This window comes from Stenotrophomonas sp. STEN023, from assembly GCF_056760135.1.
On sequence record NZ_JBRREF010000041.1, the window covers coordinates 1 to 41,138 of the forward strand.

Consider the following 41,138-nt stretch of genomic DNA (forward strand, 5'->3'; position numbering starts at 1 on the left):
CCCCCGGCGCGCCCGCGTCCCCCCCCCGCGCCCCGCCCCCGCCCCCCCCCCCCCCCCCCCCCCCCCCCCCCCCCCCCCCCCCCCCCCCCCCCCCCCCCCGCTCCTACAAAAGGCAGGGCAAAGCGAGGCCTAATGCAGCCTCGGCCTTTCTCCACCCAGTTCAACCAGACGTTCGCGGATGCTGACGGCATCGGCGGCTTCCGGCGCCATTTTCAGGTAGCGCGCCAGGTCGGCGCGGGCACCGGCCAGATGTTCCAGCTGCATGTAGGCCAGGCCGCGATCGCGTACCGCATCGGCCTGTTCGGGGGCCAGTTTGAGGATGCGGTCGGCACTGCGCGCGGCGCGGTCCCATTCGCCGCGTTCGGCATAGACACCGTGCAGGTTGCGCAGCATGCGCATCAGGATGGCGCGGTGTGGGGCCGGGTCGAGAATCTGCGCCAGCACGCTGTCATCGGGCGTTTCGCCGCCCAGATTGCTGCGTGCGCGCTCGCGGAGTTCGTCCACGCCCAGCGGACGGCCACCATTGAACGGGTCCATGATCAGCACGCCGTCTTCCACCGGCAAGCGCACCAGGAAATGGCCGGGGAAGGAAATGCCTTCCAGCGGCAGACCGAGCCTGCGTGAGACTTCGATCTGTACCAGCGCCAGCGAGATAGGGTTGCCCAGGCGGCGCTCGAACACCTCGTTGAGGTAGCTGTTGCGCGGGTCGTAGTACTCGTCGTTGTCGCCGCTGTAGCCCACTTCGTTGAACAGGTGGTTGTTGATGGCGGCGACCTTGAGCGGCCATTCGCCGATGGCGTCCACCTCCACCCGCAGGTGGTCGGCGTGGGCCTGCAGCACGCGGTCGTAGGCGGCGGGGTCGAGTTGCGGGTATTCGTCGCGCGCGATCAGCAAGGCGGTCGGCAGCAGCGGCAATGCCTCATCGGGCAAGCCGGCCAGTTCTTCCCACTGCGGCAGGGTGATGCGTGTTTCTGACATGCCCCCAAGACTGGCGGCAAAGCGGCGCCGGTTCAAGGGCGCCGCTGTTCAACATGTGCGTCTCAGTCAGTTGCCAGTCGTGATGCCGGGTCCGAAGGTCAGCTCGGCACCGTCTTCCAGCTTGAGCTTGGCGGCTTGGCCGGCATTGAGCTCCAGCACGTACAGGGCCGGGTTGAAGCTGGGATAGGGCGGGCACATGTCGCCAGCCGAGCACGGCGGCACATCGCGCTGCTGGCCGACCAGGCGGCGCTGGCTGTCGAAATAGAGGATGTCGAGCGGGATCCTGGTGTTCTTCATCCAGTAGGCCTGCGGTTCCTCGCGATCGTGGACGAACAACATGCCGTGGTCGGCGTCCATCTGGTCGCGGAACATCAGGCCGCGGGCGCGGGTTTCGTCGTTCTGGGCCAGTTCCACGTTGTAGCGGGTGCCGGCCAGTTCCACCCAGTGCTTGCCGTCGGCGCTGGCGCAGCCGGCCAGAGCGAGCAAGGACAGGGCAAGGAGGGTGCGCAGGAAGGATGTGGGCATGGTTGGGATTGGCAGAGAAAGAGAACTGTCGGATTGGCTGGGGGAGTCAAAAGCTTGCCCCCATCCGCCCTTCGGGCACCTTCCCCCGTAAACGGGGGAAGGGCGAATCAGAAGCAAGCGCGGTTACAGCACCTGCGGCGGCTCGCCGCCGATGATGACTACGTCAGCCGGGCGGCGGGCGAACAAACCTACGGTGACGACGCCGGGAATCTGGTTGAGCTGCTGCTCCAGCTTCACCGGGTCGGTGATGGCCAGGTTGTGCACGTCCAAAATCAGATTCCCGTTGTCGGTGACCACGCCGTCGCGCCACACCGGCTGGCCGCCGGTCAGGGCCAGGATCTCGCGGGCGACCAGGCTGCGTGCCATCGGAATCACCTCCACCGGCAGCGGGAACTTGCCCAGTACCTTGACCTGCTTGCTCGGGTCGACGATGCAGACGAACTGCTTGCTGGCCTCGGCGATGATCTTTTCGCGGGTCAGCGCGGCGCCGCCGCCCTTGATCAGATTCTTGTTGCCGTCGCACTCATCGGCACCGTCCACATACAGCGACAGGCCGCCGGTGTGGTTCAGGTCCAGTACCTCGATGCCGTGGCCTTTCAGAAGGGCTGTGCTCTGGTCGGAGCTGGAGACCGCGCCTTCGATCTGGTCCTTGATGCGGGCCAGGGCTTCGATGAAGTAGGCAACGGTGGAGCCGGTGCCGACACCGACGATCATTCCCTTCTGCACGTACTCGATGGCTTTTTCGGCGGCCAGGCGCTTGGCTTCAGACATGGTGGGCTCAATCAGGTTGGAAAACAGGTTTTGTGGGGGGGGGGGGGTGGGTGTTTTTTTTTTTTTGTGTTCTCCATTTTTTTTTAAATTTTTTTTGTGGGGGGGCGCCCCCCCCCCCCCCCCCCGTTTTATTTATCTTTTTTCCCCGCGGGGGGCCCCCCCCCCCCCCCACAACAGCGTTGGTCAGTCACGTCGTTGCTGGAACAACCAGTCGCGCCACCAGTTGCCAGGGTGGATATCGGCCGGCGGTGTGTGCGGCAGCGCTTCGTACTCCCTGAGCTGTATCTGCTTGCCACCGGCTGCAAGGACCGCCGCGACAAAGCGCTTGTCGGCGGTGATCGGGTTCTCGTCATCGGCATTGCCATGCATGGCCAGCACCGGCAGGTTCTTGAAGGCGGCGGCATGCTCGTCGGCCGGCGCAATGCCGGAGATCGGCACGATGGCGGCCAGCAGGTCAGGCTGCAAGGTAGGCAGCAGCCATGCCGCTGACCCGCCCATCGAGAATCCAATCGCATATATCCGGGTGCTATCGACGGGATTGTCGGCGGTGATTTCATTGGCCAGCTCGAGCGCGGCGCTGAGCACCGGTGATGCTTGCGCATGTTGATCCGCTGAGGCAGGGCCGTAATTCGCGCTGCGCTCAGGGAACTGCGGTACCAGCACGTAGGCGGGGTAGTGCTGCCGGATTTCAGGCATCGCCCAGCTTTTGGCCAGACGGTCGAGCTGGCTGCTGTTGTCCCTGCCTATGCCGCCGGAGCCGTGGAGCTGGATGACCAATGGGTAGGTCGTGCCGGCTTGCAGTGTCGAAGGGCGTAGCAGTCGATAGGGAATGACCGCTCCGTTGTCCGAGGTGAAGCTGCCGGTCTCGAATTGGCCGGTATCGACCGACGCAACTACTTCCTTGCCCAGTGGTGCGACACCGCCGACCCGCTCGGCAGCGGCGCCGCCATGCGCGCACGCAGCGAGCAGGCCGAAGGCGAATGCCAGGCGACGGTTGCGCATGTTTGATCGTCCCGGTTTGAGTGCCGGCCATTGTAGGGCCGACATTTCGAGCGGCGCCGCGAGATTTACTCATGGCAGCCATGAATCGCGTGGGACGTTGTAGGAGCGGCGTAAGCCGCGAAGCTGGTGATCCAGACTCCAAGGTATGCCCGTGTACAGCGACGGCAGGATTACCAGCTTCGCGGCTCATGCCGCTCCCACAGGCGTGGCATTGAGCTAGCATCTGCACCATCGGGTGCCCAGGGACTGGAAAGCATGAGAAATGCCGTGATGCGCGGGCTGCTGCTGGCCACGCTGCTACATCTGGGCGGTGCGCCTGCATTGGCTGCGCCCGGCAAGCTGCTGGAGGCGATTGCCACTGACGGTGCGCCTGCAGGCGCCAAGGCCTGGCGTATCCGTTACGAGACCACCGATGTCGATGGTGATCCCACGCAATCCACTGGCGTGCTGATTGCACCGGACGGGCCCAGCCCGGTGCAGGGGCGCGATATCGTTGCCTGGGCGCACGGTACGGTGGGTATCGATTCGGCCTGCACGCCGATCCGCACCCTGGACCAGATCCCCGGGCTGGCCGATATGCTGGCGCGCGGCTGGGTCGTCGTGGCCAGTGACTACCCGGGGTTGGGTACGCGCGGGCCGCACGCCTATCTTGCTGGCGATGCTGCCGCTGCCGCGGTATTGGACTCGGTGCGCGCAGCGACCGGTCTCGTCGCTGCCGGTGCAAGCCGCAGCTTCGCGGTGTGGGGACATTCTCAGGGCGGGCATGCAGCATTGTTCAGTGCGCAACGGGTGCGCAGCTATGCGCCGGATCTGCAGTTGCAGGGCGTGGTTGCGGTGTCGCCGCCTACCGATCTGGCGGCCAATATGCAGCGCGCCGATGCGACGGTACGCGGGTTGTTGACCGCGTTTACTGCCCGCAGTTGGTCCAAGGTTTACGGCGTCGATCTGGCCACCATCGCCAACAAGACAACGCGTGGCGTGATCGAGCGTGCTACCAGCGGCTGCGAGGGCGATCCGTTCTCGGCAGCGGCGCTGGTGCGCCTGCTGCGCTTGCGCGCGCGCCTCGGCAGTCTGGATCTGAGCGGGCGCGCGCCTTGGGATGGCTTGATGGCACGCAATTCGATCACGGCGCTGGCCGCCGGTTCGGCACCGCTGTTGCTGGTGCAATCCGACGCCGACGGCCTGGTCGCGACGCCGGTCACTTGGAACTTCTTCGAGCAGACCTGCAAGCGCGGTGCTGCCGTGAACTACCTGCGCCTGCCAGACACTGGCCATGCCACCACCGCGATTGCCTCGGCGGATCGTGCCATCGCCTGGATCGCCGAGCGCTTCAGCGGGCAACCGGCTGGCAGCGATTGCGGGCAGGCGATGAGCGCCGGCACAGCTGCCAGCGGATAATGCCGGCTGCATGTGTTGAAGAGCCTGTCCAGGCAGCGGGGCATCCCGCTGCGATTCCGATAATGGAGACGTCGTCATGTCGCTGGTTCTCTACGGTCATCCGTTCTCCTCGTACACGCAGAAGGTATTGATAGCGCTGTACGAGAACTCCATCGTTTTCGAGTTCCGCGAGCTCGGCCCTGATACGCCTGAGCACATCGGCCAGTGGCTGCAGCATTGGCCGCTGGGCAAGTTCCCGCTGCTGCTCGACGGCGAGCGCGGTGTCGTGGAAACCAGCATCATCATCGAATACCTGCAGCTGAAGCATGCCGGACCGGTGCGATTGCTGCCCGAGGATCCGATGCAGGCGCTGGACGTGCGCTTTCATGATCGTTTCTTCGATCTGCATGTGATGAGCCCGGTGCAGCACGCAGTGGATGGCGCGCTCAGTGGCGATGATGGCAAGCGCGACGAAGCTCGTGCTTTCAGCGTGCAGAAGCTGGAACTTGCCTACGCTTGGCTGGAAACCCAGCTGCCGGGCTGCCGATGGGCCTGCGGTGATACCTTCACGCTGGCCGACTGTGCGGCGGCGCCTTCGCTGTTCTATGCCGACTGGACGCACCGCATCAGCGATGACTACCCGCTGCTGCTGGGCTACCGCCAGCGCCTGCTGCAGCGCCCGTCCTTCGCGCGTGCGGTGGATGAGGCACGCGGCTACCGCCATCTGTTTCCCTTGGGTGCGCCCGATCGTGATTGATTCCCCGCGCCGAGCCTGGTACTCGCGTTATCCGTGGTCGGTTGTGATCCGCATTGCGGCTTTCGTCACGCCCTTGCTGGCGCTGCTGCTGTACGCACGCATGGCCGTCGCGTATGCGTCCACGCAACAACATCGCGGTGATACCGGTCTGGGCATCGCCTTGCTGTTGGGCGCTGTTGCACTGCTGATGCTGGTTGGCTTTTTCGTGGATGCGGTGTTGCAGTTGGTGCGCGGGCGCCACTGGAACTGGATCACCGATGCGCTGATCCTGGGCATGCTGTTGATGCCCTTCGGCTGGGTGGCGTGCAACTGGTTCGGCGTGCATGAATCGCTTGCCTGTCGCGCGCCGATCAGCCTGTTTGGTGCTGTACTGGAACTGCTCTCGCTCTGAATCCGGGCAACCCGCATTGTCAGCCGGCTGGCGGGATCAAGCGCTACCGAGCTTGGCCCAGCGTCCACCCTCACGCAGCGACACCTCGAAGCGCGCCCACTGCCGCAGTTCGGCGGCGGTTGCGTGGCCGATATCGCCAATGCCGTCCCCGGCCACCACCGCAAACACCAGGCGGTCAGCAGAAGGGCCGGAGAGGGCCGGTGTTACCGAAACACGGCGCACGCTCCAGGCACGGCCCAGGCGGCCATTGCTGTAGCAGCGACCTGGCTCAATCAGTTCCGGGTGCAAGGCATCGCGTTCGGCGTGCTGTTTGGCCAGCTCCAGCAGCTCGGTCAGGTTCTCGTCGGTGATATCGACGAAGGAATTGAGCTGGCCGATGGCGGCGTGGAAGTCTTCCTGGGTCAGATCCACATGGCGTTGCGAGGACGGCATGGTCACAGTCTGCTGGCGGCGCCGATGCAGGTGCACCGGATAGCGGCGCCATGCGAAACAGGCGTTGAACACAACCCCGGCCAGCAGGATGGCGGCGACATTGATCGCCACCGGTGTGAGCAGGTAGTGGTAGCCGAGTGCGTGCACATCGGCGCCGCCAATCACAGCAGCAAGTGCGGTGGCACCGCCGGGTGGATGGATGCAGCGCAGGTAGTGCATTGCACCGACCGCCAGGCCCACGGCGAGCGCGCCGGTCCAGGCCTGCTCGGGGAACATCAGCTGGCAGCTGACGCCGATGAAGGCCGATACCAGATGGCCGGCAATCACCGCCCACGGCTGTGACAGGGCGCCATGCGGCACGGCGAACACCAGTACCGCGCTTGCACCCATCGAAGCCAACAGGATTGCGCCGCCGGCATGGTTGAAGCCACCCGGGAAGAACGAATGGGTGATCTGGTAGACCACGCTGATGCCGATCAGCGCGCCCAGTGCCGAGATCCATTTCTCCCCGTGGCTGGTCTGGTTGCGCTCGATGCTCAACCAGTTACGGAGGGGATGCAGGGGTTTGCTGCTGGACGTCATGGCAGTGGGTGGGCTTTGGCAAGGCCATTTTGCCGGTTTTCCCGCTCGCCACATGAGTCCGGATGAGTTCATTGGCCGCTGGCTGATGTGGATTTATTTGGTCGTTATGCCTTGGTTGCAGGCGTCGGACTGCTGAGGCGTTAGGATGCCTTGCCTTCCTTCGCATGTTTGTACTGATGATCTTTGGACCGGTGATCTCGTGGCCATTCCTGCTGCTGGTGTTCGTGCTGCCGTTGGTAGGCGCCGCAGTTGCGATAAGCCTGCTTGTGCAGGCCTGGTATTTCCATAGGTACGGCGAAGGCGGTTGGCGCGCATTCTTCAGTTGGAAGGTAAGGGTAAGTACCGGATTCGTTCTGCTGGTCGCGGCCTGGGTGGGCCTGCTCGGCTACAAGCTGGCCCAGTTCAAACGGGAGTTCGACATTGAGAGCTGGCAGCGGCATAGCCGCGCACAGTTCGTGCTGGAGCGGGATTTCCAGTACGGCGAGTTCCTTGTTCCCAAGGGGACGTTGGTCAATCGCTACGATGTATTCGACAACGGCGATCCGCAACGTGCACTTGGCTTGCGTGGCCTGGATGCCCTGCAGTTCAGTGCTCCGGTGCTGTTGGCTGGACTCTGGGTCGAGGCATTGGAGACAACGCCGGGGCGGATGCGGCTGGCCATCGATCAGCGCATCAGCCCGGTATATCGCACCGACCCTGATACCGGTGATTGGGTCATCGACCAAGCGCGCCCCTTCATTGACTGCAAGGCCGGCGAGAACGTCTGGTTCAATGCGCCGTTGATCGACTATGACATCCAGGCCGAGTTCCTCGTCGGCGAGCCGGACGGCGCGACGGCGCGTTTCAGACCCAGCCAATGGCAGTTCACGCATTGTGAGAGCGATTGGCTGCCGATGGAGATCAAACCGGCCTTTGCCGAGCCGATGCCGGCGGGCGCGACGCGGCAGGTGTTCCTTGACCAGGATTGAGAGCTACGGTTTTACGCAGTTTTGATGCCGGAACCAGCCTGTCGCCATCGTCGGTTTATGCCCGGGGCGTGAACAATTCCGCATCGCCGCGCAGTTCGCGCGGCAGCATTCGGACAGTCCATGAAACGCTCACGTTCTTCGCTGTACTTCGTTGCATTTGTTGCCCTGACCGCCAGTGCGAATGCATTGGCCCTCGACACCAGCGGCAGCGCCGCCTTGACCAGCGACTATGTCTGGCGCGGTTCCACCCAAAGCCAGGGTGACGCCGCCGTGCAGGCCGGTTTCCGCGTTACCGGCGATAGTGGTTTCTACGCCTCGGCCTGGGGGTCCAACGTAGAGTTCGCACCGCAGACACATGCCAGCAGCGAGCTGGACTTCGTTGTGGGTTGGAACGGGAAGTTGGCCGATGACTGGGCATTGGATGCCAACCTGCTGCACTACCGCTACCCGGCAACGACAGTCGATCTGAACTGGACCGAGCTGAACACCACGCTGACCTGGAAGGATAACTACTGGCTGTCGCTGGCTTGGTCGCCGGAGGCGCTCGGCACCAAGCAGGATGGTCTGTACGCCCAGTTGGGCGCGCGGATGCCGCTGTCACCGCAGCTGCGTCTTGAGGCTGCCGCTGGTTGGTACCAGCTGCAGGATGTCGTGGGCGGTGGTTATGCGCACGGACAGGTCAATGCGATATGGGCAGTGGCAGCGCCGATCGAACTGCGGCTGAGTGGGCACTTCACCGATCAGCACGCGCGTGATCTGTTTGGCGATCAGGCCGCCGGCACGCGCTGGGAGGCTGCCTTGCAGGCATCGTTCTGACGGGGCGCAGCTTTGTGGGGGCGCGCCGCTCTTGTAGGAGCGGCGTAAGCCGCGAAGCTGGGAATCGTTGGTAACCAGTTGCTCTGCGATCTGATGGTGTGTGAGCTTCGCGGCAGATGCCGCTCCCACAAAGGGCGTGGTGTCCCCGTAGGAGCGGCGTCAGCCGCGAAGCCGGCGGTCGTTGGCAGCCCGTTGCCTTGCGATCTTGTGGTGTATGAGCTTCGCGACTGACGTCGCTCCCACAAGAAAGCGTCGGCTGCGACTTTTGTGGGAGCGGCATCAGCCGCGAAGCTGGCATCAATGAGCAGCCATCTCGATTGCGATCTGGTGATCCATCAGCTTCGCGACTTACGTCGCTCCTACAAAACGGCGTTGGTGCCGATCCGTTAGCGGCTTTCGGCTGGTGCATGCGCTTTGACGCTGCTTCGACCTTGCTTCCTGCTACCAGCGAAGGTCAAAGAGAGATGGACGCAGGCGATAAGCGCGATGACCATGGCAGCTTCGCCGCTGCTGGCCAGGAACGCCATAAGCAAGCCAATGAAACCAAAGATTGAAAGCGCGTCGAACAGCAAGCGACTGAAGCGCCATGCGGCAACCAGGATCAGCAGATACATCGCCGCTGGTAGTGCTGGCGTCCGGGCCATGAAGTAGAGGATTTCCATCTCGGGCATGCATGCTTGGTGGGTTGTTGGTGACGAATTCTAGGTGGGCCGCATGTGCTGGATATGCGCCCAATGTGAAGCCAGTTTGAAGTGGTTAGCGCCTGCATTTGGCGGCTTGAAAGTGCTGGAAATCCGCAGCCAGCAGCTGTTAGCTTTCGCCATCCAGCACACACTGCCAAGGCGAACTTTGACTTCTTCCGAACGAACCAATTGGCCGCGTAAACTGCGCATCGTCCTGCTTTTGGCGGTGCTGGTGTTGGCCGGCAGCTGGCTTTGGCAGCAACCCTTCAGTGTGGTGGCCCGCGAAGGCTGGAAGTTGTCACGCCAGCCGGCGCCAATCGCGATAGTCGTGCCGGTGCAAGGCATCAAGCCGCGGCAGATCGCCGATACCTTCGGCGCACCGCGTGGCCGTGACCGCAAGCACCATGGCGTGGATATCTTCGCCAAGCGCGGTACGCCGGTGGTCGCTGCCACCCAGGGCGTAGTGGCGTCGGTACGTGACAGCGGCCTGGGCGGGCGCCAGGTGTGGGTGATCGGGCCGGCCGGGCAGCGGCACTACTACGCCCATCTTCAGGATTGGGCACCGGGGCTGGCCTATGGGCGCATCGTGCAGGCCGGTGATGTGCTGGGCTTCGTCGGTGACAGCGGCAATGCGCGTGGTACGCCGCCGCATCTGCATTACGGCATCTACGGCGGTGACGGCCCCTTCGACCCGCTGCCGCTGATGCATGCAGGGCAGCCGCGCAAGCGGTAAGGTACGCCCCCTGCAAGCCGCCTTCCCGCGGCGAGAGCTGTACTGAACGATGCTGATTGATCAATTCGACCGTGAACACCTGTGGCACCCCTATAGCGCCCTGGGCAGCCCGGTGCCGGTGCTCAAGGTTGCCCGCGCCGATGGCGTGCTGCTGCAGCTGGAAGATGGCACCCGGCTGATCGACGGCATGGCCTCGTGGTGGTGCGCCATCCATGGTTACAACCATCCGCAGCTGAACCAGGCGGTGGTTGAGCAGCTTGGCCGCATGTCGCACGTGATGTTCGGTGGGCTTACCCACGAGCCGGCCATCGCGTTGGGCAAGCAGCTGCTGCAGATCATCCCCAAGGGACTGGATGCGATCTTCTACGCGGACTCCGGTTCGGTGTCGGTGGAGGTCGCGCTGAAGATGGCGATCCAGTACCAGGTGGCGCGCGGCAAGCCTGGCAAGGGCAATATCGCCACCACGCGTTCGGGCTATCACGGCGACACCTGGAACGCGATGTCGGTATGCGATCCGGTTACCGGCATGCATGGCCTGTTTGGCACTTCACTGCCGACACGCCGTTTCGTGCCTGCGCCGCAGACGCGTTTCGGCGAGGAATGGGATCCGGCCGATACCGCACCGCTTGAGCAGCTGTTCGCCGAGAGTGCGGGTGAGCTGGCCGCCTTCATCATCGAGCCGGTGGTGCAGGGTGCAGGTGGCATGCGCTTCTACCATCCGCAGTACCTGCGCGAGCTTGCACGCTTGTGTCGCAAGCACGACGTGCTGCTGATCTGCGATGAAATCGCCACCGGCTTTGGCCGCAGCGGGCGATTGTTTGCCTGCGAGCACGCCGGCATCAGTCCCGACATCCTGTGCATTGGCAAGGCATTGACCGGCGGTTACATGACCTTGGCGGCCACGCTGTGCACGCGTGAGATCGCCGATGTGATCGCCAGTGCCGAGCCGGGTGTGTTCATGCACGGGCCGACCTTCATGGCCAATCCGCTGGCCTGCGCGGTTGCACTGGCCTCGGTGCAGCTGTTGCTGTCGCAGGATTGGCAGGGCAGGGTGGGAGCGATCGAGCGTCGTCTTGAAGAGAGTTTTGCGCCCGCGCGCGCCTTGCCGCAGGTGGCCGATGTGCGCGTGCTTGGGGCCATCGGTGTTATCGAATTGAAGGCATCGCTGCGGCTGGAACGCATCCAGCAACGGATGCTGGACCACGGTATCTGGATCCGGCCATTCGGCCGACTGGTCTATGTGATGCCGCCGTTTGTGATTGACGATGCACAGTTGCAGCAGCTGTGTGACGCCATGGTCGCGCTGGTGGCCAGCCTGCAGGAAGAGGATATGCGCGCATGAGCGGCAAGATCGTATTTGTCAGTGGCATCGATACCGAGATCGGCAAGACGGTTGTCACCGGTTGGCTGGCGCAGCAATGGGCGGTTCAGGGCGAGGACGTGATCACCCAGAAGCTGGTGCAGACCGGCTGCGTAGGTGCCTCCGATGACATCCTGCTGCATCGGCGCATCATGGGCACCGGCTTGTTTGAAGAGGACCGTGACGGCACCACGATGCCGGCGCTGTTCGCCTATCCGGCATCGCCGCATCTGGCGGCGCGGCTGGAGCAGCGGGCTTTGGATCTAACTGCCATCGAGTCTGCGACCGCGCGTTTGTGCGAGCGCTACGAGACGGTGTTGATCGAGGGTGCCGGTGGTTTGATGGTGCCGCTGACCGAGCAACTGCTGACGATTGATTACGTTGCGGAGAAGGGTTGGCCGTTGCTGCTGGTGACCTCCGGGCGCTTGGGTTCGATCAATCACACGTTGTTGTCGTTGGAGGCGATTGCGGCGCGTGGGATAGCCTTGCATGGCGTTGCCTGGAACAGCCGCGATGACAGCAGCGATGAGCTGATCGCGGCAGATAGTCGCGGGTTTATTCGTGATTGGGTGTTGGAGCGGTTCCCGGATTCGGCCTGGTATGACGTGCCGAGGATTGATCTGGGCTGATTGGGTTCTTGCGAGAGGCACCCATCCCCAACCCTCCCCTGCGCGTTGCGCAAGGGAGGGAGCTGATCGTGCAGCTCTGAGCTGTTGCTTGCGCTCCCTCCCTTTGCCGAAGGCAAGGGGAGGGTTGGGGAGGGGTGCTCCTGCTTCTGCTCCTGCTTCAGCCACTAAGGCCCTTACTTCCTCAGCTTGTAAGCCAACACATAATCGCCTGCCTTGGTCCCGGTCGATCCATGACCACCAGCCACCAGCAGCACCATCTGCTCGCCCTGGCTGTTGAGGTAGGTCATCGGCGTGGCCTGCCCACCGGCCGGAATACGCACATCCCACAGCACCTTGCCGCTGGCTAGATCGTAGGCGCGGAAGTTGTCGTCGGTGGCTGCGCTCATGAAGGCCACGCCGGTCGCAGTCAGCATCGGTCCACCAATGCCGGGCACGCCGATGCGTATCGGCAAGGGCAGTGGCGAGAGATCGCGGATGGTGCCGTTGCGGTGCTGGTAGGCGATCTTGCCGGTGCGCAGATCGGCGGCGGCAACCGTGCCCCACGGTGGCACCTGGCAGGGGACGCCAATGGGCGACATGAAGGGCGTCATTTCCACCGCATAATCGGCGCCCTTGTTCTCATTCAAGCCATGCTCGCCCTTGTTCATCTCGCGGCCGCTGGTCTCATGCTTGGGCACCAGCTTGGAGACGAAGGCCAGATAGGTGGGCATGCCGAACATCACCTGCCGCTGCGGGTCCACTGCCACGCTGCCCCAGTTGAAGGTGCCGAAGTTGCCCGGATAGATCAGGCTGCCCTGCAGGGTTGGCGGTGTATAGCGGCCTTCGTAGCGCAGCTGCCGGTACTGGATGCGGCACAGCATCTGGTCGATCAGGCTGGCGCCCCACATATCGGCTTCACGTAGCGGTTTGGGCTCGAAACTCAACGCGGACGCTGGTTGCGTGGGTGCGGCGAATTGGCCGGGAATATCCACGTATTGCGGTGCGGTGCGTTGGCTGATCGGCAGCAAGGGTTTGCCGTCGCGGCGGTCCAGCACGTAGACGTCACCTTGTTTGGTCGGCTGCACCAGCGCCGGTACGCGGCCTTGTGGCAGATCAAGATCCAGCAGTACCGGTTGTGCCGGAGTATCCATGTCCCACAGGTCGTGGTGCACGAACTGCTGCACCCAACGGACCTGGCCACTGCCGATGTCCAATGCCACTACCGATGAGGCATAGGTTTCTTCGGCCGGGCTGCGGTACATGCCGAGTTGGTCCGGGGTGCGGTTGCCCATCGGGAAGTAGGCCAGGCCCAGTGCTTCATCGGCGCTGGCCACCGACCAGCTGTTCGGCGAGCTCGGCGTATAGACCTGATTGGGATTGCTCGGGTCCAGCGGCGCTGTCTGGGTGGGGTTGCCCGAATCCCAGTTCCACAGCAGCTGGCCGTTGTGCACGTCGTAGGCGCGGATCACCCCGGAAGGCGAGTTGATCGCATAGTCGTCGTTGACCGCACCGGCGATGATGACCTTGCCACCCGCTATCAATGGTGGCGAGGTGGAGTAGTAATAACCGGCCTGTTTGAACGGCATGTTGTGCAGCAGGTCGAGCACGCCGTTATTGCCGAAGTCCGGGCAGTGCTGGCCGGTCTGCGCGTCCAGTGCATGCAGCTTGGCATCGGCGCTGGGCAGGAAAACGCGGCTGCGGCACATGGCCGCGCTTGTTGCTGCTGCAGCCGGGCTGGCAGCCGGCTCGGTGTAATACGACAGCCCGCGGCAGGTCTGGTGCTGGCGCTGCGGTTCCATGCCTGCGGCAGGATCAAACTTCCACAGCACCTTGCCGCTGTCCGCATCCAGTGCGAACGCCAGGCTGTGCGGCGTGCACAGATACAGGGTGTTGCCGATCTTCAGCGGGGTGACTTCGTAGGTGGTCTCGCCCACATCCTGCGGCAGGCGCACGTCACCGGTCTGCATCTGCCAGGCCAGCTGCAGCTGACCGACATTGGCCGGGGTGATCTGTGCCAGCGGCGAATAGCGCTGGCCGTAGCCACTGCGTCCGTAAGCCTGCCATTCGCCTTCCGGCTGCGCGGTGTCGCCCAGTGCCGGGTTGGCGTTGACGATGTCCATCGGCAGGCGGCCATCGATTTCATGCAGGTGGCGCGGGATGCCAGCGAAGGCAACCGCGGCCACGCCCAGCGAGACCAGCAGCACCGGCCAGCCGGCCGGACCGGTGTAGCCGCGCGGGCTGGAACGGCGCGAGGCTGGCAGGGCCATCAGCAGGCCGAGCAGGGCCGGTACGCCCAAACGGGTGGCCAACGGCCACCAGTACAGGCCGGCCTCCCACAGTGACCAGCCCAGCAGCACCAGCAGCCAGCCGGCGTACAGCCAGGTCGGCCAGCGCCGGTGTCGCCACAGGCCCCAGGCCACGGCCAATAGCAGCAGGCCGCTGAGCAGGTAGAACGGGCTGCCGCGCAGGGCCAGCAGCCAGCCGCCGCCTACCGTCAGGGCCAGGCCGAACAGGGCGGTCAACAACAGGGTCAGAACACGCATGGCGTCCCCGCAACTCCAGAATATGCGGCCATGCTGCGCCACGGCATGTCTGCATGGCGTCACGCGCGTTCTTAACATTCCCGCCGTAGAATCAGAGCCTTGTCGACTGGGGACTGAGCATGAGCATTCTGGATTTCATCAAGAAGGAACTGATCGAGATCATCGAGTGGACCGATGACTCGCGTGACACGCTGTCCTACCGCTGGCCGGACGAGGACCGCCAGATCAAGAATGGCGCGCAGCTGATCGTGCGTGAGTCGCAGACGGTGCAGTTCGTCGCCGCTGGCCAGTACGCCGATCTGTTCGGCCCGGGCAAACATACCCTGAGCACCCAGAACATCCCGGTGCTGTCGACCATCCTGTGCTGGAAATACGGCTTTGAATCGCCGTTCAAGTGTGACGTCTACTACCTCAACACGCGCCTGTTCACCGGCAACAAGTGGGGCACCTCCAATCCGGTGATGATGCGCGACGCCGATTTCGGCGTGGTCCGCCTGCGCGCGTTTGGTACCTATGATTTCCGCATCGTCGACCCGCCCAGGTTCCTCAAGGAAGTGGCCGGTACCGACCAGAACTTCCGCCTGGATGAGTTCGCCGACACCATGCGTTCGCGCATCGTCAGTGTGTTCACCGAGGCACTGGCCAGGGCCGGCGTGCCGGCGCTGGATGTGGCCTCGCGCTACTCCGAGCTGGGCGAGGCCCTGCTGCCGATCATCAACCCGGTGATGACCGACAAGTACGGCATCGAGATCACCAGCTTCATCCTGGAAAACGTGTCGGTGCCGCCGGAAGTGGAGCAGGCCATCGACAAGCGCTCCAGCATGGGCGTGATCGGCAACCTCAACGACTACGTGAAGTACCAGATGGGCCATGGCATGGGCGAGGGCGGCGAAGGTGCCGCTGCCGCTGCGGTGCCGGCACAGATGGCGATGGGCTTCGGCATGGCGCAGGAAATGATGCGCAACATGCAGACCGGCGCACCAGTGGTGCCCGGCGCGGCGGTACCGCCACCGTTGCCGGCTGCTGGTGATGCAGTGGCGCTGGACGTACTCACCCCCGAGCAGGCTGCACAGGCCTTGTCGGTATCGGTCGAGGACGTGATGGCGTCCATTGCTTCCGGTGACCTGAAGGCACGCAAGATCGGCAATGCCACGCGCATTGCCCGCTCGGCACTGGAAGAGTTCCTGCGCGGCTGATGAACAACGCAACAGTTGGCAAACATCCCTGCCCGGAATGCGGTGGGGATCTGCAATGGAATGCCGGCAAGCAAGCCCTGGCCTGTCCCTATTGCGGCACCATCGTGCCGCTGTCGGAGGCAGCCGCAGGCGTCGGCGATGGCAGTGGCGGCGTGGTCGAGCAGGATCTGCTGGCCGCCCTGCAACGGCTGCAGGACGAGGCGGCGCTGCCGCCGCCGTTGCCGCCGAAACCGCAGGGCGGCGTGGTCGGCATGCTGCAGAGCATGGCCGCCACCCCGGCCGAGCAACGTGGCTACGGTGCGCAGCCGCGCGAGGTGCAATGCCAGAGCTGTCATGCGATCTCGGTGTTCGTCGACCGCAAGGTCGCTGATCGCTGCGAGTTCTGCGGCTCGCCATCGATCATCGACCACGAGTCGCTGGGCGATGCGATCACCCCGCAGAGCGTGCTGCCGTTCAAGATCAGCGACGGCCAGGTGCGGGACATCATCCGCAAGTGGTACGGCACGCGCTGGTTCGCGCCGAGCAAGCTCAAGCGTGCGGCGCTGACCGATACGCTCAAGGGCATGTACCTGCCGTACTGGACATTCGACGCCCACGTTGCCGCACGCTGGACTGCCGAGGCCGGGCATTACTACTACGTCAGCGTCAGCTACCGCGATTCCAAGGGCAACACCCAGACCCGGCAGGAACGGCGCATACGCTGGGAACCCGCATCCGGTTCGCTGCAGCACTTCTTCGATGACGAGCTGGTGCCGGGCACGGTCGGCGTGCATCCGGAGCTGCTGGGCAAGATCGGCCGCTTCCCGACCACCAGCGACTTGAAGCCGTACACCCCCGAGTTCGTGCGTGGCTGGACGGTTGAGCGTTACCAGGTGGATCTGCGCCAGGCCGCGCAGAAGGGTGAGGCGCAGATGCAGGAGCAGACCCGCTACCTGTGTTCCGAGCAGGTGCCGGGCGATACCCAGCGCAACCTGCAGGTGCAGGCCAATTACAGCAAACGCACCTTCAAGCACATCCTGGTGCCAGTGTGGCTGGTCAGTTACACCTATGGCGCACGCAGCTTCCAGGTGCTGGCCAATGGCTATACCGGTGAACTGGCAGGTGAGCGCCCTTACAGCGCGTGGAAGATCTTCTTTGCGGTATTGGGGGGTGTGCTCGGCCTGCTGGTGCTGATGTACGTGCTGGGGATGGCGCAGTAAGCAGGCGCTTTTTGCTCAGGCAAACCTGCAACCTTCTGGCTCGGGTGTTCTGGCACCTGGCTCTTTTGTGGGAGCGGTATAAACCGCGAAGCAGGCACATCATCAGTTGGCATTGATGCCGATTGTTTGAAGACCATCAGCTTCGCGGCTTACGCCGCTCCCACAAGCAGTGATCTACTCGCCCAGGTGCAGCACTGGCACGAAACCACCGTAGACCAGTCGCTTGCCGTCGAACGGCATCGGGTTGGTGGCCGGGTCCATGCGTGGGTCTTCCATCATTTTCTGCATGCCGGCATCGCGGGTGGCCTTGTCCGGCCACTCTATCCACGAGAACACCACCGCTTCATCGTCCCTGGCCTGCACCGCGCGGTAGAAGTCGGTCAGGGTTCCGTGTGGCACATCATCGGACCAGCATTCGGTGACGCGCAGCGCGCCGAACTCGATGAACAGGGCATCGGCGATGTGTGCGTGCTCGATGAACCAGGCTTTGTTGGCCAGCGGTACGGCGGCCAGGAAACCATCGACGTAAGACATGGCGGACCTCGCGGGAGCGGCGGCCGTGGTGGCCACCTTCGGTGGAGACGGCGGATTCACTAGTAGTGGATTCTGCGCCCGGGAATGTTGCGGCCGTGCAAAATCCGTCGCTGCGCGGTTGCTGGCTGCCGTTATGCGGACTGGTGCGCAGATAGTGGATAACAAGACGCGTGTCCTGCATGGAGTGGAGGACGATTCGCGCTGGATTGACTTACGTCAGGGTCGCGCCGCCGGTGCTTGCCGACAATGGCGTTGTTCACAAGGGCGCGGGACATGAACAGGCTGGTTGAAGCAGATCCGCAGGAAGTCCTTACCGGTGCTCCCTCGCCCCCGTGGGCAGGGGGGCGGTGGGAAGGGGAATTCTTGCCGTCCCGGCACAGCTTGATATGGCTGAACCTGAGCAGATGAACGGCATCCGTTCAATGATTGGCGATTGCCGCCGCTATCGGGGAGTGCCTCATCCCGTGCTGGCGGCGTCAACGCCGCATGGCTACCTGAGGGCTTCCTTGTTGAAACACGTCCTGACCAGGCGCTTGCGTCCCAGCGCTCGCAGATGGCGGACGGGCGTTGTTCCCCGCATGCACTACCGGGCTGTGTCGCCAGGGCCGATCATCGGCGCTACGACAGCGGCTTGCGGTGCAGGCGATTGACCGTGTACCGCCAGCTGCGGCTGGCATCAGGAGAGTTGTGATGCAGTGTGTTTCCCGTAATGCATTGGCCACCGCGCTTGCCGCACTTTGCCTGCCAGCACTGGCCTGGGCACAGGACGCAACGCCGGCCACCAAGGTGTCGGCGCAGATATTCATCAACGCCAGCCAGCTCGATCGCGACGGTGTGACCACCGACGATGAAGGCCTGGCGATGGAGTTGAAGCGTACCTTCATCACCGTGGATCATCGTTTCAACCAGAACTGGACGGCGCAGGTGACCACCGACGTGCAGTGGCTGCGCAACAGCGACCCCACCGACGTGTGGTTGCGCCATGCCTACCTGCAGCGCAGCTTCGGCAAGGGCAACTGGCTGCGGCTGGGCAATGCGCCGCTGCCGTGGATCCAGCAGGAGTCGGCACGTGATGGTTATCGCTATGTCGACGGTGCATTGATCACCCGCAGCAAGATGGGCAATGCGGCCGATTACGGCGTGCACGGCCAGTACACCCGCGGTGACTTCACGTACGCCGCCTCGGTGGTTACCGGCGGTGGCTACCAGAAGCCGCGCCTGGGTGATCACCCGGACGTCGAAGTGCGGGTCGGCTGGGCAGCGGCCAAGGGCGTGGAGTTGGCACTGGGCGGTTATCGCGGTACCCGTGCACTGGATTCCGGTGACATGCCGCGCGAGCACACCGCACAGCGCTGGAATGCGATGGCCAGCTGGGTTGGCGAGCGCGGCAGGATTGGCGCGCAGTATTTCTATGCCGAGGACTGGACCCGCGTGGTCAAGCCAGGCAGCGACGACCAGCGTGGTTGGTCGGTATGGGGCAGCTACCAGATGAGCCCGCAGTACGCCGTGTTCACCCGTCACGAAGAAACCCGGATGAGCCTGGATATCAATCCGCTCAACCGCGAGCGTTATCACATGGTCGGTGTGGAGTGGAAACCGAACAAGTACCTGCGTCTGGCGGCAGTAGGCAAGCAGGTAACGCAGGAAACGGCGAGCAGCCGCAAGGAAAGCCACGAAGCTGGCCTGTGGGCGCAGCTGGCGTTCTGAGGGCATTGGAGCAACAGCTGCACGCTGGATGGCAGCGCGGAAGGTGGCCGCTCTGCTCCTCCCCCTTGGCGTAGCCAAGGGGGAGGTTGGGAGGGGGTTGGGTTTTGCTTGAGGCTTTGCGGTTGCTGCCAGGAGCACCCCTCCCCAACCCTCCCCTTCGCTACGCGAAAGGGAGGGAGTAGGGTGGCGTCGCGCGCTCCGCTCCTCCCCTTTGGCGCAGCCAAGGGGGAGGTTGGGAGGGGGGGGGGGCTTGAGGCGTTGCGGTTGTTGCCAGGAGCACCCCTCCCCAACCCTCCCCTTCGCTACGCGAAAGGGAGGGAGCAGGGCGCTTACTCGCCCTGGTATTGCTTCTCTTCAACCAGCGCCGAACCGGCCACGCGGTTGATTTCATTCTTGACCACGATGCGCTCGCCGTTGGTGCCGTATACGCCGCGCGCCAAGGTGATGAAATCGGCACCGAAATCCTGCGCCGCTTCCTTCTCGCGCAGGCGGTCCTGGATTTCCCACATGCGCTCGTTGATCGCCTTGAGCTGGTCCTTGAGCACGCTCAGTGACGGGCGTGCTTCCTGCTGCGACAGCCACAGCGGCCACAGGCCCTGCAGCTCGGTGCGGACGTTGGCCAGCTTGGCGGTATCGGTGATGCGCTCGGCCTTGATTTCGAGGATGGTGATCTTGTCGATCAGTTCGCCAATCGATACCGGGGTGAGTAGGGTCTGCACGAGGTGGCCGCCGTTGATTGCTGTAATGCCGCAATGATAGCGCCCCGGCAAAGGTTGCCAATGAACCGGTAATGGCGCCAAGGCAGCGGCGATGCGCACAATGCGGGCCCGTGCCGATCAGGAGTTGCCGATGATGCTGCGTTCTTTCGCCACCGCTGTATTGATGCTGGGCGCTGCCAGCGCGCAGGGCGCCGATGGCCTGCAGGGCGCATGGCAACTGCAGTCCGGGGAGTTCATCAATCCGGAAGGGGCGGTCGTGGATTACGCCAGCCAGAAGCTGGCCGGCAGCAAGGTCCTGGCCGATGGCCGGTTTGCGTTCACCACCACCAGCGATGGCAAGTTCTGGGCTGGCGGCTCCGGTACCTACCGCAGCGGCGAGGGGCAGTACGTGGAGACGCCGTTGATGGCCTCGTATCCGCTGGAGAACGGCGGCAGCTACAGCTTCCGTTACACCCTGGAAGGCGATGTGTGGACTTTGGAGCGTTGGGACGGCGAGCGCCGGGTTGAGCGCGAAGTGTGGAAACGCGCGCGCTGAGGGAGTTCGAGGCTGATGGTTTTGTGGGAGCGGTGTAAACCGCGAAGCCGATGGTCCATGGCGATCCGGCAATTCCATGCGCCGGAGATCCATCAGCTTCGCGGCTTACGCCGCTCCCACAAGCCACAACGCATGAATGCGGTGTTACTTCGCCGGGAAGCCGACGTCTTCCAGCGCCTTGGTGAAGCTGTCCAGCGGCTGGCTGGATTCGATCGTCACGTTCCTGCCGGGCAGGTCGATCTCGACCGTGGCGGCCGGGTCCACGGCCTTGAGCGCGGCGGTGACGCTGCGGGCGCAGCCGCCGCAGCTCATGCTTTCGATATGCAGTTTCATCGGGTTTCTCCATTGGGGAGGACACAGCGTGGACCTTCCCATGATGGCAAGGTCAAGCGCCCGATCCACGCTTGACCCTCCCATCGTTGGAAGCTTTAAGGTGGCTGCATTCATTGAAATGGAGACCCGCCGATGAGCAGCAGCGCCAGCCCAGGCAAGCACACGCCCGGCCCCAGCAGCGAAGACCTGACGATAGAAGGCATGACCTGCGCGTCCTGCGTGGGCCGCGTCGAGCGTGCGTTGAAGGCCATCCCCGGGGTCACCCAGGCCAGCGTCAACCTGGCCACTGAACGCGCCAGCGTTCATACCGACGGCAGCGTGCCGCGCGAGGCGTTGGTGCAGGCGATACACAAGGCTGGCTACGAGGTCAGCGCACCGGCCGCGCAGGAGCTGCTGATCGAAGGCATGACCTGCGCGTCCTGCGTAGGCCGCGTCGAACGCGCGCTGAAGGCGGTGCCGGGCGTGCAGTCGGCCAGCGTCAACCTTGCCACCGAGCGCGCCAGCGTGCAGGGCACAGCCGATCCTGCCGCGTTGTTGGCGGCGATCGAGAAGGCTGGCTATGCGGCAAGCATGGTCGGCAGCGCCGGCAGCAACGAGGATCAGCAGGCGCAGCGCCATGCCGATGAGCTGCGCGTGCTCAAGCGCGACCTGTGGCTGGCGGCGGCCTTGACCCTGCCGGTATTCCTGCTGGAAATGGGCGGGCATCTGGTGCCCGCTTTCCATCACTTCATCGCCGCCACGCTGGGCACGCAGAACAGCTGGCTGCTGCAGTTCGTGCTGACCACGCTGGTACTGGTGTTCCCGGGCCGCCGCTTCTACCAGAAGGGCATCCCGGCGCTGCTGCGCGCCGCGCCGGACATGAACTCGCTGGTGGCAGTGGGCACCTTGGCCGCGTTTGGCTTCTCGCTGGTGGCGACCTTCCTGCCGCGCCTGCTGCCGGCCGGTACGGTGAATGTCTATTACGAAGCGGCGGCGGTGATTGTCACCCTGATCCTGCTCGGCCGCGTGCTCGAGGCCAAGGCCAAGGGCCGTACCTCCGAGGCGATCAAGCGCCTGCTCAAGCTGCAGGCCAAGACTGCACGCGTGCGTCGCGATGGTGGCGTAGTCGAACTGCCACTCGCGCAGATCGCCAGTGGTGATGTGATTGAAGTCCGCCCGGGCGAGCGCATTGCGGTGGATGGCGAGGTGATCGACGGCGACAGCTACGTCGACGAGTCGATGATCAGCGGCGAGCCGGTGCCGGTGCAGAAAGCGCCGGGTAGCAACGTCATCGGCGGCACCGTCAACCAGACCGGTGCGCTGGGCGTGCGTGCCACCGCGGTGGGCGGAGCGACCGTGCTGGCGCAGATCATCCGCCTGGTTGAACAGGCGCAGAGTGCCAAGCTGCCGATCCAGACCCTGGTCGATCGCATCACCCTGGTGTTCGTGCCGATCGTGATGGGCCTGGCGGCGCTGACCTTCGCGGTATGGCTGATCTTCGGGCCGGACCCGGCGCTGACCTTCGGCCTGGTCAATGCGGTGGCGGTGCTGATCATTGCCTGCCCGTGTGCGATGGGCCTGGCCACGCCAACCTCGATCATGGTCGGCACCGGCCGTGGTGCCGAACTGGGCGTGCTGTTCCGCAAAGGCGAAGCACTGCAGCTGTTGAAGGAAGCGCAGGTGGTGGCGGTGGACAAGACCGGCACGCTGACCGAGGGCCGCCCGCTGTTGACTGACCTGCAGCTGGCAGCAGGCTTCCAGCGCAGCGAGGTGCTGGCACGCGTGGCAGCAGTGGAAGACCGCTCGGAGCATCCGATCGCCCGCGCCATCGTCACTGCCGCACAGCAGGAAAACCTGCAGTTGCCGGCCGTGGATGCCTTCGAATCGGTAACCGGCTACGGCGTGCGCGCGAAGGTGGATGGCGTGCGGGTGGAAGTGGGTGCGGATCGCTTCATGCAGACACTTGGCCTGGACGTGGCAGTGTTCGCTGCCGATGCGCAGCGGTTGGGCGAAGAGGGCAAGAGCCCCTTGTACGCGGCGCTGGATGGCCGCTTGGCAGCCATCATCGCGGTCTCCGATCCGATCAAGCACGACACCCGCGCCGCCATCGCCAGCCTGCACGCGCTGGGCCTGAAGGTGGCAATGATCACCGGCGACAACCGCCGCACCGCCGAAGCGATCGCGCGCCAGCTCGGCATCGATGAAGTGGTTGCCGAAGTGCTGCCCGAAGGCAAGGTCGACGCGGTGCGCCGGCTCAAGGCCAGCCACGGCCGCCTGGCCTATGTCGGCGACGGCATCAACGATGCGCCGGCACTGGCCGAGGCCGATGTCGGTCTGGCGATCGGCACCGGCACCGATGTGGCGATCGAGGCCGCCGACGTGGTGCTGATGTCGGGCAGCCTGCAGGGCGTGCCCAATGCCATCGCGCTGAGCAAGGCGACGATGGGTAATATCCGCCAGAACCTGTTCTGGGCCTTCGCCTACAACACCGCCTTGATTCCGGTCGCGGCCGGTGTGTTGTATCCGGTCTGGGGCATCCTGCTGTCGCCGGTGTTCGCGGCCGGGGCGATGGCGCTGTCGTCGGTATTCGTACTGGGTAACGCGCTGCGCCTGAAGCGTTTCCGTGCACCACAGAGCGAGGCTTGAGGAGCGATGATGATGGATGAAGGCATGAACATCGGCCAGGCCGCCAAGGCCAGCGGCATCTCCGCCAAGATGATCCGCTACTACGAAGAAACCGGCCTGGTCGGGCCGGTGGCGCGCACCGATGCGGGCTACCGCGTGTATACGGCGCGCGACATCCACACGCTTGGGTTCATCAAGCGCTCGCGTGACATGGGCTTCAGCGTGGAGCGCATCGGCGAGCTGCTGGAACTGTGGCGCGACCGCTCACGGCATAGTGCCGATGTGAAACGGATGGCGTTGGAGCACGTGCAGGTGCTGCAGCAACGCATCGCCGAGCTGCAGGACATGGTGCAAACGGTGCAGGCGCTGGCCAGTTGCTGCGCAGGCGATGACCGCCCGGACTGCCCGATCCTGCGCGACATCGAGACCGGCGTACCGCTGCATGACACGGCATTGCCAACCACGTTTGGCGGCGTTGCGGCGGGCAAACGCGCACGCTGATTCTTGCGCGCATTTGCGTAAATGAATGGAATGCGAAGTGCGCGCGCGCCGCGCGTGCCAGAAACAGGCTGAATACAAGCCTAAAATCGCTGTTTTGTTGCGTGCGTGGTTTCAGGGTTTGTTGGGGCGTCTAACGGAAAACTTACATCCGGACGCAGACAGCTGTTTGCTGTCGTGCCATCAAGCTCAGTAATGCAGAGGTAGTACCCATGAAGACTTCGTTGATTGCCCTGGCGCTGGTTGCCGCCCTCCCGTTCGCCGCTTCGGCCGCCGACGGCCTGTCCTACAACTATGCAGAAGCCGATTACGCCAAGACCTCGGCCGACGGCAAGGCAGAAGGTTGGGGCGTAAAGGGTTCCTACGGGTTCCTGCCGAACTTCCACGCTTTCGGCGAATACACCCGCCAGGAAATCTCGCACACCAACCTTGATATCGAGCAGTGGCGCGTTGGCGCCGGCTTCAACAAGGAAATCGCCCCGACCACCGATTTCGTCGCTCGCGCTGCTTACGAAAAGTACGACGAAAAGTTCGCCCAGGGCCTGGACTTCAACGGCTACAGCGCTGAAGCCGGCATCCGCACCGCATTCGGCAAGCACGCCGAAGTGTATGCAATGGCTGGCTACGAAGACTTCAGCAAGAAGCACGGCATCAGCCCGGAAGGCGATTTCTACGGCCGTCTCGGTGGCCAGGTGAAGTTGAACCAGAACTGGGGCATCAATGGCGACATCAAGATGTTCAACAACGGTGACAAGCAGTGGACCGTGGGTCCGCGCTTCAGCTGGTAATACGCGCTGACGCCTTGGCGTGACGCTGCGAAGGAAGGCCCGGGTATGCCGGGCCTTTTCTTTTGCCTGTCGTTTAGGTTCTTAGCTAAGAGCTTGCCCTCACCCCAACCCCTCTCCCGCAGGCGGGAGAGGGGCTTGCATTGCTTGCACTCGTAGTGCAATAGCCCCTCTCCCGTTTACGGGAGAGGGGTTGGGGTGAGGGCAAGCTTTTAGCAAGCAGCCCCAAAATTGCTTGTAACACCACTGCAACCAAACTGCAGCAAAGTGCGCCTCAACCGGCATCGGCCGGAAGGACCTTGAGAATGAAAACCCGCCTGCTGCTCGCCGCAATGCTGTTGTTGACAACCCCGTTGGCCTGGAGCCAGCAGCGCGACTACCTGCCGCTGGAGCAGCGCCTGAGCGCCGAACAGCTGCAGCAGGTCGGCCTGAGCGCACAGCAGCTGCAGCTGCTCAACCGCATGCTCAGCGAAACCGTGCCGGTCACAGCAGTTGCCGCCACACCCACACCTGCGCCCATGCAGATCGGCCTGGAGGAAGGCCCTGTGCACAGCAGCGTGCAGGGAACGGTGGAGGGCTGGGAGCCGGGCACGGTGTTCGTGCTGGCGAACGGCCAGCAATGGAAGGTGCTAAAGGGTCAGATGCGCCTGCGCACTGCCTTGCAGTCGCCGGAAATCGAAGTGATCCCGGGCATCGCCGGGCGCTGGTTCCTGCAGGTGGACGAAGACCTGCCGAAGGCGCGGGTTTACCGGATTCTGTAAACGTCAGGCCGCGCGGGGCGCGTCTGGCTTTTGTACCCCTTGTGGGAGCGGCGTAAGCCGCGAAGCCACAGTTGTTTCCGAAGCAGCGGTCAACACCATACCGGCCGAAGAGAATCTCCGGCGCGCGCATGCATTGTCAGCTTCGCGGCTTACGCCGCTCCCACAAGGGAGCTGTCGCTCCCACATCCCACAGTCGCTTTACGCCGGCCGCACGCGCTGGGTCAGGCCCTTGAGGAAGTTGCGCAGGGCCTGGTCGCCGCATTCGCGGTAGTTCTTGTGGTCCGGCTGGCGGAAAAGTGCCGACAGCTCAGGCTTGGACATCGGGAAGCCGGCGGCCTCGAAGATCGCATGCATGTCCATGTCCTTCAGCTCGAAGGCCACGCGCAGTTTCTTCAACACGATGTTGTTGGTGATGCGCTTTTCCGGTGGACGCTGCGGCTGCGATTCGTCGCGGCCGCGGTAGTGGTAGATCAAACCGTCCAGGAAGCGTGCCAGCACCGCGTCCGGGCAGGCTTCAAACAACGGCTCGTCGTCCTTGCGCAGGAAATCGTGCACCTGTGCCGCATCCACTTCAAAGTTGGAATCGGCCAGGTGAATGGTATCCACCACCATGCTGTCGCTGAGGTCGAGCATGTAGCGGATGCTGCGCAGTACGTCGTTGTTGATCATTGCCACTCCGGAACCACCGCGGCGGAACTGCCGGCGGGGGCATAGTGTAACGCCGCACCGGCGGGGCTCCGGCCTACAATCGGGGCTGGTTCAGCAAAGTCCGCCCGCATGCACGTTCCCGCAGTTGTCCCGGTCAGGCCCGCCAGGGCTCGGTTTGTCGCGTTTTCGTTGGCGGGCCAGCAATGAGTTCACGCGCGATCCTGCACCTGTGCCTGCATGTGGCGGTGCCGGCGCTGCTGGCCTGGCTGTTCTGGCGGCCCCAGTTCGGCAAGGCCTGGCTGTTGCTGCTGCTGGGCTGGGTGATCGATCTGGACCACCTGCTGGCCGACCCGATTTATGCCCCAAACCGCTGCAGCATCGGCTTCCACCCGCTGCATACCGCGCCGGCCATCGTGCTCTATGCGGGTTTGACCCTGCCCAAGCGCACCCGCCTGTTCGGCATCGGCCTGCTGGTGCATATCGCGCTGGATGCGCTGGATTGCCTGTGGATGCACGCCGGCCGCTAGGCGGCGTGGGATGGGCTGTGCAGCCGCTTGCAGAGGCTTGGGCGGCTTGGCAGCCGCTCGGCAAGATTGGAGCGGCTTACCAGCCGCTCAGCTGGATATGGGCGGCTTACCAGCCGCCCCAGGGGCCTGGGCCAAAACCCGGGCCCGGGCCGTAGCCATAGGGGCCGGGGCCTTCGCTCTTGCTCATATGGATGTTCAGGTTCACCCGACGGCTTTCGCCCTCGTCGGTGTTGTAGTTCTTGCCCAGGTTCAGGTCCACGGCCTGCCAATTGCTGTTGCCGTAGGCCTTGGAATAGCCGATGCCGGCGCTGACCGTGCCATGCAGCTGCAGCTTGTCGTCCATCACCTCGGCGCCGGGGCTGCTGTCCTTCTTGGCCAGGCCGCGCCCGCTGTGGTCGCCGTAATAAGTGCCCGGTGCGTCGCCCTTGTAGGTGTCGCCCAGGTAGCGCACTGGTGCCTGCGGCACGCTCAGGTCCAGGCCGCCGGCAGCGCTGGCGGCATCATCCTGCGCCATGGCAACGGCGGGGGCCAACAACAGGACGGCGAGCAGGGATGTGCGGATCATGTTGCAGGCGCTCCGGAACTGGGGCCACGCCTTGCTGGCGGGCAACACCGACGCTAACAGAAAAGCCTTGAACGATGGCTGTCGATAACTGTCGCTGGCGGGGAACTTTCAGGCCAGGCGCCGAAAGGAGAACAGTTCCGCCAAGCGGTGCCGGCGGCCCTCGATGGCGGCGCGGATCAGGCCGGCACCCAGCATCGAATAGGTGATGCCATTGCCGCCGTAAGCCATGGCGAAGTGCACGCGCGGCCCCCATTGCCGGTGCGCACCGAAGAACGGCAGGCCGTCCTCGGTCTCGGCAAAGGTGCCTGCCCAGGCGAAGCTCGGCGTCATCGCCAGCTGCGGGAACAGTTTGCCGACCTTCGCCACCAGCCGCTGCGCCTTGCGATCCACCCGCGCATCGCGGCGCAGCGGCAGGTCGATGGCATCGTCCTCGCCGCCGACCAGCAGGCGCTGGTCGGCGGTGGTGCGCAGGTAGAGGTAGGGGCGGGCGGTCTCCCACAGCAGGGTATCGCGCAGCTGGGCCAGCGCGTCTGCCGACAACGGTTCGGTGACGAAGGCATAGCTGCTGCGGTTGCGCGCCACGCGTTGCCGCAGCCAATGCTGTGCCGCATAGCCGGCAGCGACGATGAGATGCCTGCACTCGATGCGCAGGCCATCGGCGGTGCGTAGATGCAGCCGCTGGGTGCTGGTTTCGACGGCGTTGATGCGGCAGCGGTCATGGATCTTCGCGCCCTGCGCCAGCAACCGCATCAATAGCCGGTAGCTCATCCGGTAGGGGTCCATGCTTGCCGCTGGTGTGCTGAGGATCGCGCCGGGTGCGTTGAAACCGAATTCTCCGGCAACGCCCTCGGCGTCCAGCCAGTCCACCGCGAAGCCGTGCTGGCTGCGCAGCTCGAACTCCTCCAGCAGCGGCCGCAGGTGACGGCGATGGCTGGCGTAGTACAGGCTGCGCGCATTGCGGAAATCGACGTCATCCACCTGCGTGGCAAGCGCCTGCAGTTCATCGATGGCCTGCGCGCAGGCGCGGTAAGCCAGCAATGCCGCATCCAGCCCATAGCGCTTGGCGAGCTCGCGCAAGGGCGTGTCGATTTCGTATTGCAGCAACGCGGTACTGGCGGCGGTCGAGCCCCAGCCGATATCACGCTGTTCGATGACCGCAACCTCATGGCCGTGCTGCACCAGTTCATCGGCGATCAGCGCGCCGGTGATGCCACCGCCGATCACCACCACCTCGCAGCGCAGGTCCTGCAGCAACGGCGGGAAGGCATGCAGCAGACCATTCTTGATGGCCCAGAACGGGTAGCCACTCTTCAGGTCCATGCGCGCCTCCGCTCGCCGCTGCAGCGGCTGTCAGCCGGTGGGGTGGCCGGTATGTGGCGTGTAGATCAAGGGCTTGGTGTCGAAGCCCTGCTGCTGCGCATAGGCGATGTAATGATCGCGGGTGGTGGCGTCCATCCGCGGCAGGCGTGCCAGCAGCCACAGGTATTTGCGGTCGGGGCTGCCGACCAGCGCAGTGGTATAGGCCGAATCCAGCTGCAGGATCCAGTAGTCGCCCTTGGTGAAGGGAATCCAGCGCAGGCCCTCGGGCAGGAAGCTGACTTCCAGCTTGCTGTTGCTGTCATCGACTGCAGTTGCCTGGCCAATCGATTCTTCCAGGCTGCCGTTGTGCAGGCAGCGGTTCTGCACGCGTACGCTGCCATCATCGTTGAGCGAATAGTGGGCGCTGATGTCGGTGGCATCCTCGGGTTCGTGGCGCATCGGCAGGCGCGCCACTTCATACCAGGTGCCGAGATAGCGCTGCAGGTCCACATGCGGAACGGTTGCCAGGGAGGAGTGTTGCGTCATGGTTGACCTCTTCGGCGGTGGCGCGCTTGCTGCGCCGGGGCCACAGCTATAGGCCAGCGCCGGTTAAGGGACTGTGCCGGGCAGGTTGATTTGCCATTCACTGAATCGCTGCCATCAGCGGTGGTGCTTCTTCGCGCCGGGAAAACCTGGCTGCGCTAGGCTGATGACGTCCGAAAAACAGGAGTTCTCCATGTTTGTCGTGATCCTGCTCAAGGGGCAGAACCGCTATGCGCGCGAGCGCTGGGAGCAGTTGCCGGAGGTGGTCGAGTACGAGGGGCAGGGTTTCTGCCTGCGTGCAGGTCCACGCCAGCCGCAGCCGACCACACAGGTGTGGGAGCCGGTGGCGATCTACGCGCCGGGCGAGTTGACCGAGGATGAGTTCCAGGAAATCTATGAGCTCAACCGTCACCACATCGTCGAGCTGGCGCTGGAATACTGAAGATCGGGCGCGGTTTTGCAGGATGTGAACGCGCTCTGACATATAGTTCCCGGCAGGCGCGGTGGTCCGCGCGATCCGGTGCCCCGCCTTGCTTGCCCAACGTTTTGCGCATCCGCTGCGCGCGCTGTTGTTTGTTTTCCTGGTCAGCCTCGGCGGCTTGGCTACCAGCAATGTGGCCTGGGCCGCGCCCGACGCTGCGGCTGCCGACATCAGCCCGCAGACCCGTATCGAACAGGCCTCGCGCACAGTTGCGGCGGTCAAGCGCGCAGTCAACGATGCCGACGCGCCGGAAACCCTGAAAACCCTGGCCGAACGTGCCAGCCAGGCGCAGCGCGAGGCCGAGGCCAGCGTTGCCGCACTGCAGCCGGAGCTGACCCAGCTCGACGCCCGCATCGAGCAGCTGGGGCCGGCCCCCGAAGCTGGCGAAGAGGCTGGCATTGCCCGCCAGCGCAAATTGCTGGATCAGCAGCGCAGCCAGATCGATGCCGACATCAAGCGCGGCAAGCTGCTTGCCGAGGATGCCAAGCAGGCCAGCGAAGCCATCGAGAAGATGCGCGCCCAGCAGTTTGGCGAGCAGATGGGGCGCAAGGTGGCCTCGCCGTTGTCGCCGGCACTGTGGCGGGAATTCGGTGAGCATGTGCCGGATGATCTTGCGCGGTTCCAATCACTGTACCGGCAGGCGCACGATGCCCTGCTGAAGGCAGCCGGCAAGCAGGGCTGGGGCATGCCGTTGCTGGGTGCCTCGCTGGCCTTGCTGATGCTGTTCCCGTTGCGCATCTGGCTGCGTCACCTTGGGCGGCGCTACGCCGCTTCCGAACGTGCCCCGGACGGACGCCTGCGTCGTACCGGTCTTGCGGTGTGGCTGCTGTTGGTCGGCACCTTGCTGCCCGGGTTGGCGGCGACGGTACTGGTGGCCAGCCTGCGGGCAATCGATGCCATCGCACCGCGTCTGGAATCGGTGGCCGACATGTTCGTTGTCGCCACCTTCGTGGCGGCCTTCATCGGTGCGGTGGCGGCCAGCCTGCTGGTGCCGTCGCGGCCGACCTGGCGCCTGCTGGACATCGATGATGTCGCTGCCGCCCGCCTGCGACGCTTTGCCTGGGGTGCGGCCAGCCTGACCTGGCTGACCATGCTGCTGCGCGATGTCAATCGCGCGGCGCGTACCTCGGCGGTTGGCACGGTGACTTTGGATGGCCTGATCGCACTGACCTACGTGGTGTTGATCATGAGCATGCTGGCGACCTTGGCCGGCCTGCATCGACGCCGCGCGGCAGCGGCCGCACAGGCAGAAGCGGAGAGCACCAGCAGCGGCCGCTCGCCGCGGGCACCGCGCAGTGGCTGGCTGATCGTGGCGCGCTTGGGCGGCTACCTGAGCATCTTCGCCGCGCTGGTGGCGACCTTGCTGGGTTACCTCAACTTCGCCATGTTCACCGCCCAGCAGATGGTCTGGGGCACGGTGATCGTGCTGGCGACCACCTTGCTGACGCGCTTCGCCGATGATTTCGCGTTGTGGCTGCTGGCACCGGACAGTGCTGCTGGGCGCATGCTGCGGCTGTCGACCGGCTTGTCCGCCAGCCGCCTGGAACAGGCCGGTGTGTTGCTGTCGGCCACCTCACGGCTCGCGCTGGTGATGCTGGGCATCACCGCTTTTGTTGCACCGTTCGGCAATGTCAGCGCCCTGTACGGCTGGCTGGAACGTCTGTCGGCCGGCATCAGGATCGGCGGCAACCTGCTGACGCCCGGCTCGATAATCAGCGCGGTGCTGGTGCTGGTGCTGGGCCTTGCGCTGATGCGGGTGGTGCAGCGTTGGTTGGTGGATACCTATCTGCCCAAGACCGAACTGGATATTGGTGCGCGTAATTCGATCAGCACCGTTGCCCACTATCTGGGCATCGTGCTGGCTGCTTTGTGGGCCCTGGCAGCGCTGGGCATTGGTTTTGAAAAGGTGGCCTTGCTGGCCAGCGCGCTGTCGGTTGGTATTGGTTTCGGCCTGCAGGCGATCACCCAGAACTTCGTTTCCGGCCTGATCCTGCTGGCCGAGCGTCCGGTGAAAATTGGTGACTGGATCAAGATCGGCGACCAGGAAGGCGATATCCGCCGCATCTCGGTGCGCTCCACCGAGATCCAGGTAGGTGACCGTTCCACGCTGATCGTGCCGAACTCGGAACTGATCACCAAGACCATCCGCAACATGACCATGGCCAACGCGCTGGGGCGCATCCAGGTGCAGTTCTCGGTGCCCTTTGGCACCGACATGGGCAAGCTGCGGGCATTGCTGCTGGGGATCTATGCCGCCAATGAAACGGTGCTGATCGATCCGGCGCCGTCATTCTTCATTGATTCGATCAGCGGCGGCCAGGTGGCGGTGAACAGCTTCGCCTATGTGTCATCGTCGCGAAGCGTATACGGCACCCGCAGCGAGGTGTTGTTCGCCCTGCTGGAACAGACTGCAGCTGCCGGCATCGCCCTGTCCACCCCGACCGACATCCACCTGGTACGCGATCCCCCGCAAGCCTAGGTAGTGCCGAGCCATGCTCGGCAGGGGCTTTACAGATGATTTGTAGGAGCGGCGTAAGCCGCGAAGCTGATGGTCCGCCAGATTGCGGCTGCAATATCGATTGAGCATTGCCAGCTTCGCGGCTGACGCCGCTCCTACAAATGCAGCAGCGTTACGACCTTGGATGCTCGCTGGTCGGCACCAGCGCATAGTCGTCCACGGCCAGCTGTTCGGCGTGATTCAACCAGGCGCGGATCTCCAGGTCGTCGATCTCCTGGTCCACGCCCAACGGCATGCGGATGCGGCCATCGGCATCGGGCTGCACCCATTGTTGGGCCACCACCACGTTACGCTTGGACGCCACCGCTTCCACCCAGAAACCGCGCTGCGGACGCTGCGCGGCATACAGCTCCAGCACGTATTGACCGGGGCTGGTGTGACGCGGCTGGCGGCTGATCATGCGGGACTGGCGCACGCTGGGACGCGGCCCGCTGAAGGCCTGCAGCGGCGCATCCACGGCGATGCCACGGCGCAACTGTGCATCGCGGTACAGGCGCATGCCCTGATCACTGTCCAGCAGCAGCGCGCACCACTGGCCGTCTGCCGAGCCATCTTCAAACGCAGTGCAGCGATCCACATAGGCCAGTCGATGCTGCGGATCGGCTTCCTCGAACTTGCGCGAGGTGTTCTCCAGGTACACCGATTTCAGGTCCCACTGCTGGTCGTATTCCAGCAGCACAGGCGGCTGCACCTTCTGCACGCCGACCAGCACCTGGTCTTCGTCCAGCCGCAGCATGCGGGTCTGCTCGCCCAGCCACAGTGAGCGTGCGAACGCGCTATAGCGTGCGTAAGTCTTCGTATCACCGCTGGTCGCCGCGACGCTGGCGCTGGCCGCGGGGGCAGGCTTCAACAGCGAGCGGCCAAAGCCGATTGCATCGATCGCCGGATCCAGCAGCTGCAGCGCGGTGGCGCCAGAGTCCAGCGTGGTGCCCGCCTGGGCAACGATCTGCCGCGGCTGCAGCTTGTTGCCCAGGAACAGCAGCAGGTTCTCGCGATTCTGCTTTTCCAGCACATGGCTCAGGTCATTGGGCATGGCCAGGTGATCGGAGGCCACCACCACCAGCGTGTTGTCGGCGAACTCGCTGCTGCGGATGCGATCGACCAGACGCGAGATCAGCCGATCACTGCATTTGAGCGCATTGAGCAGGCCGATGTTGCCGTGTGCGCTGCGATAGCGCGTGTTCTTGCAGGCCACTGGCAGATGCCCGGCCGGATGGTGGGTGTCCATGGTCAAGGCGGTCAGCATGAACGGCTGGCCGCTTGCGGACAGCTCGAGGAAACGCGCGTAGGCACGCTCCAGCAGCACGTCATCGTGCACGCCCCAATTGGAGAAATGGCGTTTGGCGATGTTCTGCTGCTGGAACCATTCCAGATCGCGCACGTCGTCAAAACCGTGCGAGTTGAGGAAGTCGGCCTTGGCCGCGAACTGCCCGTTGGCACCGCCCATGTAGTGGTTGCTATAGCCCTGCTGCTTCAGATAGTCACCAAGGCAGAAGGCTTCGGGCAGGAAGCGGCCCATCCGACCCATGCTGTTCTCATCGCCTTGCGCGGTGGTCAGCGGCACGCCGCACATCGACGACACCAGGCCGGCGATGGTCCAGCCGCTGCCGTCGGCGGAGGCGATGTTGCGGAAATCCAGGCCTTCAGCGGCAAGCCGGGTGAGGTTGGGCATCAGGCCAGGGAATACGCTCTGGTCAAAATACGTGCGTTCCAGGCTCTCGCCGTAGATCCAGACGATGTTGGGCCGCTGTGCCAGTGGCTTGGATGGCAGCTGGTATTCGCCCGCTACCGCGCTGTAGTCCACCGGCTGCATCTGCAGGTAGATGCGCTTGCCGTCGGCGTACAAGGGGCTGAGCATCAGCGTGGACAGCAGCAGCGCCGCGAACCCAGCGAATACCGGCAGACCATGGCGTGGCAGTTGCAGGCGGCGCATGCGCAGCAGCAGCAACGGTGTCAGCGAGAGCAGTACCAGGCCGATGAAGCCGATGATGTAGGCGCTGAAGTCACCAACACCGGCGCCTTCCATGTCGCTGCGCAGGTGGTAGAGCGTGGCGGAATTGATGCCATCGCCACTGAGTTTGTCGATCAACCACCAACTGCTCAGTGCCAGCAACAGCAGCGCTAACAGGCCTGCCTTCAACCGGGCCAGGGTGGGTGACAACATCAACAATACGAACAGTGCTGCCAGAGACAGCCAGATGATCCAATGCATGCGGTCACGTGGGTAGCGGAGACAGGGTCAACGGCTGCGGCCGTCGGCGCTTGGCAGGCACGCTGTATGGGCGATGCGGCGAAGCAACTGGATCTTGCCTGCCGTAACCTGACTGAAATGTTTGGACAGCGCTGTCGTATTCACCATCAAAGGGTCACGGGGTTTCGCGCGTGATGCAGGCCGTGAGACAGGGTGAGAAAGTGTGCTTTTCAGGCTGATTTATCGATGTTCGCGCCTACTCGCGTCAGTACGTCTAAGCGACGTCACGTAGCCCGGGTAAGCGCAGCGCAGCCGGGATGGCAACGATCGAAGCAATGCAGCTTACGTGCGGCGGCGCTGTCATCGCGCGGGTGCATGATGGGCGTGGCCCCGGCTGCGCTGCGTTTACCCGGGCTATAGCGATGCGCTTGTGTTTAGCGGTGGCCGCGTTCTTCGCGTGCCCGCGCTCTGGTGCGGCGATCGAACAGCAGTGAGCTGACGATCAGCCCCATACCGATGAATACACCGAGCAGGAACAGCAGCATCGCAAAGGCCGGATAACCCAGCAGCGTCCAGCGTGTTGGTACCCGCATCAGCAAGGTGGATGACAGCAGCAGTGCAGCGGTGATCAAACCTGCCGCGATGCGGTTGGCTACTTTCTGGATGTTCTCCATCAAGCGCGATTCATCCAGGCCGGTCACCTTCATCTGCAGTCTGTTTTCAGCTACCAGGCTGAGGATGTCGGACATGCGTCGCGGACCGTTGCGCAGCAGCTGCTGCACTTCCATCGCCTCGCTGGCCAGATTGGCGGCCGACAGCGACTTGCGGAAGTGCGCGCGCATCACGTGCTGCAGCTGCTTCTCCACCACACGCCGGGTTTTCATTTCGGGGGCGAGGAAGCGACACACGCCTTCCAGGTTGAGCAGGGCCTTGCCGAGCAGGCTCAGTTCCGGTGGTGTGCGCAGATTGCTGGCAGTGGCGATCCGTACGATCTCCAGCACCACGTGGCCTTCGGACAGGGTGCCGTTGGCGGCGTAGCGGGCAATCATCTGCCCGGTCTCACGCAGATAGCGCTCTTCGTCGTAGTCCTCGAGCCGGGTGCTGATGCTGATGATTTCATCGGCCACTTCCTCGCCGCGGCCGTCCACCGCAGCGAACAGCACTTTCAGCAGGCGCTGGCGCAGCCGTGGCGGTACATGCGCGACCATGCCCAGGTCGAAGATCGCCAGCTGGCCCTCCGGCGTCACCCGCAGATTGCCCGGGTGCGGGTCGGCGTGGATCTCGCCGTGTACGAAGATCTGGTCCAGGTAGCCACGCACCAGTGCGGCGGCCAGTGGCACCATCGACTGCTCGGTGCGGCGTACCTGCGGGATGGCATCCACACGCACGCCGTGCACCAGCTCCATGGTCAATACCCGGCGCCCGCACAGGTCCCAGACCGGCTGTGGTACCCACAGCTCCGGGTACGGCGCCAGATGCTGGCCGAAGCGCGCCAGGTTGGCGGCCTCGGCTTCATAGTCCAGTTCCATGCGCAGGGTCTTGGCGAACTCGCCCAGCCAGTCGGAGAAGCGCACCTTGCGACCAACCCGGGTGAGGTGGTCGGCGGCGGTGGCGAAGCTGCGCAGCACGCCGATGTCCGAACGCAGCTGGGCAGCGATATCGGGCTTCTGCACCTTGATGGCGACCTGCCGCCCGTCATGCAGCTCGGCCTGGTGGACCTGGGCGATGGAGGCGCAACCCAACGGTTCCGGGTCGAACCAGGCAAACAGCTTGCTGACCGGTGCGCCGAGGTCGTCCTCGATCACCGCGCGGATCTGCTCGACCGGGATCGGCGCAACCTGTTCCTGCATGCGCTCAAGCGCGGCCACGTACTCGGGCGGAATCATGTCCGGGCGGGTCGACAGCACCTGTCCGAGCTTGACGAAGGTGGTGCCCAGCGCTTCCAGGTCGGCGACGAACTGGGTGGGATTGCCGGCCGCCGGTGGCCGGCCAAGACGCGGGATTTCGCCATCCAGCGAGATGCCGGAGAACACCCCCGAGTTACGGTAGCGCAGCAGCAGCCGCACGATCTGCTGGCGTCGGCTGTTGCCGCCGACGGTGGTCGGGGCATCGCTGCTGGTCGGTTCCATCAAGCGGGTATCTCCGTGGTGGCACAGGTGCAGTGTGGCCGCAGCCGGGTTGCAGGTGGGTGAATGCGTGGCCGGATATCCCGATCGCGCCACGAATGAGTGAGAATCCCTCTTTCCCCTGTCCCACGACCTGACGGTGACCCATGGCTGGAGCCAGCCTGTTTGCCCTGCTCGACGATATTGCTGCATTGCTGGATGACGTCTCCATCCTCACCAAGGTTGCCGCCAAGAAGACCGCCGGTGTGCTCGGCGACGATCTGGCCCTGAATGCCCAGCAGGTGACCGGCGTCAGCGCCAATCGGGAGTTGCCGGTGGTGTGGGCGGTGGCCAAGGGCTCACTGGTCAACAAGGCGATCCTGGTGCCGGCGGCACTGGCGATCAGCGCATGGCTGCCGTGGGCGATCACCCCGCTGATGATGATCGGCGGTGCCTTCCTCTGCTATGAAGGGGTGGAGAAGCTGGCGCACAAGTTCCTGCATTCCAAGGATGAGGACGACGCGCACAAGGCCGAACGCTTGAAGGCCATGGCTGATGAGAAGGTGGATCTGGTTGCGTTCGAGAAGGACAAGATCAAGGGCGCGGTGCGTACCGACTTCATCCTGTCGGCGGAGATCATCGTGCTGTCGCTGGGAGTGGTTTCGAATCAGCCGTTCGCACAGCAGGTGGCGACCCTGATCGTGATCGCGCTGGGCATGACGGTATTCGTCTACGGACTGGTTGCCGGCATCGTCAAGCTCGACGATATCGGTGCCTGGTTGCTGGACAAGGGCCGCGCGCTGGCGGCGCTTGGCCGTGGCCTGCTGTACGCCACACCGTGGTTGATGCGCGGCCTGTCGATTGCCGGCACCGCGGCGATGTTCCTGGTGGGTGGCGGCATCCTTGTGCACGCGATTCCGGCCCTGCATCACTTTGTGCTCGGGCTGGCGCCGGCCAATCTGGAATGGCTGGCCAATGCGGTGGGCAGCGTGGTGGTAGGCGTGATCATCGGTGCAGTGGTACTGACCGTGGTGACCCTGGTCCAGCGTATGCGCGGGGCGAAGACCGCGCATTGAGCGCAGTTTTTTGCCTTTATTGTGGGAGCGGCGTTAGCCGCGAAGCAGAAAATACAAGCGACTTCAGCTATGGCTGCATGCAAGGCTGATGTCTGAAGGTCTGCCAGCTTCGCGGCTTACGCCGCTCCCACAAAGCAACTGCAGTCGCAATCACTGCAGACCTTGCTCCAACTCCTGCAGCTGCCGCTGCGCGCGGGCCAGTGATTGCCCGGACAGGCTGTCCAGCAGTCGCTGCCATCGATGATTCGTTGGCACGCGCCGCATCGCCCAACGTGCCGCTGCGACGCTGCCCAGCATCAGCACCACGCCGAATGCCAGGGTGCCGACAAACCACGCCGGCGCCATCGCGTACAGGTCCAGTCCCAGCCACTGCACGCACAGGCATTGCAGCGCCAGCAGCCATAGGCAGAACCACGGCAGGCCCAGGCCAAGTTCGCTGAGCGCGGTGAAGCGGCGCAGCTTCGCCAGGCGCTGCTGCTGGATCAACACCGGTGCCGAGGCCATGTCCACATGCACGGCAAGCAGGGCGCGGGTGACCGAGACCCAGATCGCGGCGATGCCGTAGACATGCAGGGCCAGCCCGCTCAGCAGCAGCTGCGGTAGCTGACGGTGCTCGATCCAGAAGCCGGCGGCCAGCACGGTGACCGCGATCCACACCAGCAACCAGCCCAGCTGCAGGCCGCTGAACCAGCGCAGGCGACGGCGCACACCGGCCTGGCGTGGCTGCTGCCATGCCTGCAGGGCCAGTACTTCCAGCTGGTCGATACGTTGCGCCTGCTGTGCCCAGGCGGTTTTGAGTTCGTCGAGTTCCATGCGGTCAGCCTCGTGTGTCGGTGGGGTTGAACTGGCTGCGCAGTTGCTGGCGCAGCCGGTGCAGGCGGGTGGCGGCATTGCTGGCGCTGATGCCCAGCACCTCGCCGATTTCGCGGTGGCTGCAGTCGTCCAGGTGCAGCAACAGCAGGGCCCGATCCAGCGCCGGCAGGCGGTGTATCAGCTGGTTGAGCTGGGCCAGGCTGGCGTTGTCCTCGGCGTTGTCGGCAACACCGGCCAGGTCATCGTCCAGCGCGACATCGCTGTGGTATTGCCGCCGCAGTTCGCGGCCGCGCAGTTGCGAGATGGCGATGTTCAGGGCGATGCGGTACAGCCAGGTGCTGAAGCGTGCACGCTGCGGATCGAAGTCCGGGAAGGCACGCCAGGCCTGGGTGCTGATCTCCTGGATCAGGTCGCGGCGGTCTTCAAGGTGCGCGCAATAGCCACGCGCAACCTTGAGCACGATGCCCTGGTGCTGGGCCAGCAGCAGGGCAAAGCGTTGTTGCAGGTCGGCGATGGGATCGGTCGCGGTAATGTCCATGCCAAGGTGATTCGCACCAGCGCAGGAAATATCACAGCCGCGGGCGGATTTCCGTCCGGGTCTTGGCTCAGTTGGCCGGCAGGACCTGGTTGCGGCCTACCCGCTTGGCTGCATACAAGGCCTGATCGGCCCGTTGCAGCAGGGCCTGCAGGGCTTCGCCGGGCTGGGCCTGGGCGACGCCGGCACTGAAGCGCACCTGCACGCGCTGGTCGCCATGCAGGAACGGGCGCTGCGCCATCTGCTGCTGCAGTTGTTGCAGGGTTTCCAGCGCGGCGGCGCGGTTGAGGCCGGGCAGCACCAGCACGAACTCGTCGCCACCGAGGCGGGCAATGCAGTCGCGCCCGCGCAGGCGTTGCTGAATAACCGCCACCAGATGGCGCAGCGCCTGGTCGCCGCCGGCATGGCCGTGCTGGGCATTGGTCTGGCCGAAGTGGTCCAGGTCGAGCATGGCCAGGCTCAGCGGCGTGCTGTGGTCGGCCAGCAATTCGCCCAGCTGCTGCTCAAGCCCGCGTCGGTTCAGGGCACCGGTCAGCGGATCGGTACGCAGCTGGCTGCCGGCTTCTTCCAGCTCGCGTTCGAGCTGCTGCACGCGCTGTTCGGCGGCTTTGGCCTCGGCACGGGCGTTGGCCAGGTGGTCGCGCGCACGTGCGGCCTGTTCCTGTACCCGCGCGGTGTCCTGCAACACGTCCTGCAGCAGTTGGGTCAGGTCGGAGATGCTGCGGGTCTGGCGCACGGCGACGGCGTAGCTGGCGATGCGGTCGTGGTATTCGCCGGTTTCGGTGACCATGCCGTCCACCTGCGTCACGAAGTCCACCATCAGGTCTTTCATTGCCTGCTTGGACTGGTCAATGCCCTCGCGCAGCAGGCCTTGCCGGTAAATCACCTCGCGCAGGTCGTTGCGGGTCTGCTCCAGCGAGTTCGCATCCAGCGGCCCGGCCAGCAACTGCCGGATCGAGCGGATCTGGCCCTGCAGCCAGCTGTCGCCATCGAGCAGTTCGGAGATGTTCTCCAGCAGCATGTCGAACAGGTTGAGCAGCAGGTCGCGCTGCTCCTGCAGGCTGCTGCTGCGCACGCCGACCTGGTGGCAGAGCTCCCGCAGATGTATGGCCACCGGCTGCAGCGGCTGGCCGCTGCGCCAGCTGCGCAGTTCCTCGCCCATGCGCTGGGCCTGCTGTTCCAGTTCAGGCGACTGCTGCATCAGGCTGGCCAATACTGCGCCCAAAGTGTCGCGCAACATGTCGCGCAGCTGCTCGGCCTGGCTGTTGCTGGTGTTGGAGGCTTCCAGCTCAACGGTGCGGATGTATTTGTCGATCAACTGCCGCAGCAGACGGCCGTAGCGCTCCCAGTCCTTCTCGGCATGGGCGCTGTGCAGGCGCTGACCCATGTCGCCAAGCTCGCCGGGTAGGGTGCACATGCCCTGGGCGAAGGCTGCCAACACCGGCTCCGGCGCGTTGGCACCGATGAACAGGCGCTGCAGCATGGCCATGCCGCCGCCTCCGTTGGCCACGACCTCGACCGCCGCAGCTGCCTGCGGCGCGCTGCGCCGGGCCAGGATGCGGCCCAGCCCGCCGCTGCGTGAGGTGGAGGAGTCGTCGGGGCTGTCGGCCATTGCGCAGGGGTCCGGGCGGGTTGTGGCTGCGCCTGTGCGCAACCGGAAGTGGTGTCCAAGCCCCATTATCGGCAAGGTAGCAGCCGGCTTGAATGGCAGCCGCTCAGAGGAGGACATCATGCGGGTATTGCTGGCTGGCGCGACCGGCCTGGTCGGGGCACAGGTACTGCAGCGGCTGCTGGCCGAGCCGCGCTGCAGTGGGGTGATCGCACCCACCCGCCGCGCGCTGCCGCTGACCGCCGCCAAGCTGCTCAATCCGGTGCTGGATTTCACCGAGTTGGCGACCGTGGCGCAGGACTGGCAGGTGGATGCGGTGATCTGCGCGCTGGGCTCGACGATGAAGCAGGCCGGCTCGCGCGAGGCCTTCCAGCAGATCGACCATGGCTACCCGCTGGCGATCGCGCAGGCGGCACGCGGCAACGGTTGCGAGGTATTCGCGTTGAATTCGGCGGCTGGCGCCAATCCGCGCTCGCTGGTGTTCTACAGCCGGGTCAAGGGCGCCTTGGAGCAGGATCTGCGCGCGCTGGGGTTTGCTTCATTGACGCTGGTTCGCCCGGGATTGATCGGCGGCGAGCGTGCTGAACGTCGCACCGGCGAGCATCTGGCCAGCGTGGTGCTGGGCGCGCTGGCACCGGTGCTGCCGCGCGCGTGGCGGATCAATCCGGCCACGCGGATTGCAGATGCCTTGGTGGAGGCGGCATTGAATCCGCAGCCGGGCGTGCGGGTGGTGGGGGCAGCGGAGTTGGTGTGAGTTCTGGTTGAGTTTGCTTGGTTTGTGGGGGCGGGGGGGGGGGGGCGGGCGGGGGGCGGGGGGGGGGGGGGGGGGGG

At 64.5% G+C, this 41,138-nt stretch carries 40 protein-coding genes; 21 read left to right on the forward strand and 19 right to left on the reverse strand.

From position 1 onward, the window contains the following. Window positions 1–129: 129 nt before the first annotated feature. The 4 genes from ACVOLV_RS12660 to ACVOLV_RS12675 form a co-directional block, all read right to left on the reverse strand. Window positions 130–978 (reverse strand): SirB1 family protein, encoded by an 849-nt coding sequence (locus tag ACVOLV_RS12660; protein WP_481554706.1) that lies wholly within the window; start codon window positions 976–978, stop codon window positions 130–132. Between the two features lie 66 nt (window positions 979–1,044). Further along, complete coding sequence (locus ACVOLV_RS12665; protein WP_481554707.1) at window positions 1,045–1,503, reverse strand: DUF192 domain-containing protein; 459 nt, start codon at window positions 1,501–1,503, stop codon at window positions 1,045–1,047. A 123-nt stretch (window positions 1,504–1,626) separates the two neighbouring features. Next, window positions 1,627–2,274, reverse strand: a complete 648-nt coding sequence (gene rpiA, locus ACVOLV_RS12670; RefSeq protein WP_057629081.1) for a ribose-5-phosphate isomerase RpiA — start codon at window positions 2,272–2,274, stop codon at window positions 1,627–1,629. Between the two features lie 183 nt (window positions 2,275–2,457). Continuing rightward, on the reverse strand, window positions 2,458–3,276 hold the full coding sequence (locus tag ACVOLV_RS12675) for a carboxylesterase family protein (RefSeq protein WP_481554708.1): 819 nt from the start codon (window positions 3,274–3,276) through the stop codon (window positions 2,458–2,460). 255 nt (window positions 3,277–3,531) lie between these two features. Here ACVOLV_RS12675 and ACVOLV_RS12680 point away from each other — a divergent pair, with 255 nt between their 5' ends. The 3 genes from ACVOLV_RS12680 to ACVOLV_RS12690 all read left to right on the forward strand — a co-directional run bounded on the left by ACVOLV_RS12680 (window position 3,532) and on the right by ACVOLV_RS12690 (window position 5,801). After that, complete coding sequence (locus ACVOLV_RS12680; RefSeq protein WP_481554709.1) at window positions 3,532–4,674, forward strand: alpha/beta fold hydrolase; 1,143 nt, start codon at window positions 3,532–3,534, stop codon at window positions 4,672–4,674. A 76-nt stretch (window positions 4,675–4,750) separates the two neighbouring features. After that, entirely contained in the window at window positions 4,751–5,410 is a 660-nt protein-coding gene (locus ACVOLV_RS12685; RefSeq protein WP_481554710.1) for a glutathione S-transferase family protein, read from the forward strand. Next, window positions 5,403–5,801: a hypothetical protein gene (locus ACVOLV_RS12690; protein ID WP_481554711.1), complete on the forward strand. Its 399-nt coding sequence runs from the start codon at window positions 5,403–5,405 to the stop codon at window positions 5,799–5,801. The genes ACVOLV_RS12685 and ACVOLV_RS12690 overlap by 8 nt, the downstream gene beginning before the upstream one ends. A gap of 36 nt (window positions 5,802–5,837) precedes the next feature. On the opposite strand, the gene ACVOLV_RS12695 is transcribed toward ACVOLV_RS12690, so the two are convergent. Further along, complete coding sequence (locus ACVOLV_RS12695) at window positions 5,838–6,815, reverse strand: HPP family protein (protein WP_481554712.1); 978 nt, start codon at window positions 6,813–6,815, stop codon at window positions 5,838–5,840. A gap of 176 nt (window positions 6,816–6,991) precedes the next feature. On the opposite strand from ACVOLV_RS12695, the gene ACVOLV_RS12700 reads away from it, so the two are divergent. Beyond that, window positions 6,992–7,783 (forward strand): hypothetical protein, encoded by a 792-nt coding sequence (locus tag ACVOLV_RS12700; RefSeq protein ID WP_481554713.1) that lies wholly within the window; start codon window positions 6,992–6,994, stop codon window positions 7,781–7,783. A gap of 120 nt (window positions 7,784–7,903) precedes the next feature. Beyond that, complete coding sequence (locus ACVOLV_RS12705; RefSeq protein ID WP_481554714.1) at window positions 7,904–8,599, forward strand: TorF family putative porin; 696 nt, start codon at window positions 7,904–7,906, stop codon at window positions 8,597–8,599. A gap of 386 nt (window positions 8,600–8,985) precedes the next feature. On the opposite strand, the gene ACVOLV_RS12710 is transcribed toward ACVOLV_RS12705, so the two are convergent. Continuing rightward, window positions 8,986–9,213, reverse strand: a complete 228-nt coding sequence (locus ACVOLV_RS12710; protein WP_481554715.1) for a hypothetical protein — start codon at window positions 9,211–9,213, stop codon at window positions 8,986–8,988. Between the two features lie 172 nt (window positions 9,214–9,385). On the opposite strand from ACVOLV_RS12710, the gene ACVOLV_RS12715 reads away from it, so the two are divergent. From ACVOLV_RS12715 to bioD, 3 genes are read left to right on the forward strand one after another with little or no spacing between them, the layout of a single operon-like run. After that, the gene (locus ACVOLV_RS12715; protein WP_481554740.1) at window positions 9,386–10,015 is read left to right on the forward strand and encodes a M23 family metallopeptidase; all 630 of its coding nucleotides are present in this window, start codon (window positions 9,386–9,388) and stop codon (window positions 10,013–10,015) included. Window positions 10,016–10,064: 49 nt separating this feature from the next. Further along, window positions 10,065–11,357, forward strand: coding sequence for an adenosylmethionine--8-amino-7-oxononanoate transaminase (gene bioA, locus ACVOLV_RS12720; protein WP_481554716.1), 1,293 nt, complete (start codon window positions 10,065–10,067; stop codon window positions 11,355–11,357). Continuing rightward, window positions 11,354–12,004, forward strand: a complete 651-nt coding sequence (gene bioD / locus ACVOLV_RS12725; protein WP_481554717.1) for a dethiobiotin synthase — start codon at window positions 11,354–11,356, stop codon at window positions 12,002–12,004. Before bioA ends, bioD begins: the two co-directional genes overlap by 4 nt. A 173-nt stretch (window positions 12,005–12,177) precedes the next feature. Here the strand turns inward: bioD and ACVOLV_RS12730 are convergent, their stop codons facing one another. Beyond that, a complete protein-coding gene (locus ACVOLV_RS12730; RefSeq protein ID WP_481554718.1) occupies window positions 12,178–14,526 on the reverse strand; it encodes a membrane-bound PQQ-dependent dehydrogenase, glucose/quinate/shikimate family in 2,349 nt (782 codons plus the stop codon). Window positions 14,527–14,645: 119 nt separating this feature from the next. Between ACVOLV_RS12730 and ACVOLV_RS12735 the strand changes: the two genes are divergently transcribed. Together ACVOLV_RS12735 and ACVOLV_RS12740 are read left to right on the forward strand one after the other, a co-directional pair. Then, on the forward strand, window positions 14,646–15,722 hold the full coding sequence (locus ACVOLV_RS12735; RefSeq protein WP_481554719.1) for an SPFH domain-containing protein: 1,077 nt from the start codon (window positions 14,646–14,648) through the stop codon (window positions 15,720–15,722). After that, window positions 15,722–16,921, forward strand: a complete 1,200-nt coding sequence (locus ACVOLV_RS12740; protein ID WP_481554720.1) for a TFIIB-type zinc ribbon-containing protein — start codon at window positions 15,722–15,724, stop codon at window positions 16,919–16,921. The genes ACVOLV_RS12735 and ACVOLV_RS12740 overlap by 1 nt, the downstream gene beginning before the upstream one ends. A 174-nt stretch (window positions 16,922–17,095) precedes the next feature. Here ACVOLV_RS12740 and ACVOLV_RS12745 read toward each other — a convergent pair whose 3' ends face one another. Next, on the reverse strand, window positions 17,096–17,455 hold the full coding sequence (locus ACVOLV_RS12745) for a DUF1428 domain-containing protein (RefSeq protein WP_481554721.1): 360 nt from the start codon (window positions 17,453–17,455) through the stop codon (window positions 17,096–17,098). Window positions 17,456–18,145: 690 nt separating this feature from the next. On the opposite strand from ACVOLV_RS12745, the gene ACVOLV_RS12750 reads away from it, so the two are divergent. Further along, window positions 18,146–19,162: a hypothetical protein gene (locus ACVOLV_RS12750; protein ID WP_481554722.1), complete on the forward strand. Its 1,017-nt coding sequence runs from the start codon at window positions 18,146–18,148 to the stop codon at window positions 19,160–19,162. 329 nt (window positions 19,163–19,491) lie between these two features. Here the strand turns inward: ACVOLV_RS12750 and ACVOLV_RS12755 are convergent, their stop codons facing one another. Further along, entirely contained in the window at window positions 19,492–19,881 is a 390-nt protein-coding gene (locus tag ACVOLV_RS12755; protein WP_481554723.1) for a DUF6165 family protein, read from the reverse strand. Between the two features lie 130 nt (window positions 19,882–20,011). On the opposite strand from ACVOLV_RS12755, the gene ACVOLV_RS12760 reads away from it, so the two are divergent. After that, window positions 20,012–20,416, forward strand: coding sequence for a hypothetical protein (locus ACVOLV_RS12760; RefSeq protein WP_481554724.1), 405 nt, complete (start codon window positions 20,012–20,014; stop codon window positions 20,414–20,416). A 144-nt stretch (window positions 20,417–20,560) separates the two neighbouring features. Here the strand turns inward: ACVOLV_RS12760 and ACVOLV_RS12765 are convergent, their stop codons facing one another. Further along, entirely contained in the window at window positions 20,561–20,749 is a 189-nt protein-coding gene (locus ACVOLV_RS12765; RefSeq protein ID WP_481554725.1) for a heavy-metal-associated domain-containing protein, read from the reverse strand. 132 nt (window positions 20,750–20,881) lie between these two features. Between ACVOLV_RS12765 and ACVOLV_RS12770 the strand changes: the two genes are divergently transcribed. The 4 genes from ACVOLV_RS12770 to ACVOLV_RS12785 all read left to right on the forward strand — a co-directional run bounded on the left by ACVOLV_RS12770 (window position 20,882) and on the right by ACVOLV_RS12785 (window position 25,397). Next, window positions 20,882–23,374: a heavy metal translocating P-type ATPase gene (locus tag ACVOLV_RS12770; RefSeq protein WP_481554726.1), complete on the forward strand. Its 2,493-nt coding sequence runs from the start codon at window positions 20,882–20,884 to the stop codon at window positions 23,372–23,374. A 24-nt stretch (window positions 23,375–23,398) separates the two neighbouring features. Continuing rightward, window positions 23,399–23,854 carry a Cu(I)-responsive transcriptional regulator gene (gene cueR, locus ACVOLV_RS12775; RefSeq protein ID WP_481554741.1) on the forward strand — a complete coding sequence of 152 codons (456 nt, stop codon included), beginning with the start codon at window positions 23,399–23,401 and terminating at the stop codon, window positions 23,852–23,854. A gap of 209 nt (window positions 23,855–24,063) precedes the next feature. After that, on the forward strand, window positions 24,064–24,639 hold the full coding sequence (locus ACVOLV_RS12780; protein ID WP_303748602.1) for an OmpO family porin: 576 nt from the start codon (window positions 24,064–24,066) through the stop codon (window positions 24,637–24,639). A 302-nt stretch (window positions 24,640–24,941) separates the two neighbouring features. Next, window positions 24,942–25,397: a hypothetical protein gene (locus ACVOLV_RS12785; protein ID WP_481554727.1), complete on the forward strand. Its 456-nt coding sequence runs from the start codon at window positions 24,942–24,944 to the stop codon at window positions 25,395–25,397. A gap of 198 nt (window positions 25,398–25,595) precedes the next feature. On the opposite strand, the gene ACVOLV_RS12790 is transcribed toward ACVOLV_RS12785, so the two are convergent. Further along, window positions 25,596–26,066 carry a YehS family protein gene (locus tag ACVOLV_RS12790; protein ID WP_481554728.1) on the reverse strand — a complete coding sequence of 157 codons (471 nt, stop codon included), beginning with the start codon at window positions 26,064–26,066 and terminating at the stop codon, window positions 25,596–25,598. A 182-nt stretch (window positions 26,067–26,248) separates the two neighbouring features. Between ACVOLV_RS12790 and ACVOLV_RS12795 the strand changes: the two genes are divergently transcribed. Further along, window positions 26,249–26,572 (forward strand): DUF6122 family protein, encoded by a 324-nt coding sequence (locus ACVOLV_RS12795; protein ID WP_282271453.1) that lies wholly within the window; start codon window positions 26,249–26,251, stop codon window positions 26,570–26,572. A 106-nt stretch (window positions 26,573–26,678) separates the two neighbouring features. Here ACVOLV_RS12795 and ACVOLV_RS12800 read toward each other — a convergent pair whose 3' ends face one another. The 3 genes from ACVOLV_RS12800 to ACVOLV_RS12810 all read right to left on the reverse strand — a co-directional run bounded on the left by ACVOLV_RS12800 (window position 26,679) and on the right by ACVOLV_RS12810 (window position 28,982). Beyond that, a complete protein-coding gene (locus ACVOLV_RS12800; protein WP_481554729.1) occupies window positions 26,679–27,137 on the reverse strand; it encodes a hypothetical protein in 459 nt (152 codons plus the stop codon). Between the two features lie 108 nt (window positions 27,138–27,245). Beyond that, window positions 27,246–28,457 (reverse strand): NAD(P)/FAD-dependent oxidoreductase, encoded by a 1,212-nt coding sequence (locus ACVOLV_RS12805; protein WP_481554730.1) that lies wholly within the window; start codon window positions 28,455–28,457, stop codon window positions 27,246–27,248. Window positions 28,458–28,487: 30 nt separating this feature from the next. Next, window positions 28,488–28,982 carry a lipocalin family protein gene (locus ACVOLV_RS12810; protein ID WP_481554731.1) on the reverse strand — a complete coding sequence of 165 codons (495 nt, stop codon included), beginning with the start codon at window positions 28,980–28,982 and terminating at the stop codon, window positions 28,488–28,490. A gap of 190 nt (window positions 28,983–29,172) precedes the next feature. Here ACVOLV_RS12810 and ACVOLV_RS12815 point away from each other — a divergent pair, with 190 nt between their 5' ends. Both ACVOLV_RS12815 and ACVOLV_RS12820 read left to right on the forward strand, forming a co-directional pair. Then, window positions 29,173–29,421, forward strand: coding sequence for a hypothetical protein (locus tag ACVOLV_RS12815; protein ID WP_481554732.1), 249 nt, complete (start codon window positions 29,173–29,175; stop codon window positions 29,419–29,421). A 127-nt stretch (window positions 29,422–29,548) separates the two neighbouring features. Beyond that, on the forward strand, window positions 29,549–31,939 hold the full coding sequence (locus tag ACVOLV_RS12820) for a DUF3772 domain-containing protein (RefSeq protein WP_481554742.1): 2,391 nt from the start codon (window positions 29,549–29,551) through the stop codon (window positions 31,937–31,939). A gap of 151 nt (window positions 31,940–32,090) precedes the next feature. Here ACVOLV_RS12820 and ACVOLV_RS12825 read toward each other — a convergent pair whose 3' ends face one another. Continuing rightward, window positions 32,091–34,190 (reverse strand): phosphoglycerol transferase I, encoded by a 2,100-nt coding sequence (locus ACVOLV_RS12825; RefSeq protein WP_481554733.1) that lies wholly within the window; start codon window positions 34,188–34,190, stop codon window positions 32,091–32,093. Window positions 34,191–34,603: 413 nt separating this feature from the next. Beyond that, complete coding sequence (locus tag ACVOLV_RS12830; protein ID WP_481554734.1) at window positions 34,604–36,298, reverse strand: ABC1 kinase family protein; 1,695 nt, start codon at window positions 36,296–36,298, stop codon at window positions 34,604–34,606. Window positions 36,299–36,441: 143 nt separating this feature from the next. On the opposite strand from ACVOLV_RS12830, the gene ACVOLV_RS12835 reads away from it, so the two are divergent. After that, entirely contained in the window at window positions 36,442–37,350 is a 909-nt protein-coding gene (locus ACVOLV_RS12835; RefSeq protein ID WP_481554735.1) for a DUF808 domain-containing protein, read from the forward strand. Between the two features lie 150 nt (window positions 37,351–37,500). On the opposite strand, the gene ACVOLV_RS12840 is transcribed toward ACVOLV_RS12835, so the two are convergent. The 3 genes from ACVOLV_RS12840 to ACVOLV_RS12850 form a co-directional block, all read right to left on the reverse strand. Next, on the reverse strand, window positions 37,501–38,163 hold the full coding sequence (locus ACVOLV_RS12840; protein ID WP_481554736.1) for a hypothetical protein: 663 nt from the start codon (window positions 38,161–38,163) through the stop codon (window positions 37,501–37,503). A 4-nt stretch (window positions 38,164–38,167) separates the two neighbouring features. Then, a complete protein-coding gene (locus tag ACVOLV_RS12845) occupies window positions 38,168–38,701 on the reverse strand; it encodes an RNA polymerase sigma factor (protein WP_481554737.1) in 534 nt (177 codons plus the stop codon). A gap of 67 nt (window positions 38,702–38,768) precedes the next feature. After that, on the reverse strand, window positions 38,769–40,310 hold the full coding sequence (locus ACVOLV_RS12850) for a GGDEF domain-containing protein (protein WP_481554738.1): 1,542 nt from the start codon (window positions 40,308–40,310) through the stop codon (window positions 38,769–38,771). A gap of 118 nt (window positions 40,311–40,428) precedes the next feature. Here ACVOLV_RS12850 and ACVOLV_RS12855 point away from each other — a divergent pair, with 118 nt between their 5' ends. Next, window positions 40,429–41,061, forward strand: a complete 633-nt coding sequence (locus tag ACVOLV_RS12855; RefSeq protein WP_481554739.1) for an NAD-dependent epimerase/dehydratase family protein — start codon at window positions 40,429–40,431, stop codon at window positions 41,059–41,061. The last annotated feature ends 77 nt before the right edge of the window (window positions 41,062–41,138 follow it).

Coding starts and splice junctions, on each gene's coding strand:
- ACVOLV_RS12660 (WP_481554706.1), bottom strand. CDS start 978: ATGTCAGAAACACGCATCACCCTGCCGCAGTGGGAAGAACTGGCCGGC.
- ACVOLV_RS12665 (WP_481554707.1), bottom strand. CDS start 1,503: ATGCCCACATCCTTCCTGCGCACCCTCCTTGCCCTGTCCTTGCTCGCT.
- rpiA (WP_057629081.1), bottom strand. CDS start 2,274: ATGTCTGAAGCCAAGCGCCTGGCCGCCGAAAAAGCCATCGAGTACGTG.
- ACVOLV_RS12675 (WP_481554708.1), bottom strand. CDS start 3,276: ATGCGCAACCGTCGCCTGGCATTCGCCTTCGGCCTGCTCGCTGCGTGC.
- ACVOLV_RS12680 (WP_481554709.1), top strand. CDS start 3,532: ATGAGAAATGCCGTGATGCGCGGGCTGCTGCTGGCCACGCTGCTACAT.
- ACVOLV_RS12685 (WP_481554710.1), top strand. CDS start 4,751: ATGTCGCTGGTTCTCTACGGTCATCCGTTCTCCTCGTACACGCAGAAG.
- ACVOLV_RS12695 (WP_481554712.1), bottom strand. CDS start 6,815: ATGACGTCCAGCAGCAAACCCCTGCATCCCCTCCGTAACTGGTTGAGC.
- ACVOLV_RS12700 (WP_481554713.1), top strand. CDS start 6,992: ATGATCTTTGGACCGGTGATCTCGTGGCCATTCCTGCTGCTGGTGTTC.
- ACVOLV_RS12705 (WP_481554714.1), top strand. CDS start 7,904: ATGAAACGCTCACGTTCTTCGCTGTACTTCGTTGCATTTGTTGCCCTG.
- ACVOLV_RS12710 (WP_481554715.1), bottom strand. CDS start 9,213: ATGTATCTGCTGATCCTGGTTGCCGCATGGCGCTTCAGTCGCTTGCTG.
- bioA (WP_481554716.1), top strand. CDS start 10,065: ATGCTGATTGATCAATTCGACCGTGAACACCTGTGGCACCCCTATAGC.
- bioD (WP_481554717.1), top strand. CDS start 11,354: ATGAGCGGCAAGATCGTATTTGTCAGTGGCATCGATACCGAGATCGGC.
- ACVOLV_RS12730 (WP_481554718.1), bottom strand. CDS start 14,526: ATGCGTGTTCTGACCCTGTTGTTGACCGCCCTGTTCGGCCTGGCCCTG.
- ACVOLV_RS12735 (WP_481554719.1), top strand. CDS start 14,646: ATGAGCATTCTGGATTTCATCAAGAAGGAACTGATCGAGATCATCGAG.
- ACVOLV_RS12740 (WP_481554720.1), top strand. CDS start 15,722: ATGAACAACGCAACAGTTGGCAAACATCCCTGCCCGGAATGCGGTGGG.
- ACVOLV_RS12745 (WP_481554721.1), bottom strand. CDS start 17,455: ATGTCTTACGTCGATGGTTTCCTGGCCGCCGTACCGCTGGCCAACAAA.
- ACVOLV_RS12750 (WP_481554722.1), top strand. CDS start 18,146: ATGCAGTGTGTTTCCCGTAATGCATTGGCCACCGCGCTTGCCGCACTT.
- ACVOLV_RS12760 (WP_481554724.1), top strand. CDS start 20,012: ATGATGCTGCGTTCTTTCGCCACCGCTGTATTGATGCTGGGCGCTGCC.
- ACVOLV_RS12765 (WP_481554725.1), bottom strand. CDS start 20,749: ATGAAACTGCATATCGAAAGCATGAGCTGCGGCGGCTGCGCCCGCAGC.
- ACVOLV_RS12770 (WP_481554726.1), top strand. CDS start 20,882: ATGAGCAGCAGCGCCAGCCCAGGCAAGCACACGCCCGGCCCCAGCAGC.
- cueR (WP_481554741.1), top strand. CDS start 23,399: ATGAACATCGGCCAGGCCGCCAAGGCCAGCGGCATCTCCGCCAAGATG.
- ACVOLV_RS12780 (WP_303748602.1), top strand. CDS start 24,064: ATGAAGACTTCGTTGATTGCCCTGGCGCTGGTTGCCGCCCTCCCGTTC.
- ACVOLV_RS12785 (WP_481554727.1), top strand. CDS start 24,942: ATGAAAACCCGCCTGCTGCTCGCCGCAATGCTGTTGTTGACAACCCCG.
- ACVOLV_RS12790 (WP_481554728.1), bottom strand. CDS start 26,066: ATGATCAACAACGACGTACTGCGCAGCATCCGCTACATGCTCGACCTC.
- ACVOLV_RS12795 (WP_282271453.1), top strand. CDS start 26,249: ATGAGTTCACGCGCGATCCTGCACCTGTGCCTGCATGTGGCGGTGCCG.
- ACVOLV_RS12800 (WP_481554729.1), bottom strand. CDS start 27,137: ATGATCCGCACATCCCTGCTCGCCGTCCTGTTGTTGGCCCCCGCCGTT.
- ACVOLV_RS12805 (WP_481554730.1), bottom strand. CDS start 28,457: ATGGACCTGAAGAGTGGCTACCCGTTCTGGGCCATCAAGAATGGTCTG.
- ACVOLV_RS12810 (WP_481554731.1), bottom strand. CDS start 28,982: ATGACGCAACACTCCTCCCTGGCAACCGTTCCGCATGTGGACCTGCAG.
- ACVOLV_RS12815 (WP_481554732.1), top strand. CDS start 29,173: ATGTTTGTCGTGATCCTGCTCAAGGGGCAGAACCGCTATGCGCGCGAG.
- ACVOLV_RS12825 (WP_481554733.1), bottom strand. CDS start 34,190: ATGCATTGGATCATCTGGCTGTCTCTGGCAGCACTGTTCGTATTGTTG.
- ACVOLV_RS12830 (WP_481554734.1), bottom strand. CDS start 36,298: ATGGAACCGACCAGCAGCGATGCCCCGACCACCGTCGGCGGCAACAGC.
- ACVOLV_RS12835 (WP_481554735.1), top strand. CDS start 36,442: ATGGCTGGAGCCAGCCTGTTTGCCCTGCTCGACGATATTGCTGCATTG.
- ACVOLV_RS12840 (WP_481554736.1), bottom strand. CDS start 38,163: ATGGAACTCGACGAACTCAAAACCGCCTGGGCACAGCAGGCGCAACGT.
- ACVOLV_RS12845 (WP_481554737.1), bottom strand. CDS start 38,701: ATGGACATTACCGCGACCGATCCCATCGCCGACCTGCAACAACGCTTT.
- ACVOLV_RS12850 (WP_481554738.1), bottom strand. CDS start 40,310: ATGGCCGACAGCCCCGACGACTCCTCCACCTCACGCAGCGGCGGGCTG.
- ACVOLV_RS12855 (WP_481554739.1), top strand. CDS start 40,429: ATGCGGGTATTGCTGGCTGGCGCGACCGGCCTGGTCGGGGCACAGGTA.